The sequence below is a fragment of the Pseudooceanicola marinus genome, from assembly GCF_020177265.1.
Classification (GTDB): domain Bacteria; phylum Pseudomonadota; class Alphaproteobacteria; order Rhodobacterales; family Rhodobacteraceae; genus Pseudooceanicola; species Pseudooceanicola marinus_A.
Map to the genome: position 1 here is coordinate 1 of NZ_JAIVMC010000015.1, position 46163 is coordinate 46163.

Here is a 46163-nt window from a genome sequence, read left to right on the forward strand (position 1 = left end):
GCGCGCCGCTTGTCTGTCAGCCTCAGTTCAGGCCGATTTCCGCCAGCTGCAGCTGGCTGTTGGTGGCGATGGTGGGCGTGAAGTCCACGCTGTCACCGACGCGGGCATGGCCGACCATGTGGAACAGAAGCACATCCGCGATCACCTCGTCGTGCAGGTAGCCGAAGAGCTCGGACCACAGAGCCTCGCGCTCTTCGCCGGTGGCCGCGGTGGCCGCCTCGATCAGCTCGTCCGCCTTCTCATCCGCGATGCCGGACTGGCGGCCATCGGAATGGTACTTGAAGTACATGGAGAAGACCGGATCGCCGCGCGAGTTGTCGTGCTGCGCGCCCACCAGGACCGGCTGGGTGTCGACATAGGGCTTCGAGTAGTACTGTTCGTGCTCGGCCACTTCGACCATTTGCAGGCGGATGTTGAACCCGACGTCCGACAGCATCGACTGGATCGCCTCGAAGGTCTCGGTCGCGCCGGGGAAGTTGCCGGTGCGGCCCACCAGGAGGATTTCCGTATCGACCGGCACGCCGTCGGCCTTGGCTTCCTCCAGCAGCGCGGTGGCGCGCTCGGGGTCGTAGGGGCGGGTCTCGGTGTCGGGGTTCCAGCCCAGGGTGGTCGGCACGTTCAGCGCCGTGGCCAGCTCGGTCCCTTCGGCCAGGATGGTGCCGACGAAGGCCTCGCGGTCGATGGCGATGTTCAGCGCCTCGCGCACCCGGACATCATCCAGCGGCGCCATGGACTGGTCGATCCGCAGATAGGTGGTTTCCGAGTTGGGGTAGGACATGTCCATCTCGGTGGTGGCGTCGATGGCCGAGATCGAGGGCGCAATGTCCGCCTCGCCCGTGGCGATCATCGCCGCGCGCACCGACGGATCGGCCCGGAAGACGTAGTTGGCCGATGCCACCTCGGGCGCCTCGCCCCAGTAGTCGTCGCGGCGTTCCAGGGTGATGCTCTGCCCCGGTGCCCAGTCGGACAGGGTGTAGGGGCCGGTGCCCACGGGTTCGCGGGTGAACTCGATCGGCGTCTCGGACGGCACGATGGTCAGCAACGTCATCAGCAGCGGCAGGATCGGCTGCGCTGGATCGGTGGTGAAGTCGATGGTGTGCTCGTCGACCACCTCCGGCGTGATCTCGATGCCTTCATAGTAGCGCGAGATCTCGCAGGTGATCTGGTCGCTCTGGGCGCGTTCGAAGGAATGTTTCACGTCCTCGGCGTCAAAGGCGCTGCCGTCGGAGAAGGTCACGCCCTCGCGCAGGTGGAAGCGCCAGGTGGCGTCGCCCACCATCTCCCAGCTTTCGGCCAGGCGGGGTTTCAGGCCCTCGTCACCGCGCACGTCCAGCTCGGTCAGGGTTTCGCTGATGTTGCCCAGCACGATGCGCCCGATGTTGGAACGGGTCGCCATGCAGGGTTCGACCAGGTCCGGTTCCTCGCCCAGCACGATGGTCACGCCCGCGTCCTGTGCAAAGGCAGGGCTGAGCGCGGTGGTCGCCAGCATGGCCCCTGCCATGAAAATGGTTCTCTTCATTTCTTCCTCCCTGAGGCCGGTGGCCTCTCCTGCGGGGCGCGTCCCGGCCCCTTGATGCGTGCCGTCGGGCGAGCCGCGGCAAGGCCGCCTCCCGCGGCCCCTGCGACTCCGAATATTGGTAAAGTTGGAAAGCCTTGTCAAACCTCAATACGGGTCAGGCGCCGAAATCGCCATAAAGCCCTAATTATATGAGTCTATTTCGTGGACTTGTCACCGGTTATAGGGTCCGAGACTTGCTGGATCATTTCACAACTTGACAACTTGTGTGTCGATCTGCTCACTTGTCACCTGACGAATTCAGGGAGGAGGCTTGGCATGACGCCGGAGGAGATCGCCAGCAGGATGGACGGCGCGCTGGGCGCGCGGGCCGATGGGCAATGGGCCATCCTGCCCGCCGAGACAGTGCAGAATCACGCGGCCTTCCTGGCTCGACTGCCCGACGGATCCCTGGCCTGCGCCTGGTTCGGCGGCACGCTGGAGGGCAAGTCGGACATTTCCGCCTACGCCTGCCTGCTGGAGGAGGGGGCGGATCGCTGGGGGCCGGCTGCACGACTGACCGAGGATCCCGACAGGTCCGAGCAGAACCCGGTGATCTTCGCCGCGCCCGACGGGGGTCTGTGGCTGTTCAACACGGCGCAGCCGGCGGGTAACCAGGACGAATCGCGGGTCTACCTGCGGCCGCTGCGGCGCGAAGGCGACCGGCTGGCCTCTGGCGCGGCGCGCGACACCGGCCTGCCGCCCGGCACCTTCATCCGCGCGTGTCCCTACGTCCGTGACGACGGCGCCTGGGTGCTCCCGCTCTTCCGTTGCAATCCGCGCCCCGGCATCCGCTGGACCGGGGCCTTCGACACCGCCGCCATCGGCATCAGCCGCGATGGCGGCCAGAGCTGGCAGGTGGAGGAAGTGCCCGACTCGCCCGGCGCCGTGCACATGACGCCCGTTTCCCTCGGCGGGGACGAAATGGCGGCCTTCTACCGTCGCCGTCAGTCCGATTTCGTGCACCGCTCCGAAAGCCACGACGGCGGGCGCAGCTGGTCCGCGCCTGCGCCGACCGACGTGCCCAACAACAACAGCTCCATTGGCGTGGCGGCCCTGCCGGAGGGGGTGCTGGCCATGGTCTGCAACCCGACCTCCGCCGCGCAGTCCGAGGCGCGCCGCGCCTCTCTCTACGATGAGCTGGAGGAGCAGGACGACCGGCCCGAGGCGGTCGAGGGCTGTCAGCCGATCTGGGGTGTCGAGCGCGCGCCGCTGGCCCTGTGCCTGTCGGCCGACGGCGGACGGACCTTCCCGGTTCGCTACGTCGTGGAGGACAGCGACGGCACCTGCCTCAGCAACAACTCCCTGGACGGAAAGAACAAGGAGCTGTCCTACCCGGTGATCCTGCCCCGCGCCGATGGCGGGCTCGACATCGCCTATACCCTCTATCGCCGGGCGATCCGCCACGTGCGTCTGGCGCCCGAAACGGTTGCCGATCTTGTCCAACAGCTTGCCGGAAAGGAGTGAGCCATGTCTTCCATGGATCGCCTGATCACCATTCATCAGCCCCGCCGGCTTGAAGTCGGCGTGGGGGCTGCGGCCAAGGTGGGCGAGGCCGTCAAGGCCGCCCGCCCGCTGGTCATCGCCAGCGGCCCGACCGCGCAATATGTCGACCGGCTGGGCCTGTCGGGGGAGGTGCTGGTCATCGATGACGTGCCGCCCGAACCCGATCTGCCCGCCTTCGAGGCGGTGCTGGAGCGCGCCCGCGCCTTCGGTCCCGACCTTGTGGTGGGGTTGGGCGGCGGCTCCGTCCTCGACATCGCGAAGCTGGTCGCGGTCCTGTGGGATGGCGACCAGGCGCTGCGCGACGTGGTGGGGCCCAACAAGGTGGTGGGCCGTCGCGTGCCGCTGATCCAGGTGGCCACCACCGCCGGCACGGGCTCCGAGGCGGGCATCCGCGCGCTGGTGACGGACCCGGATACCAAGTCGAAACTGGCCGTGGAAAGCCCGCACATGATCGCCGACCTGGCGGTTCTGGACCCCGAGCTGACCTATTCCGTGCCGCCTGCGGTCACGGCCGCTACCGGCGTCGACGCCATGGCGCATTGCGTGGAGGCCTTCACCAACATCAAGTCCCACGACCTGATCGACGGCTATGCGCGCATGGGGTTCAACCTGGTGGGCAAGTACCTGAAGCGCGCGGTTGAGGATGGCCGCGACAGCGAGGCGCGGGCGGGGATGATGCTGGCCTCCTACTACGGGGGTATCTGCCTCGGCCCGGTGAACACCGCCGCCGGCCATGCGCTGTCCTACCCGCTGGGCACCCGGCTGTCGCTGCCGCACGGGTTGGCCAATGCGATCATTTTCCCTCACGTCCTGGCCTTCAACCAGCCGGTGGCACCGGAGAAGACGCAGGAGGTGGCCACGGCTCTCGGCCTGGGTCAGGCCGGATCGGTTGAGACGCTGAAGGAGGCCGCCGTCGGCTTCTGTCGTGATCTGGGCATCGAGATGCGCCTGTCGCAGCATGGCGCGGCCGAAGGCGACCTGGGGCTTTTCGCGGAGGAGGCCCATGCCATCCGCCGCCTGATGGACAACAACCCCCGCGACATGAGTGTGGCGGACGTTCACGGGATCTATCGCGACGCGTTCTGACAGGGTGACGGAGCGCGCGTCGCGGCAGGCGGCGTCCCGACAGGGGCGCCGCATTTGCGTTCAGGCGGTCACATGGAAAGGTCGAGCATCCCGCCGCCGAACAGCCGTTCGCGCGAATGGGTGACATGGGCGCGCATGACGGCGCGGGCGGTCTCCGCCTCGCCGTCGCGGATCGCCTCGAAGATCGCGCGGTGTTCGCCCAGTACGTGTTCCAGCGCCGCCGCCCCGTCGGACATCAGGGCATCGCCGTGCATCTTCATCCCGACATAGATGTGATCGCGCAGGGCCTTCAGGGTTTCGGCGTAATACTGGTTGTTGGTGGCGCGGGCGATCGCCAGGTGAAAGGCGAAATCCGCGTCTTCGCGGTGCAGGCGCGATCCCGTGGCGTCCGACAGCAGATCCAGCGCCTCCAGCATCTCGTCCAGCACGGCCTGGTTGCGACGCTGCGCGGCCAGGCCCGCCGCATCCACCTCCACCGTCAGGCGGAACTCGTAGCATCGCTGGATGTCGGCGATGGTCTCCACCGGGGTGTAGCCAAGCGCGGCCTCGCGTTTCACCCGGACGAAGTTGCCGGCCCCCTGGCGTGACACGATCAGCCCCTCGCCGCGCAGCTGTTCCAGGGCCGCGCGCAGAACCGGGCGCGACACGCCATATTGCACCGACAGGTCCTTTTCCGCCGGCAGCTTTTCGTTGGCGCCGTAGTCCCCGCGCGAGATCCGCTGTTTCAGCGAGGTATAGACCTTCTCCGACAGGGAGGTGCGCCCGCCGCGGGCCGGGCCACCGTCCTGCGGGGAATTGTTGTGCTGGTCCATCGTCCTGTTCCTTCCTGCCTTTCAGCGTGTTCCGGCGGCGTCCACGATCTCGGCCAGAAGCCCCGGCGCGCCGAAGCCGCCTGATTTCGTGACGATATCCACCGGCCCCCACGCGGTGTCGATGCGGCACAGGGGCAGGCCGGGCCGCAGCTCGGCGATGATTTGTAAACTGGTTACCGACAGCCGGTCCAGTGCTGCCTGCGCGCTTTCCCCGCCGCAGATTACCAGGGCGCCGGGCCGGGCGACCTGGGCGGTGCGCGCGATGGTCTCGGCGAAGCGGCGGGCGGCCTCGGCCCCGGGCAGGGCGCCGCCGCCGTCGGTGATTGTCAGGGCGAGCGGTTGGCCGGGTGTTGGTACGGCGTCGGAGGCGCTGCCGTCGGGGGCTTCGATGCGGGTCAGGCTGTCGGGCAGGGCGGCGATCTGCGCCAGCGTCACCGGATCGCGGGACCCGTTGGCGATCATTACCGGCGCGGCCAGCCCTGTGTCGGGCGGCGCCGTCACGCCCAGCTGGCGCGCCAGGGCAAAGGACAGTCCGCGCGCCCCGATCCAGAGGGGGCTGTCCGGGGTGTCTGCCACGAGCCTGTCCAGCTCGGCATCGGTGCTGATCTCGGGCACCTCGACCGGATCGTCGAAGCGGCTGGCGACGGGGATCGGATCCGCCACGCCGGCGCCGACCAATGCGCCGTCTTCGACGCGGCGGTCCATCTCCGGGATGGCGGGGCAGGCGACCTGCCGGGCGCGGCCGGCCCAGCGGGCCAGCGCGGCAGTTTCGGCGGCCGGGTTGCCCTTCAGTCGGCTATCCACCTTCTTCATCACCACGTCGAAGTCGTCGGGCGAGAGGGCCTTCAGCGCGCGGGTCACGCGCGCGGCGGCGGCCTCGGCGCTGATCTCCCGGCTGGAGGTATTGACGGCCAGCACGTCGGGCCGGGTGGCCCAGGTTTCCGCCACGTCCTCGGGGCTGCGGGCGACCATCACCCGGCGTCCGGGCGCGGCAAAGCCGACAGCGGAATCGAGCGCCCCGGTCAGGTCGTCCGCGATGATCAGTACCTTGGTGTGCATCGGGCTTCCCTCCTGCATGTTGTAAACTGATATAATCAGCCCTAGCCTGTCATTTCTATCATTTTCATAATGGTTTGCCTGAAAATTTGCAGGTGCAGGCGGTAAATGTTGATACCTATTTACCCATAGGTTAAAGAGGGCCGAGATCGCTGCCGACGGAGGAGTAGGATGAGCGAAAAGATCGTGATCACCATGGGCGACCCCTCGGGCGTCGGCGCAGAGGTCACCCTGCGTGCGCTGGCCGATCGGGATGCCGCCCTGCGCGCCGAAACCCATGTCATCGGCAACCGAGACACGATGGAGCGGGCGGCGAAGGTGCTGGGTGTCGATCTGCCCATCCTGGCGCCTGATGCCTCCGGAGATGGCATTCGCGTGGATCATGTTCCGGTGGAAGGGCTGCCGGGGGAATTCGGCGTGCTGTCGCCCGCCTGCGGCGAGGCCTCCTTCCGCTATATCGAGCGGGCCGTGCAGCGCGCCCTGGGCGGCGAGGCGGCCTGTATCGTCACCGCGCCGATCAACAAGGAGGCGCTGAATGCCGCCGGGCACCATTACGACGGGCACACGGGGATGCTGGCGCATCTGACCGGTTCGGCCTCGTCCTGGATGCTGCTGTCCTCCGAACGCCTGAGCGTGGTGCATGTCTCGACCCATGTGGCGCTGCGCGATGCGATCACCCGCGCCACCACCGCGCGGGTGCTGGAGACCATCCGCACCGGGCACAGGCACCTGATCCGCATGGGCAATCCCGCGCCGCGCATCGCCGTGGCGGGGATCAATCCCCATTGCGGCGAAAACGGTCTGTTTGGCACCGAGGATGACGATCAGGTCGCCCCCGCCGTCGCCGCGGCCCAGGCTGAAGGCATCGACGTGCAGGGCCCGATTTCCGCCGATACGGTCTATCACCGTGCCTATCAGGGGGCCTTCGATCTGGTGATTGCCCAGTACCACGACCAGGGCCATATCCCGATCAAGCTGGTGGCCTTCGACACCGCCGTGAATGTGTCCTTGGGTCTGCCTATCGACCGCTGCTCGGTCGATCACGGCACCGCCTTCGACATCGCCGGCACCGGCCGCGCGAACCATGCCAACATGCTCTGTGCGCTGGACTATGCCGCCCGCATGGCCGCTGCGAAAAAGGAGGCCGCCGCATGAGCGACAAGGAAGCCTTCGTTGCGCTCGTCACCTGTTTCAATGACGACGAGACGATCAACTATGATGCCACCCGCGCCCAGGTGCGGCGCCAGGTGGCCGCCGGCAACAACATCATGTGCGCGGGCACCAACGGTGATTTCTCCGCCCTGACCTTCGACGAAAAGGTGCGTCTGTGCGGTGAGGTGGTGGACGAGGTCGGCGGCAAGGCCAAGGTGATCGTCAACGCCGGCATGCCCGCCACCTATGAGACCATCCTGCTGGCGAAGGAATTCGACCGGATCGGCGTCGACGGCATCGCCGTCATCACGCCCTTCTTCATCGCCTGCACGCAGGATGGGCTGATCCGGCATTTCACCTCCGTGGCTGATGCGGTGGAAACGCCCGTCTACCTCTACGACATCCCGGCGCGCACCCAGAATCATATCGAGCCCGAAACGGCGCAAACCCTTGCCGCCCATGGCAATATCGCCGGTATCAAGGATTCCGGCGGGGCCCAGGACACGCTGGAGGCCTATCTGGCCGTCGGCCGCGCCGTGCCCGGGTTCGACGTCTATTCCGGCCCCGATCACCTGGTGCACTGGGCGCTGACCAACGGCGCGAAGGGCTGCATTTCCGGCCTCGGCAACGTCATGCCCGAGGTGCTGGCGCGAATCGTGTCCTGCGTGAACGCGGGCGACGAGGTGGGCGCGGCCGAGGCGCAGAAGACCTTCGGCGATTTCCGCGTGGCGCTTTACAAGCTGGGCTATCCGCCCGCGCTGGTGAAGAGGGCGCTGTATCTGCGCGATCCCTCTGTCGGCGCCTCGCGTCAGCCTGCGCTGCTGCCCGACCCGGAAACGGATCGCGCCATCGAAGAGGTGCTGGCGGACTTCGACCTGTAAGCACACCTTGGTCACAACAAAACGCCCCGGTGCCTGCGCGCCGGGGCGTTTGTCGTTTCTCGCGGCGGCGATCAGCCTTCCAGCGTGTCGGCGCAGACGTATTTCAGTTCGGTAAAGGCCTCCATCCCGTGGCGCGACCCTTCGCGGCCCAGGCCCGATTGCTTCACGCCGCCGAAGGGGATCGGTGCGCCGGTGATCGAGGTGCGGTTCACGGCCACCATCCCGGCCTGAAGGCCGCGGGTCAGCCGGGAAATGCGCCCCGGATCGCTGGTGTGCAGGTAGGCCACCAGCCCGTAGTCGCTGTCATTGGCGCGCGTCATCGCCTCGCCCTCGGTATCGAAGGGCAGGATGGCGGCGACGGGGCCGAAGGTTTCCTCGCTCAGGATCTGTGCGCCCTCGGGCACGTCGACCAGTACAGTGGGCTGGTAGAACAGCGGCCCCTGCGGATCGCGGGTGCCGCCGGTCAGCAGGCGGGCGCCGCGCGCCAGGGCGTCGGCCACCTGTTCTTCCTGCTTGGCCACGGCGCCTTCGTTGATCAGCGGGCCGATGTCCGGGTCCTCGTGGCCGGGGCCGGTGGTCAGCCGCGCGGTGGCCTCGGCGAATCGGGCGCAGAAGGCGTCGTAGATCGGGCGTTCCACGTAGATGCGGTTGGCGGCCAGGCAGTCCTGCCCGGAGGTGGCGAATTTCGCATCCACCATCTTCGGGATCACCTGGTCCAGATCGGTGTCGGCAAAGACCAGCGCGGGCGCATGGCCGCCCAGTTCCATCACCAGCCGCTTCACCGTGTCGGCGGAGCGGCGGTAGAGGAGCTTGCCCACCCGGGTCGAGCCGGTGAAGGAGATGGCGCGCACGCGGGCGTCCTCCAGCCAGGGCTCGGTCACCTCTTCGGGCTGGCCGGTGACGACGTTGAAGACCCCGGCGGGCAGGCCCGCGCGTTCCGCCAGTTCGGCCAGGGCCAGGGCGGAGTAGGGGGTTTCATGGCTGGGGTGCGCCACAACGGTACAGCCGGCGGCCAGGGCGGCCGCAGCCTTGCGGGTCAGCATAGCGGAGGGGAAGTTCCACGGCGTGATCAGCGCGGCGACGCCCAGCGGTTCGCGCGTGACCTTCATCTCGGTGCCCGGCAGATGCGGCGTGACGCCTTCTACGTCGGGCCGGCGGGCGGCCTCGGCGTAGTATTCGACGAAACCGGCGCCATAGCGGATCTCGCCGCGCGCCTCGGAAAGGGGTTTGCCCTGTTCCATGACCATGATCAGGGCCAGGTCCTCGGCGTTCTCGGTGATCAGGTCGTACCAGCGGCGCAGGATCGCGGCGCGTTCCTGCGGCAACAGGGCGGCCCAGGCGGGGAAGGCGCGGTCGGCGGCATCCACCGCGGCGGCGCTTTCGGCGGCCGAAAGGGCGGCCACTTCGCCCAGGCGGGCGCCGGTGGCCGGGTCGCTGACCGGGAAACTGGCGCCGCGGTCCCCGGACAGCCAACGCCCGTCGACATAGGAAAAGCCGCGCATCAGCCGCGGGTCGGCCAGGCGCGATTGCAGCGGGGCGAAATAGGGGGCGTGGCGGGTATCGGGCATGGGAACCTCCGGGGATGTCTGTCCCCGTCAGGCTACGCCCTTCGGGCCAGAGGAACTCTCTGAACGCCCGCGCCGGCGGAGACGAACTCTCCCTTTGCGCGCGCTGCGTCAGAGGTTTCCTCTAGGCCGGGTCGGGATCGGGTAGGCGCGCGACGTGGCTCTTCACCTGCTTGGTCACCACGTAGGTGTAATAGCGGGCCAGGCCGATGCCCGATTCCAGCAGCCCGTCCATGAACCGCTGGTAGGCGTCGATATCCTTCACCGCCACCAGCATCAGGTAATCGAAGCCGCCGCCAAGGGCCCAGCAGGCGGCGATTTCCTCGCGCCCCTCGGCCAGCTTTTCGAAGGCGGCGAAATCGGCGGCCTTGTGACGCTCCAGCTCGACCGTGACGAAGACCTCGACCCCGGGCACCAGCATCTTCATGTCGATGTCGGCGTGGTAGCCGCGGATGACACCCGCCTCTTCCAGCCGCCGCAGCCGTTCCCAGGTGGGGGTGGGCGACAGGTTCACCCGCTGCGCCAGGTCGGATTTGGAGATCCGTCCCTCGCGCGCCAAGACGCGCAGAATGGCGATGTCCCTCTGGTCGAGTTTCACGCAAGAACTCCTTGGGCGGTGGCGATGGTTGCCTGCACCCTAGGGCTTTCGCGCGGCAGGGTCCACGGGCGCCGCCCGGGGTGCTCAGTCTGCTGTTTCCATCGACTGTTTCGCCGCGGTCTTGGCCTTGTGCAGGTGCTTCTTCGCGGCCTTGCGGGCGGCCTTTTCGTCGCCTGCGGCGATGGCGTCATAGATGTCGCGCATCTCCTGCAGGCTGCTTTGCGCCCGGCCGCCCTGGGACATCGACCGTCCCCGGAAGAAGGAGATGCGCGCCACCAGGCCGCGGTGCACCTCTTCCAGGATCGGGTTGCCGCAGTTGCCGAGGATGATCGAGTAGAACTCCGCCGCGGTCATGACGCGGGCCAGGCTGTCTTCGCTGTCGGCGGCTTGTTCAAAGGCATGCAGCGACTTTTCCAGGCGTTTCAGCTCTTCGGGCGGGATCAGGGTGGCGCAACGGCCGGCCGCCTCGACCTCCAGCAGTTCGCGCACATCGTAGATGGCGGTGGCCTCTTCCCAGGACAGCGACGGCACTGAGGGGCCCCGGTTGGGGATGATCTCGATCAGCCGCTCGGCCTCCAGGCTGCGCAGGGCCTCGCGCAGCGAGGGCCGGCTGACGCCAAGCTGTTCGCAGAGCTGGCTTTCCACCAGGCGGCTGCCGGGCTGGAAGACGCCGGAAAAGATGGCAAGCCTCAGCTTTTCCACCGTTTCCTGGCGAACGGTCCGCGGTGAAATCCTCAGGTTCAGGTCAGGCGTCATCAAATACTCTCTCAGGCTGCGCGCGTTTCCGACGAGATGGTCCCTCATACACGAAGTGAAGCGATGAGGATATAGGCGGGCAGTATATGGTATTATTAAAAGATTGGAAGATGGTCTGACAATCTGGTTGACAGGAACGTGGCCCGCGTGCTCGGTTCAGGGCAACAAGACACGTACAGGGATGACTATGATGACCGAGCATCAAGGCGCTGGCCGGTTCGAGCCGTATCGGGTGGATACGGGTCGCATCACGCTCAATCTGCGCAAGGCGGGCCAGGGGCCGCTGATGCTGTTCTTCCACGGGATCACCGCGAATTCCGCCGTCTTCGCGCCGCTGATGCAGGCCTTCGCTGACCGGTTCACGACCATCGCCGTCGATCAGCGCGGCCACGGCCTCAGCGACAAGCCCGACACGGGCTATGACGCCGACGACTATGCCGAGGATATCGCGGCGCTGATCCGCACGCTGGATCAGGGGCCCGCGATCCTGGTCGGTCATTCGCTGGGGTCTCGCAACTCGGTCACCGCGGCGGCGCGGTATCCCGACCTTGTCCGCTCGGTCGCCGCCGTCGATTTCACGCCCTTCATCGAGACGGAGGTCTTCGACAGCCTGGAGGCGCGGGTGAACGCGGGCGACCAGGCGTTCACGGATCTGGCCGCCGTCGAGGATTACCTGGCCAACCGCTACCCCAACATTCCCGCGACGGCGATAAAGATCCGGGCGGAAAGCGGCTACCACGCCACCGACGACGGGCTGCGCCCGCGCGCCTCCGCCAGTGCCATGGCGCAGACGGCGGCGGGTCTGCGCGCCGACCTGGCGCCCGCCTATCGCCAGGTGACGCGGCCGGTGATGGTGGTGCGCGGCGCGGACAGCAAGCTGGTTTCGGAGGCGGCGCTGGAGAAGACCCATGCGCTGCGCCCCGACATGCCGATCGCGGTGATCCCCGGTGCCGACCACTACGTGAACGAGACCAATCCCGAGGTCACGATCAAGGCGATCCGGAATTTCGTCGACGCCTGATCCAGGGCGCCTCGCGTGATCCAAACTCCTCCCAACAGGAATAGAAGAATGGCAAATATCAACAACACGAACGGTAAGACCCGGGTGGCCCACGTGGCCGGCGGTGGCTTTGCGGGGCTGACGGCCGCGATCGCGCTGCGCCAGAACGGCTGGGACGTCACGCTCTACGAGAAGGGCGAGGAACTGCGCGCCTTCGGCGCCGGGATCTACCTGTGGTACAACGGGCTGCGCGTGCTGGAAGGGATCGACGCCCTGGAGGACGTGCTGCAGGGCTCGCATACGCCGCCGGCCTATGAAACCTGGATGCACAACAAGTCGGTCTCGAAGGAGACCTTCAACGGTCTGCCCTGGCGGGTGATGACGCGGGCGCATCTGCACAACGCGCTGGTCAAGCGGGCCGAGGCCGTGGGCGTCACCCTGCGCACCAATGCCGAGGTCGTGGGCGCGACCGCCGATGGCCAGCTGAAGCTGGCTTCGGGCGAGGTCCTGGAAGGCGACCTGATCGTCGGCGCCGATGGCGTCGGATCCAAGGTGCGGGATTCGCTGGAGTTCGAACAGGAACGCTGGGGCGCCACCGACGGGATCATCCGCCTGATCGTGCCGCGTCACAAGGACAAGCTGGGCCATGGCGAATGGGACAACACCATCGACATGTGGAACCACTGGCCGCGCGTGCAGCGGATCCTCTACTCCCCCTGCAACGACGAAGAGCTGTACCTGGGCCTGATGGCGCCCTCGGCGGATCCCAAGGGGTCGGCGGTGCCGCTGAACTACGACGTCTGGGTCGAGATGTTCCCCTTCCTCGAACCCTGCCTGGCTGACGCGGCCAAGATCCAGGATGCGCGTTACGACACCTACCAGACGACCAAGCTGGACAGCTGGACGCGCGGCAAAGTGGCCCTGGTGGGCGACGCGGCGCATGCCATGTGCCCGGCTCTGGCCCAGGGCGCGGGCTGCGGCATGGTCAACGCCTATACCCTGGCGCAGGACGTCTCGGCCGCCGGCTCGGTCGAAGACGCGCTGCCCGAATGGGAGAAACGCATCCGCCCGATCACCGATCGCACGCAGAAGATGTCGGGCGACTTCGCGGCCAGCCGCGGCATGTCCTACGGCAACCAGTTCACCGAAACCGTGCTGGAAGCCCACCGGTTCGACCCGATCCGCGGCATCTATTCGTGGCCGCAGTGACACCCGCCGGCGGCGGCAGCGGACCTGCGTCCGCCGCCCTGCCGGACACTTTCAGGAGAAACAGATGAACTATTCGAACCAGGTCGAGAAAGACTACGAGGTCCGCGGCTGGTACGGCGCCATGCAGGAGGTCCGCCACGATGGCGGCTCCGCGACCGAGCCCCTGATCAAGGCGGCCGCCGGCGTCATCATCCGCAACCCCTTCGCGGGCAAGTTCGTGGACGACCTGTCGCCGCTGACCACCCCGAGCGCCGCCATCGGTCATGCCCTGGGCGCGCGCGTCGTCTCCATGCTGGGCGGTCGCCCGGTGCAGAGCTACGGCAAGGGCGGCATCGCGGGCATCGCGGGCGAGCAGGAACACGTCGTGGCCTGCGTCACCACCACCTTCGGCGATCCCCTGCGCGAGGAAGTGGGCGGCGGCGCGGCCTGGATCTCCTCGGCCAGCAAGGTCGCCTCGGCGGGCACCGCCCTCGATATCCCGCTGGCCCACAAGGACGAGCTCTACGTGCGTTCGCACTACGACGCCTTCACCTTCTGCGTGCCCGACGGCCCGCGCCCGGACGAGATCCTGATCTGCGTTGCCGTGGCCACCGGCGGCCGCATCCACCAGCGCGTCGGCGGCCCTTCCCTGGCCGACCTGCAGCTTTCGGCCTGACCTGGCCCGCGACCCCAAAGACGACAAGGACACATCATGCCTTTGAACATCAAGGATCTGAAGATCACCTCGCAGGATTTCGCGCCGCTGGACCGGCTGCGTGACGAACACGCCGGCGACAAGGGCAACGTGCTGCCCAGGCTGACCGTCAGCGGCGTGCCCGAGGGCACGGTCGAGCTGGCCGTGATCTGTCACGACCCCGACGCCCCCCTGGCCCAGGGCTTCACCCACTGGACGGTCTACGGGATCGAGCCGACCGCGACGGACCTGTCCAACGCGCAGGAAGAATACCGGGTGGGCCCGAACGGCGCCGGCGACATGCAGTACTACGGCCCGCAGCCGCCCGCGGGGCACGGCGATCACCACTACTACTTCTGGGTCTACGCGCTGGACACCGCCGTCGAAGGCACCCCCACGCGCGAGCAGTTCCTGGACACCTACGCCGGCAACATCATCGAGCAGAACCGCATCGTCGGCCTCTACTCGAACTGACCCACCTTTCGGCCCCGGCGCCCCACCCGAGGGGCGCCGGGGTCCTTCCGACGGGAGCAAGACCTTGACCGACCAAGAAACGAAATCCGCACGCGAGATCGCGATCGAGGAGCTGGTGATCGGCACCAAGATCCTGGTGAACGAGGGCATCATGGATGTCTTCGGCCACATCAGCGTCCGCGACCCCGACAACCCCGAGCAGTTCCTGCTGGGCCAGAAGCTGGCGCCCAACTGGATCACCACCGAGGACATCCAGACCCTGACCCTGGATGGCGAGACGACGGACAACCGTCCCTCCTACCTCGAACGCTACATCCACAGCGAGATCTACAAGGCGCGCCCGGACGTGATGTGCGTGCTGCACACCCACTCGCCCGAGGTGCTGCCCTACTGCTTCATCGACACGCCGCTGCGCCCGGTGACCCATATGGGTGCCTTCCTGGGCGAGGCCGTGCCGGTCTACGAGATCCGCGAGAAGCAGGGCGATGACACCGACCTCTTCGGCGGCAGCCCCGAGGTCTGCGCCGAGATCGCCGAGGCCCTGGGCGACTTCCCGGCCGTCATCATGGCGCGCCACGGCGTCGTCAACGTCGGCAACTCGATCCGCGAGACGGTCTTCCGCGCCTTCTACATGGAGCAGGAAGCCAAGGCACATTCGATCGGCATGCAGATCGGCAACATCAAGTACCTGACCCCGGGCGAAATCGAATCCGCCGGCAACCTGGTCGGGGCGCAGATCAACCGCGGCTGGGATCACTGGAGCCAGCGCCTGAAGGAAGCGGGCCTGCTCTGAGCTCGCCCTCATCCGGTCCCATCCCCGGACCCTTGGGCCGGGGGGCGAAACGCGCCTCCCGTCCCGGCACGAATTTCCCGGTCCCTGAACGCGCGCGCCGGGCGCAAGGAAGATCGCCATGTCCCAAACGGAAACCTATGACTACGTCATCGTCGGTGCAGGCAGCGCCGGATGCGTGCTGGCCAACCGGCTGAGCGCGGACCCCGATGTGTCGGTGCTGCTGCTGGAGGCCGGCGGCTGGGATCGCGACCCGATGATCCATGTCCCCCTGGGCTGGGGCAAGATCCTGACCGAGCGCCGCCATGACTGGATGTATTTCTGCGAACCCGAAGAGAACGTCGGCGGCCGCAGCGTGGAATGCGCGCGCGGCAAGGTGATCGGCGGGTCGTCCTCGACCAACGCCATGGCCTATGTGCGCGGCAACAGGGGCGACTATGACCGCTGGGCAGCCAGCGGGCTGACCGACTGGTCCTATGAAAAGGTGCTGCCCTACTTCAAGCGGCAGGAAAGCTGGGAAGGGGGCGAGGATGCCTTCCGCGGCGGCGACGGCCCCGTCAGCACCCAGCGGTGCCGCTACGAGGACGACCTGATCGAGGCCTTCGCCGAGGCCAGCGTCGAGGGCGGCTATCCCCAGACCGAGGATTACAACGGCGAGACCCAGGAAGGGTTCAGCCGGTTGCAGATGACCATCTCCAACGGCCGCCGCGCCTCTGCCGCCAATGCCTACCTGCGCCCGGCGCTGAAACGGTCCAACCTGACGGTGCTGACCGGCGCCCTGGCGCGCCGCATCGTGCTGAAGGAGGGGCGTGCCACCGGCCTCGTCTTCGACCACAAGGGGCAGGAACGCCAGGTCTATGCGCGCCGCGAGGTGCTGCTGTCGGGTGGCGTCATCAACACGCCGCAGCTGATGATGCTGTCGGGCATCGGCGCGGGCGACGAGTTGCAGGCGCAGGGGATCGAGACCCTGGTGGAACTGCCCGAGGTGGGCAAGAACCTGCAGGACCACGTCTCGGTCATCCTGATGTACCGCCGCAAGACGCCCGGCCCCTTCCTGCACAAGATGCGCGCCGACCGGATCGGGCTGGACATGGTGCGCACCTATTTCACCGGCAAGGGCTTTGCCGGGGATGTGCCGGGCGGTGTCGTGGCCTTCCTGAAAAGCGACGAGAGCCGCCCGCTGCCCGACGTGCAGCTTCTGTTCACCGCCGCCCCCCTGGCGGCCTGGCCCTGGATGAAGCCCTTCAAGCAGCCCTTCGCGGACGGCTTCGCCACCCGCATCGTCGCGGTGCAGCCCGAAAGCCGTGGCAGCGTCAGCCTGGCCTCCGCCGATCCCGCGGCCGCGCCGCGCATCCACCAGAATTTCCTCGCCTCGCCAAAGGACTGGCAGTCGCTGCGCGCGGGGGTCCGCGTGGCCCGCGACCTGGCCGCCCAGCCCGCGATGCAGCCCTATATCGACGCCGAGTTCCTGCCCGGGCCCGACTGCCAGAGCGATGAGCAGATCGACGAGCATATCCGCAACACCTCGATCACCGTACACCACCCCGCCGGCACTTGCCGCATGGGCGCCGATGCGGGGTCGGTCGTGGACCCGGAACTGCGGGTGCGCGGTGTGGCGGGGCTGCGGGTGGTCGATGCCTCGGTCATGCCCGACCTGGTCTGCGGCAACATCAACTCCGCCGTGCTGATGATCGCCGAGAAGGCTGCCGACATGATCCGGGCCGACGCCCGGCAGACCGCCCCCGCGATGGAGGCCGCAAGCTAGAGACCGAAACCGCGCCCCGACAGAGCCGCAAAAGGCCGCAGGGGCATTCCACCAACAGGGAAACGACCGATGACCGCGAAGGATTTCGCACCTCATGACCCGACAGCGCGCGCCCCTCTGGGCGCCGCGCCGGTCTGCCCTTTCCCTGTGATGACCCATGACGACGCTGCGCCGGCCCCGGTTTGCCCCACGGCCCGCGCAGGCGTCCCACCTCTTGCCCGGCGCGCGGCGGCCGTACGGATCGCGCCGCCCCGGGGGACCCCTAGCAAGGAATTGGACACATGAAGAAAGTAGCACTGATCGGTCTGGGAACGATGGGACCCGGCATGGCCGCCCGGCTGGTGCGCGGCGGGGTCGACGTGACCGCCTACGACATCTCCGCCGAGGCGCTGGCCCGGGCCGACGAGATGCAGGACACGGCCAACGGGGTGCTGGATGCCCTGGGCATCCCCGCGCCCGACACAGGCGCCGGCGCCCTGACCCTGACCGACGACCTGGCCCGCGCCGTCGAAGGCGCCGACCTGGTGATCGAGAACGTGCCCGAAAACCTGGAGATCAAGGCGGGCGTCTATCGCCAGATCGACGCCCTGGTGGGCCCTGACGTGATCGTCGCCTCCGACACCTCGGGCCTGCCGATCACCTCTCTTCAGGCGCATCTGTCGAACCCGGCGCGCATGGTCGGCATACATTGGTCGAACCCGCCGCACATCATCCCGATGATCGAGGTCATCGCCGGCGACCAGACCGCGCCGGAGACGGTGCAGACCATCCGCGACTTCATCCGCAGCCTGAACCTGCTGCCGGTGGTGGTGAAGAAGGACGTGCCCGGCTTCGTGGAAAACCGCGTCCTCTATGCCCTGCTGCGCGAGGTGATCGACCTGGTGGAACAGGGCGTCGTCGACCCCGAGGACATCGACACCTGCGTCTCCTGGGGGATCGGCTACAAGCTGGCGGTGATCGGGCCGATGGCGCTGCTGGATATGGCCGGGCTCGACATCTACAACTCCGTTTCCACCTTCCTCAACAAGGAGCTGTCGGACCGCAAGGACGTGCCCGAGATGGTGCGCGCCAAGATCGAGGCGGGCACCCTGGGCATCAAGTCCGGCAGCGGCATCTACGACTACCCGCCGGAAAAGCTGGCCGGGCTGCAGCGCGATCGCGCCGAGAAGCTGGTGGCGGTACGCCGCATCATCGAGGGGCGCGGGTGATGTCGGAAAACGTGAACCTTCCCGCCGAGGACCCGGGGGCCGCGCGCCCGGGGGCCAAGGTGCAGGCCTGGCTGCAGAACCTGCTGGGCCTCGGCCTGCTGGTGGTCGTCGCCGTCAACGTCGGCAACGCCGGCAGCCGCTACCTCTTCGGGGTCTCGCCCGTGGGCGCGGACGAGCTGATGGTCTTCCTCGTGATCTGGGTGGTGATGATCGGCGCGGTGCTGTCGTTCTTCCTGCGCACCCATATCAGCGTGAACCTGCTGCCGCTTTACCTGAAGGGGCGGGCGCGGCTGGCCCTTTACCTGGTGCATGATGCCGCCGCCGTGCTGGCCTGCGGCTATGCCACCTGGGCGTCCTGGCTGTTCATCGGGCGCATCGCCAGCATCGGCGTGACCAGCATGGGCCTGGGCGTGCCGATGACCGTGCCCCATGCGGCGCTGCTGTGCGGCTTTGCCGGGCTGACGCTGGGCGGGGTGGTGATGTTCGCCCTCGACCTGGTGCGGCTGCTGCGCAACGACACCGGATCGGAGGCAGGCGCATGATCGCAAGTCTGGTCATTCTTCCGCTGCTGCTGATGATCGCGGGCACGCCGATCTTCCTGGTCTTCCTGACCGGGGTGGTCGTGGCGATGATGTTCGTGCTGCCGCTGCAACCCGTCGCGCTGCAACAGGTGCTGTTCGGCGGCTTCGACAACTACGCGCTGCTGGCCATTCCCTTCTTCGTCTTCGCCGGCGAGATGATGAGCTCCAGCGGTATCGCCAATCGCCTGATCGCCTGGGCCATGGCCATGGTCGGCCGGGTGCCGGGCAGCCTGGGCGTGGCCACGGTCGCCTCGTCTACCGCGCTTGGCGCGATCAGCGGCTCCAGCGTGGCGGCCGTCGGCGCGCTCGGCAAGACGCTTTACCCGCGCCTGATCGCGGGCGGCTACGGCGAGCGGCGCGCCGGGGGGCTGCTGGCCTCCGCCGGGGCGATCGACATCGTGATCCCGCCCTCGATTGCCATGATCCTCTACGGCATGTCGGCAGAGCAATCCATTCCGCAGCTCTTCATCGCCGGTGTGCTGCCGGCGCTGCTGATGGCGCTGATGCTGGCGGCCTTCGTCGTCTTCGACGCGGTGCGCCGCGGCATCCCGGCCGAACATGGCTTCAGCCTGACCGAGGCGCTGCGCGCCACGAAGAAGGCCTTCTGGGCGCTGCTGATGCCGGTCTTCGTGCTGGGCGGCATCTACCTCGGTGTCTTCTCCCCCACCGAGGCGGGCGGCTTTGCCTGTGCCTATGCCATCATCATCGCCCTGCTGGTCTATCGCACGATGAGCCTCGCGGACGTGGTGCGCGCCGCCGGTGCCTCGGCCATGTTGTCGGCGCAGATCCTGATCGTGGTGGCCGCGGCCAGCGTGGTGACCTGGATCATGACGACCCAGGGCGTGCCGCAGGCGCTGATCGCCTGGATCGACGCGATGCAGCTGACCGACGTGACCTTCCTGCTGGCGGTCAACCTGCTGCTGCTGGTCATCGGCGCCTTCCTGGACCCGACCTCGGCCATCCTGGTGCTGGCGCCGCTTCTGGTGCCGATCGCCACCTCGCTGGGCGTCGATCCCGTCCATTTCGGCATCGTGATGTCGGTCAATCTCGCGATCGGGATGTTCACCCCGCCGTTCGGCCTGAACATCTTCGTCGCGCAACAGGTGACGGGCCTGCCGGCCCACACACTCTACCGGGGCGTCGTACCCTTCGTCGTCATCCTCGTCCTGGCCCTCCTCATCATCACCTATGTTCCGGCGTTGTCGCTGACACTCGGTTCGTCACTGTAAGAAAGGAAATTCCATGCTTTCCAGACTACTCAAGACCGTTGCACTTACCTCGGCCATCGCGGTGGCGCCCCTGACAGCGGCCCAGGCCCAGTCCACGCTGAAGATCGCGACCGCGACCATCAACGACGTCCAGCACGAATGGGACAAGGTTTTCGCCGAAGAGCTGGAGGCCCTGGTCCCCGGTGCCGTCACCACCGAGATCTACCCGGCCAGCCAGCTGGGCTCGATCCCGCGCATGTCCGAAGGCGTCCTGCTGGGCACCATCGAGGCCTTCACCACCCCCACCTCCTTCATGAGCAACGTCGACCCCCGCTTCCAGGCCTTCGACGTGCCGGGCCTGTTCCAGACCCCGGAAGAGGTGCGCGCGGTGATCCATGACCCCGAGTACCGCGAGCACCTGGAGGAGATGTTCCTCGACAAGGGCCTGCGGGTGATCGGCGCGATCTACAATTCGCCCACCGTGCTTTTCACTGTGGACGAGGTCGACAGCCTGGCCGGGATCGAGGGGCTGAAGGTCCGCACCTTCGCCTCGCCGCTGCAGGTGCAGCCGATGGAACAGCTGGGCGCCACGCCGCTGCCGCTGGCCCTGTCGGAGGTTATCCCGCAACTGCAGTCGGGTGGCCTTGACGGCATGCTGGTCGGCATGCCCGTGCTGACCGCCTTCAAGTACTACGACGTCGGCAGCTCCATCCTCGATCTGCGCTTTGCCGAGATCGTCTCGCTGACGGTGATGAACGAGGGCTTCTTCCAGATGCAGACCCCCGAGGTGCAGGAGGCCATCATCGAGGCCGGTCGTGCCGCCGAGGAGCAGGTCTTCTCCTGGGGTGTCGAGAACGTGGAACGCACCTACAACGTCTGGACCGAGAACGGCGGCCAGATCCACGAGTTGAGCGCGGATGATCAGGCCGAGATGGAAGCCGGCTTTGCCGAGGTGACCGAAGCGGTCCTGTCCTCGCAGCCCGAGGTGCGCGCCGAGTACGAGCGCATCCTGGCCCTGGTCGAGGCCTACCGCGCCGAGTGATCGCGCCTGCCCGCCTTGTGCGGGAGCTGAAAGTGAGGCCCGGGATGCAGTCGCGCATCCCGGGCCTTGTCCTTTGCACCGTCGCCTGGCCGCCCGCGTCCATGCGACGCCGCGCCAAGGGGCAAGGCCGCGCCCTTCCGGCCCGTTGCGCCGCGTGCTAGCCCTGTCCCATCCCAGAGCAGAGCAGCCCGGAGCCGCCATGAAATCCCTCTCCCCCGACAGCATTTCCGCCCCCTTCGGCAACTATTCCCACGGCATCGCCGCGGGGCCGGTTCTGGTGACCTCCGGCCAACTGGCCCTTGGCGCCGACGGCACGATCCCCGAAGACATCACCGCGCAATCCCGGATGTGTTTCGACGCGGTCCTGGCGATCCTGGCCGAAGACGGGCTGGACGCCTCCGACGTGCTGCGCTTCTCGGCCTTTGTGACCAGACGCGAGGACATGAAGCCCTACATGGCCGTGCGCGATGAGGTATGTGCTGGCTTGGCGGTCAAACCCGCTTCCACCCTGATGATCGTCTCGGGCTTCACCCGGCCGGAGTTCCTGGTGGAGGTCGAGGCCCTCGCCCTGCGCCGGGGCTGAGCCCACGTGCAAACGGCCGCGCCCCGGGGCGCGGCCGTTGCCGTTTCATGTGGGACTTCTTACTCGGCCGGGCAGGTGTTGATCGGCGCGGCCTTCACGATGGGGAAACAGCCTTCCCATTCCTCGGTGCGGGCGGGCCAGGGGGTCAGCACCTCGGGGCTTTCGGCCAGTTGCAGCACACCCAGGGCCTGCAGGTCCTTCACCCGGCCATCCAGGTATTCCTTGATGACGCTGATCTTGCCGTCCGCCACATGGGCCACCCAGACGTCGTTCACCACCTGGCGCGAGCCGCGCTGGAAGGTGCGGAACTGCAGCTCCGCAGCGATGCGGCCGGTCTCGGTGTCGACGAAGAAGGCATCGGCGGGCAGGTAGATGCTGGTGTCCTTGGCCATGTCGCAGAAGGCCGCCAGGTCTTCCAGCATGGTGTCGCGCCCGGTGTAGGACGTGGTGGGGTAGGAGAAGGCCACGTCCTCGGTCACCGTGGCTTCCATCAGCTCCGGGTTGCAGGCGGCCCAGGAGGAGGCGAGGTCGAGGACCAGCCCCTCCATCTCGGCGCGATCGGGGTCTTCGGACAGGGTGCCGGCATAGGTCACGCCAGGGCGCACCTCGGTGACCTCGGCCAGGGCGGGCAGGGCGGCGAAGGTGGTGAAGGCGGCAAGGGCGGCGCCGGTCGCGAGGGACGTCAGCTTGGTCATGGTCTTTCCTCTCTGTTTTCACTTCCGTCGATTATCGAGCGACGGTTCGTAATACGACTATCGGAGGGCAGCTTTCCCGCCTGCGCAACGGGGAAGAGGCGATTTCGCGGCGCGGGCGCCTGCGCGCCGGCCTAGCTGCCAGCTTCGCAGGCAGTCGCCGCGATATTGGCCAGAAGGCAGGCGGTGGTGACCGGGCCGACGCCATCGGGCACATGGGTGACGGTCACGTCGCGATCCGCCAGCGCGGCCAAGTCCACATCGCCGATCAGTCCGTGAGCACCGCGATTGATCGACACGTCCAGCACCACCGTCCCGTCAGCCAGGTGATCCGGCCCGATCAGCCCGGCGCGCCCGGCAGCGGTGATGACGATCTCCGCGCCCCGGGTGTGGGCCGCCAGGTCGCGGGTGTCCGCGTGGGTCACGCCGACCGTCGCGCCCGCGTCCAGCAGAAGCTGCGCGAGGGGGCGCCCAACGATCCGCGAGGCGCCCACCAGGACGACCTCCCGGCCGGTCAGCGGCCCGGCGATGTCTTCCGCGATCAGGCGGCAGGCCTGCGCGGTCGCCGGTGCCCGGGCCGGGGCGCCGAGGGCCAGCAGTCCGGCGTTTTCCGGGTGCAGCCCGTCGATGTCCTTGGCCGCGCCCAGAGTGATGGCCGCCTGCAACGGGTCCACCCCGGCAGGCAGCGGGTAGAGGGTCGCCACGGCGTCCACGGTGGCATCTGCGGCGAGGGCGGCCAGCCGGGGCAATACCTCCGGGGCCTGCGGATAGCTCTCCATCTGCAGCACGATCCCCGCCGCGGCCGCGCTGTCGGCCAGGCGGGCGCCATAGGCCGCCATGCCCGCGTTGCCGCCATCCAGCAGCACCCGGCAACGCGGCGCCCGGCCCAGTTCCGCCACCCGCGCCCGCGTCGCCGCGTTCAGCCTTGCCGCCAGCGCCGTGCCGTCGAAGATCCGCATCCCGCCCGCCTCAGAAGGTCGAACTGACATGGGCGGCGCAGCTTTTCAGCCGCGTGATGCTGTCGGCGCGCTGCTGCGCATCCAGCTGGCCCTGTTCGAAGATGATCGATACGGCGCCGATCACCGAATTCAGGCCGGGGTCGAAAACCGGCACGGCCAGCGAGCCCACGTCCGCCACGTACTCGCTGTCGGTCTGGGCGAAACCCTGGGCGCGCACCTCGTGCAGCGCGTCGAGAAAGCGGGCGCGATCGGTCTGGGTGCGGTCGGTGAAGGCGGCGAAATCCATGCCGTCCAGGATCTCGTCGCGCCGTGCCTCGTCGAGGAAGGCCAGGATCGCCCGCCCGGCGGCGGTGGGCGCCAGCGGCACCCGCGTCCCGATCGCCACGCGGTTCAGTGTGAATTGCGACGGCAGGAAGGTATGGGCCACGTAGACCGCATCGGTGTCGTCCAGCATGGCGAAGCTGACAGACTGGCCGATCTCCTCCGCCGCCAGGCGCAGGATCGGCTGGATGATCTGGGCGATGCCGCGTCCTTCGATGAACCCCTGGCTGAGGCGCAGGACATGGGGCGTCACCTCGTACCGGCCGCGGTCGCAGGTCAGATACCCCAGCTGTTCCAGCGTGCGCACCAGCCGCCGGGTGACGGCGCGGTTCAGCCCGACCTTCTCCGCGATCTCCGAGATGGTGATCGAGCGATCCCGCGCGTCGAAGGCCAGCAGCACGTTCAGCCCCTTGGCGAAGGTCAGGGAGATTTCCTTGTCGTTCTCGTTCAGCATCGGGGTCCTTCGCAGGGCAGGCGTGGTCGGATCAGGCCGTATGCGGCCCTTGCGTCCGAGAGGGGCGGGCAGGGCGCCACCGTCCGCGATAGCCGTTTTTCCTGTTCGATAATAGAGCGAACTTCCCGGCGGCGCCCAAAAACAGGGCGTGTGCAGGCGTTGGTTCAGCGCAGATGCGTCTGAGAGGCGCGTCGATTGGGATGCCGATTATGCCATGAAGAGCCTTGTTTATTGGCGTCTGGCGTGATGCAGGCCAAGAGACGCCCGTCGCAGTGCTGATATTTTGCGCCTTGACCCACTGAGGGCATGTCGTAACGTATTCCGATCAAATGCTCGAATAGCGAACAATTCGGGCCGCACGACAGAAAAGACAGCGCTGCCCATGCCCTTCACCGACTGGACCTCTCTCAAGACCACGGATTTCGCCGGGATCGATACCGCCCGCGCGGTGGCGTTGCTGCCGGTGGGGGCGTCGGAACAGCACGGGCCGCACCTGCCGCTGTCGACCGACAGCGTGCTGGGCGAAGGGGTGGCGCGTGCCGCCGGGCCGCGCGTCGAGGCGGCCGATGTCTACCTGCTGCCCACGATCACCTATGCCAAGTCGGACGAACACCTGTCCTATCCCGGCACGCTGACCCTCTCCGCCGAAACCCTGATGGCCACACTGGTGGAGATCGGCCGCTCCGTTGCCCGCGCCGGGGTGAAGCGGCTGGTGCTGCTCAACGCCCATGGCGGCAACGTGCCGGTGCTGCAGATCGTGGCGCGGCGGTTGCGGATCGAGGAAGGCATGATCTGCGTCACCGCCGGCTGGGTGACCATGGGCTATCCGCAGGGCCTTGTCTCACCGCAGGAGGCCGCGCAGGGCATCCACGGCGGCTTTGTCGAAACGGCGGCGATGCTGCACCTGGCGCCGGACCTGGTGGACATGTCGAAGGCCGAGAACTTCGTGCCCGCCTCCGCCCGGGTGGCGGAAGAGAACGAGGTGTTGCGCACGTTGGGCCCGGTCGGCATGGGCTGGGTGTCGCAGGATCTGCATCCTGCCGGGGTGGCCGGCAATGCCGCCGCCGCCACGCCGGAAGCGGGCCGGGCTCTGATCGGCCATGCCGCCACGCGCTATGCGAAACTGCTGGACGAGGTTGCGGCACATCCCTTGCCCGATCCGGTGATCCCCGCCGGATCCGCGGGGCCCGCCGCATGAGCCTGCCCGCGATCCCCACCCGTGGCGCTTACCTGCTGCGCAACGCCCTGGTGCCGGTCGGCCTGTGCCGGGGGCTGGAGGTTTCCGCCGCGACGCAGGGGCTGGCCCGCGCCGATATCGTGGTGCGCGACGGGCGCTTCCACAGCCCGGATCCCCAGGCGGAGCGGGCCGTGGCCCTGCCGGTGGTCGATCTGGACGGGCGCCTGCTGCTGCCGCGTTTCGTCGACATGCACACCCATATCGACAAGGCCTATACGGTGCATCGCACCGGCTTTTCCTCCGATGGGCTGAGCTCTGCCGTGGCGCTTTGGGCCGCAGGGCAGGAGGGGCGCACGCTCGACGATGACATCGCCCGGATGGAGCGGTCATTGGCCACCGCCGAAGCCCAGGGCACCCGCGCCCTGCGCACCCACCTGGACACGCGCGGCGCCCCCGCCGACACCCCCTCCTGGCGGGCCTATGCAGAGGTGGCGGGGCGCTGGCGGCATCGCCTGCACCTGCAGGCCGTCGCGCTGATGGCGCTTTTCCGTGTGGAGGAACCCGATTTCGCCGCCCGCTGTGCGGCCCTGGCCGAGATGGGCGCCACTCTGGGCGCCTTCGTCGAGGCAGATGCTACGCCGGCGCTGATCGACCGGCTGTTCGGCCTGGCGACAGATCACGGGCTGGACCTCGACCTGCACGTCGACGAGACCCTGGATCCGGAGGCGAGGGGGCTGGAACTGCTGGCGGAAACCGCGATCCGGCGCGGCTTCTCGGGGCGGATGGTGGCCGGCCATTGCTGCGCCCTCGCCCAGATGCCACAGGCGCGGCGCGATGCGGTGATCGCCAAGGTGGCCGAGGCCGGGATCGAGGTGGTCTCGTTGCCCGCGACCAACGGCTTCCTCCAGGATCGCGCCCCGGGGCGCACCGGCCTGCTGCGCGGCCTGGCCCCGGTGCAGGAACTGGCCGCCGCCGGTGTGCCGGTCGCCTTCGCCTCGGACAACGTGCGCGATGCCTTCTACCCCTTTGGCGCCTACGACATGATCGAGGCTCTGCGCCTGGGGGTCTTCATGGGCCAGCTGGAGGCGGAGCCGGCCCGCTGGCTGGCCGCCGTCACCGCGACGCCCGCCCGCGCCATGGGCCTGCCCGACACCGGGCGCCTGGTGGCCGGCGGCCCGGCCGAGGCGGTGCTGTTCGACGCCCGCGACTGGGCCGATCTCCTCAGCGGTACGGCATTGCCGCGCCTCGTGCTGCACGACGGCGCCCCGCTGGCCGCCGGCGCAAGCCGCACCGAACCCCAATGGGAAACTGCATGATGACCACCGACACCCCCGAGCTTGCCGCCAACCTCTCTGCTCTTCGCGACGCCCTGGTCGATTTCGACATCGACGAGAACCCCCGCTCGGTGCAGCAGAAAAGCCGCGACTTCTACTGGTACAGCCCGATCCTGAAGGACATGCTGAAGGATGTCTGCGCCGATCTGGTCGTCGCGCCCCGCAGCGAGGCCGAGGTGATCGAGATCCTGCGCCTGTGCCATGCCCACGACGTGCCCGTCACCGTGCGCGGCGCCGGCACCGGCAACTACGGTCAGGCCATGCCGCTGGCCGGCGGGGTCCTGCTGCACATGCGGCACATGAGCGAGATCCTGACGCTGGAGCCGGGCCGCCTGGTCGCCCAGCCCGGCGCCATCATGAAGACGATGGAGGCCGCCGCGCGCGCGCAGGGGCTGGAGCTGCGGCTCTTCCCCTCCACCACCGCCACCGCGACCATTGCGGGCTTCGTCGCCGGCGGCTCGTCCGGCATCGGCGCGATCCGCTGGGGCGGGCTGCGCACGCCGGGCAACATCCTGCGCCTGCGCCTGGTCACCATGGAGGCCGAGCCGCGCATCGTCGAGCTGACCGGCGAGGACATCTTCAAGGCGGCGCATGCCTATGGCGTCAACGGCGTCATCACCGAGGTCGAGGTGCCCGTGGACCCGGCCGAGGATTGGGTCGAGGCGCTGATCGGCACGGCCGATTTCGCCGCCGCCACGCGCCTCAGCTTCGCCATCGGCGAGGCCGAGGGCATCGTGAAACGCATGGTTTCCACCTTCGAGCCGGAGATCCCCGAGCGGTATTTCAACCGCTACACCGAGTTCACGGTGAAGGGTGAGGCGGCCGTGGCGGTCATCGTCACCCGCGACAGCCTGGAGGCGCTGGAGGCGCTGGTCGCCGCCGATCCGGAGGCAACGATGCGCTTCCGCTCGGACCGGGACCTGGGCGAGCGTCGCCTGGCCTCGCTTTATGAATATGCCTGGAACCACACCACCCTGCGCGCCCGCAAGGTGGACCCGTCGATCACCTATCTGCAGATGATGCTGCCGCAGGACGACATCTATGGCGCGATGGCCCGGCTGAAGGCCGATTTCGGCGACGAGATCGTGCTGCACCACGAATTCACGCAGTTCTCCGGCAAGGTGGCCGCCGTCACCCTGCCGCTGCTGCGCTATTCCAGCGACGCGCGCATCGAAGAGGTGATCGCGCTGCTGGAAGCCGACTACGGGATCACCGTCTTCAACCCGCATCGTGTCACCCTCGAAGAGGGCGGCATGAAGAAGACCGATCCCGCCCAGCTTGAGTTCAAGCGCCAGACCGATCCGAAGGGGCTGCTCAACCCGGGCAAGATGATTGCCTGGACCGATCCGGACTGGGTGCCGGAGCCGGGGCGCGCCTTCCTGTTCAACCACTAGCTCCGGGGCGCGCCACCCGCGGCGCGACGCCCCGCCCGGATGAAAGAGACACGAAAGACGCCGCATCATGAAAGTGCACGTGATCTACGCCCACCCCCAGGAGACCTCGCTGGCCTCCACCCTGCATCAGACCGTGGTGCAGGGGCTGACCGAGGCCGGGCATGAGGTGGATGACCTCGACCTCTATGCCGACAACTTCGACCCGGTCCTGTCGCGCGAGGACCGGGAGGAATATCACGACATCACCATCAACCGCCGCAAGGTGGCGGATTACGTCGACCGCCTGATGTCCTGCGACGGGCTGGTGCTGTGCCACCCGGTCTGGAACTTCGGCTGGCCGGCAATCCTGAAGGGCTACTTCGACCGGGTGTTTCTGCCCGATGTGTCCTTCAAGCTGACCGATGGCCAGCTGGGCCCGGGCCTGGGCAACATCAAGAAGCTGGCGACGGTCACCACCTACGGATCCAAGCGCTATCGTGCCATGTTCCTGGGCGATCCGCCGCGCAAGAACGCCACCCGCTTCCTGCGGGTGGTCTGCAACCCGCGCGTCAAGGTGCAGTACCACGCGCTTTATGACATGAACAACGTGACGCAGGCGCAGACCAGCGCCTTCATCGGCAAGGTGCATGACGCCATGCGCAAATTCTAAGACCCCCGCAAGGAGCCAGACTTGAGCGCAGATTCCACATCCACCACGGCACCGGAAGGGCGGGCGGCCGCAGACGGGGCGTCCCTTCCCGGGGGCAATGCCATCGTCTTCGACCATGTCTCGATGACCTTTCCCGACGGCACCGAGGGGCTCAGTGACGTAAACCTTGCCATCGCCCCGGGCGAGTTCGTCTCGATCGTCGGCCCCTCGGGCTGCGGCAAATCCACCCTGCTGAAGGTCGCCTCGGGCCTTGTCACCCATACGGGCGGCAAGGTCTGGGTCGACCGCGACCAGCTGGGCTACACCTTCCAGGACGCCACCCTGCTGCCCTGGCGCAAGGTGCAGGACAACGTCGAGCTGCTGATGGAGTTGCGCGATTTCCCTGCCGAGGAACGCCGCCGCATCGCCGCCGAGAAGATCGAGCTGGTCGGCCTGAAGGGGTTCGAGAACCACTATCCGCAGCGCCTGTCGGGCGGTATGAAGATGCGGGTTTCGCTGGCCCGCTCGCTGGCGCTGAACCCGGCCGTCTTCATGTTCGACGAACCCTTCGGCGCGCTGGACGAGATCACCCGCGAACGCCTGAACGACGAGGTGATCGACCTCTTCGTGCGCGAAGGCTTCACCGGGATCTTCGTCACCCATTCGATCCCCGAGGCGGTCTACATGTCCTCGAAGGTCGTGGTGATGTCGCGCCGCCCGGGTCGCATCCAGGACATCTTCGAGGTGCCCTTCGCCTATCCCCGTGCGCCCGAGATGCGCTACCAGGCGGATTTCTCGGAACTCTGCGGAGAGATCTCCCTCTCCCTGCGCAAGGCCATCGAGGGATGAACGACATGAGCGACACGCAGATCCCCGCGGACACCGGCAAGCATCGCCGGGCCAATATCGAAAGCCACGAGGCCACCCCCGTCGCGCCGCCGCCCAGCGTGACGCGCCGGCTGGTGACGAACCTGGTGCCGCCGATCCTCGCCGGCATCCTGGTGATCCTGGCCTATGCCTGGGTGCGTTCGGGGCTGCCGCCGCACCGGCAGTTCCTGATGCCGTCGGGCACCGGGATCTGGGAGCTGGCCTTCGGCATCCCCGATTTCGTGCTGGAGCTGCTGCGCCGCTCCGTCACCACCATGGCGATTGCCGTCACCGGGCTGGGACTGTCCATCTCCTTCGGCTGTGTCATGGGCATCGTGATGTTCCGTTTTCTCTTCCTGGAAAAGGCGATCTTCCCCTACCTCGTCGTGCTGCAATCGGTGCCGGTGCTGGCCATCGTGCCGCTGATCCAGTCCGCGCTCGGCTTCGGCTTCATGCCCAAGGTGCTGATCGTGGCGCTGTTCACCTTCTTCGCCGTGCCCACGACGCTGCTGCTGGGTCTGAAATCGGTCGACCGCAACATCCTCAACCTGTTCAAGCTGCAGAACGCCAGCTGGTGGGTCACCCTGCGCAAGGCCTGCCTGCCCTTCGCCGGCCCCACGCTTTTTGCCGGTTTCTCGATTTCCGGCTCGCTCGCCGTCATCGCCGCCATCACCTCCGAGCTGTTCTTCCTCTCGGGCGAGGGCGGTCTCGGCCAGCTCCTGATGAATGCAAAAATCGACTTCAAGTACGAGCAGATGTACGCGGCGCTCATCATGGCCTCGGTCCTGTCGATCGCCGTCTACCTCTTCTTCAAATGGCTGGGTAACCGGCTCTTCTCCCATTGGCACGAAGCCTCGGGCAAACAACAATAAAGCAACCGGGCCGCGGCCCCACGCGGTCCTTCCCTCTCCCCCAACCAACAGGGTGACACATGAAACATACGGTCAAATCCGTTTCTCTCGCGGCGCTGCTGGCGGCCACGGCCTCCGGCGCGGCCATGGCCGGCGACTTCGCCGAAGCGAACTACACCACCGATCTGTCGGGCGTCTGCCCCGACCCGCTGATCGTGCAGCTGGACTGGCTGCCGCAGGCGGAACAGGGCGGCATCTGGCAGATGATCGGCGAGGGCGGCGAGATGACGCCGGGCTCCTACCAGGGTCCGCTCGGCTCCACCGGCATCGACCTGCAGATCCTGTCGGGCGGCGGCGGCATTGGCCTGGGCGACGGCGAAACCGCCTATTCCGCGCTTTTCATGGGCAACTCCAAGGCCGGGGTCATGCCGCACCTGGGCTACCAGGAACTCGACAGCTCCTTCATCTTCTCCAAGCGGTTCCCGACCGTCGGTGTCTTCGCCCCCCTCGACGTGGCGCCGACCGTGCTGTTCTGGGACGCGGCCACCTATCCCGACGGCTTCTCTTCCATCGAGGACCTGGCGGCGCTGACCGATAACGACGACGCCAAGATCTACGTCTCGACCGTGGGCCGCACCTTCGGCAAGTACCTGGTCGACTCGGGCGTGCCCAAGGAGGTCTTCGTCGAAGGCTACAAGGGCGATGGCGAGAACTTCGTCACCAACAACGGCCAATGGCTGAACCAGGGCTTCGTCACCTCCGAGGTCTACAAGTTCGAGAACGGTCTGAACTGGGAAAAACCCATCGACTTCCTGAAGATCGACGACCTGGGCTATCGCAACTACACCGGCATCGTCTCGGTCGCGACATCGCGCCTGGAAGAGCTGTCGCCCTGCCTGACCGGCGTGGTGCCGATCATGCAGCAGGCCGCCGTCGACTATGCCACCGACCCGGCAGAGACCAACGCCACCATCGTCGCCTTCAACGACGCGGACATGGCCACCTCCTGGTGGAAGACCGCGCCGGACCTGATGGAATATGCCGCGGAAACCATGGTCGCCGAAGGCGTCATCGGCAACGGCTCTGACGACACCGTCGGCAACTTCGACATGGAACGCGTGGCCGAGATGCTGGAGATCGTCACCCCCAGCCTCGACGAACGCTCCGAGGCCGATGTGACCCCCGAGATGGTCGTCACCAACCAGTTCATCGACCCCTCGATCGGGCTGGAGTGATGAGCGACCTGCGCAGCGCCACCCTGCTCGACGGCGATGCCCTGGCAGAGGGGCTGCGCAGACAGATGACAGCCCGGGCGGCGCAGCTGCGCCGCCACGGGATCACGCCCTGCATGGCGACGGTGCTGGTGGGGGAAAATGCCGCCAGCGCCTCCTACATCGGGCGCAAGCATGCCGATTGCGCCGAGATCGGTATCGAGGCCCGCGACATCCGCCTGCCCGCCGACACCTCCATGGCCGCGCTGCTGTATCAGGTCGCGGCGCTGAACGCGGATGCGTCGGTGCACGGGCTGATGGTGCAGCTGCCGCTGCCTGGCGCGCTGGATGACGATGCGGCGCTGGCCGCGGTGTCGCCCGCCAAGGACATCGACGGGCTGCACCCGGAGAACCTCGGGCGGCTGCTGGCCGGCGCGCCCGATCTGCTGACGACGGGCCTGCTGCCCTGCACCCCCCATGCCATCCTGCAACTGCTGCGCCATCACGCGGTGCCGCTCTCGGGCGCCCGGGTGGCGGTGATCGGGCGGGGGCCCCTGGTGGGCCGCCCGCTGGCCATGCTGCTGTCGCTGAAGGGCATCGACGCCGAGGTCACGCTGCTGCACGGCGCGTCGCGCGATCTGGCCGAGGTGACCCGCCGCGCCGACGTGGTCATTGCTGCCGCCGGCCAGCCGGGGCTGGTCACGGCCGAGATGATCCGCCCCGGCGCCGCCGTGGTGGGCGTGGGCATCACCTATGGCGCTGACGGCCAGATGGTGTCCGACATCGCCGCCGATGTGGCCGGGGTCGCGGGCTGGGTCACGCCGCCGCACGGATCTGTCGGCGCGCTGACCCGCGCGGCCCTGCTGCAGAACCTGCTGATGATCGCGGAGCGGGACCTCGCCTGATAGCGAGTGAGGCGCGTTTCGGTGCTGGAAAGCCCTAGCCGAAGGGCTTCGACAATTTTGATGTTGCCGTGGAATTCGACGACACGAACGATCCTTGCAGCTTTGCGATCTCGGTGCCCGAAGATCGGGATGCGGAAATCGAAACGCCAGTTCCCTCCAGCGTGCCGGAAGTATTCACCCAACTGGCCCTGGTCAGTGCCGACGTTTCCTTGCTTCACCATGATCCCGTCGGACACCAGTACCGATCTGGTCGTCCCTGTGACCGGTCTGTATGCCGATTGGAGCCCATGTTGGAGGTCTATGACGCCTCCATGTTGAGGGTGCTGCTGGGCGCGGATCTGAGCACCCGTGAAAACCCCGCTCCGGGCGTCATCCTGACCATCCCGGCGGCTTCGCTGGACGCCTCCGGTCACGTGATGTCCGTGTCGCATGACGATCCGGGCGCAACCTCCGGCGGTGCCGTGGGGCCCTGGGGACTTTTGGTGATCGGCCTGCTCGCGCTCGTGGTCCTGTTGCGCCGGCGCCGCGCAATGCACTGATCCCGTGTTCCGACGGGAGCAAGAAGAGTGATCTTGATCGGGGCGGTCGCGAAGGAATGCGGCTGCCCCGGTTGCGTTTGGCGCCTGCCGCTCTCGGATGAACGGTCCCTGGTCCTGCCTGAATTGGGGCCGAGCTTCTGGCTTCGGGGGCGGACGCGCGCCTGCTCGTTGTGCGGATACGGGTGCGGTGTGATTTGCAGTGTGGGCGTGGGGCAGTTCTCTGTTGCCCTGCCCCCCAAGATGCCCACGTGTTTCGTTGGAATAGCTCTTTTGTAATGTGCTGCCGTGAGGAGAAGGCCGAGATTTAGTACCAACAAAAACGCCCCGGGCCGAAGCCACGGGGCGTTTTTGTTGGTTGCGGGGGCCGGATTTGGTCTTTGGCGAACGGTATTGCAGATCAGAAGGTGATAGCGGCCCGCGCGCGTTTGGCGCATCGTCGGTGGTCCGCTCATGCTGCCCCAGCGATCCCCTGAAGGCAGGAGATGAAACCTGCATCAGCCCTGGCGCGACGAAGTCGGAAGATGTCGAGGCGCGCATAGGCCCGGCCCCTTAGTGGATTGTCCTTCAGCGGGTCGAGCGGTTAGCTAGTTGCGCCGGATCCTCATGGTGCGAGGGGATGGCCGATACGGGAACCGACGTGCAATTACCTGACGAGATCCGATCACTGGCCGCGCGCATAGATGCGTCCGACGTGCCTCGAGTCATCGTGTCCGCGCTTCCCGGCTGCGGGAAGACGTTGCTGGCGAAGGAGCTCGCTCGGCTGTGGGGGGGCGAGGTATCGAACGCCTTGCCGGACCCCATGTGCGGGGCTGTCATCGTGGACAGCAGCGGCCCTCTGCCGGCGCGACTGCCCGAGTCCTCCGCCCGACTGATGATCGCGGCCCGGCCGAGCGACCTCGGCGGCCTTGCCTCGGATGCGTTGCGCAGGGACACACTATTGATCACCTCGGCAGACCTGTTCCTGCCGACGGAGGTTTCGGTTTACGGATGGCCAATGGTGGCGGATGCCTTCGCCCGTGGACGGCCCCGGGCCTCCGTGCTGGGATGGATCCAGGAGGCGCTGACGGCCTCGCTGTCGTCCGCAGCACTGGACCTGCTGATCTCGGCCTGCCGTGCCGGCCCGCTTGCCGAGGCGAAGATACCAGCCGGGTACGGCGCGGCGATGACAGAACTTGCGCCATTGCTGGACAGGCTGTCCGACGCCGGCGATCCGCTTGCAGCTCTTCTGCGGGAGGCGCTGGCCGAGCTGCCTGCGAGCCCGGCCAGCCTCGACCTGATGGAGCGCGCGGGCGATCCGGCTCATGCCATCCGCGAGGCGGCGATGGTCGGACACCGGCGGCGCGCCCTGGCCATGCTCGAACGGTACGGCGGGATGCATCTGCCCCACCTTGCCGGAGCGGATCTTGCAGGTGACATCCACGACGCCATCGGCGAAGGGCCCGAGCCACTGGTCGCATCGCTCGGCTTCATGGTGGCCGTCAAGAAAGGGGATACGGCCCGCGCGCAGCATCTCCTGTCGAAATGGGGCGGCCCGAGGCTGGTCGACTTTTCCCGTCCGGTCCCCTTCTCCGACGACGTTCCGGTCGAGCTGCTGGTGGCGCGCGGGCTGCTGGCGGTCTACGGCAATGTCCCCGACAGGGCGGCGCGTCTGGGCGAGCTCTACGACCTGCTCGCCCGCCTCCCGACGGAGGCCAACCTGATGCGGGGGGCGATCCACAACGTTGCGCTTTCCTTCTATATCGACGCCGGATCCTTCGCCGAGGCGGAGGTCTCGGGCGAGCGGGCGCTGGCGAACTATGCCGACGCTCCATATCTGTGCTTCTACGTCCACCTTCACCGGGCGATCATGCGGGTGATCGAAGGGCACGCGGACAAGGCGCGCCCGGAGCTTGCCGCAGCCGAAGATTGCCTTGCCCAGACGCCCTTCGAGACCCCGCAGGACGACCGCTTTCTCAGCCTGCTTCGTGCCGTCGTCGCCTATGAACACGGCGATCCGCATCCCATGGCTGATTTCGCGCAGCGCGAGTTCGCCAACTTCTCGCATGGCGAGATCTGGCCCAACATCGCCGATCAGGCCATGGCGCATGGGGCGGACGCCCTGCTGGAGCTTTCGGGCCTGTCCGCCGCGCTCGATTACCTCGAAAGCTGGCGGCAGAAGGGCTGGCGGACGCGGCGCTTCCGCGTGCTGATCGAACAGCGCCGCGTGGCCGTCCTGCAGACCGCGCAAAGGTGGCGCGAGGCGCGCATGCTGCTGGACGAGATGGCAGGCCGGATCGGCCGGATCTGGATCGACAGTTCGGGGGAGAACCTTCGCTACCTCGCCGCGCCCGAGGATATCACCAAGGCCCTGCTCTGGCTGAGGCAGCAATGCTACGAGACGCCCCGCGCGCCGGCGATCCCGGAACGGCTGGCCGCCCTGTCCGAAAACCGCGCGCTGTCCTGGCGGAACCGGCAGTGCGTGCAGATCTGGCAGGCCTGGGTCGCCCGTCGGCGCTCGGAACTTCCGCTTGCGCGCCGTCTCCTGGCCGAGGTGATTGCAAGCTGCACCGCCCGGCAGGTCCACGCGCCGCTGATCGAGGAACGCATCTTCGTGCTGCCGCTGCTTGACGATGCCCGGATGAAGGCGGGCCCCATGAAGGACATCGAACTGCCGCGCGGGCTGCGCCGGCGCCCGGCCAGACGCACGCCCGAGGGGGATCTGTCTGCGCAGGAACGCCGGGCCCTCCTGCTTCTGGCCGAGGGCTGCGCCAACAAGGACATCGCGCGCGAGATGGGCGTCAGCCTGCCGACGGTGAAATTCCACCTCAAGAATCTCTATCGCAAACTCGGGGCCGCGAACCGGCGCGAGGCAGTGAGCCGCGCGGTGGCAGCGAAGCTGATCAGCCCCTGAACCTATCCCTATTCGCGTGAAACCTATACCTGCCTAGCCTTCTAATCGCAGCGGCCAGATGGAACCCTGCTCCTGAACTTCTTCCACGGAGATCGGAATGGGACCAGGCTTCGCGCAATTTCTGCTGAAACGTATCGTCGGCTTCGCCGGCGTCCTGCTGGTCCTGGCGCTGATGATATTCGTCCTGGCCCGGGTCGTCCCCGGTGACCCGGCCCGCATCGCGCTCGGCCCGACCGCCTCGGCAGAGCAGGTCGACCAGCTGCGCAGTGAGATGGGCCTGGACGACCCGCTGCCGCAGCAGTTCGTCCACTTCGTCGCAAACGCGGTTCAGGGCGACTTCGGAATCTCGTTGATTTCGGGGCGGCCGGTCGCACAGGAGATCGCGGCGATCCTGCCCGCAACGCTGGAACTGGTTCTGGCGACGCTGGTCATCATGCTGTTGGTCGGGCTGCCGCTGGGGGTGCTGGCCGCGCGCTATCGCAACACCTGGGCGGATACGCTGCTGCGCATCGTGTCGCTTCTGGGCGTGACAATGCCGAGCTTTCTCTTCGCGATCCTGCTACAGCTGTTCGCCGCCTATTTCCTAGTGAGCTGGCCCATCCTCGGGCGGCTGGACAATGCGCTGTCGGGCTTTGACGGACCGACCGGGCTCCATACGCTTGACGGGCTGCTCACCGGGCGGATCGACGTGACCCTTTCGGCGCTGCAGCACCTTGCCTTTCCGGCGATTGCGCTGGCGATGTCGGGCATCGGGCAGATCATGCGCATCACCCGGTCGGCGATGATCGAGCATCAGCGCCGTGACCACGTGCAGACGCTGCGGTCGTTCGGGGTGCCCGGCCGCGTGGTGACCTTCCGCTACCTGTTCAAGCTCAGCGCCATCGCGCCGCTGACGATCATGGGGCTCGAATTCGCGTCGCTGATCGGCAACGCCTTCGTGGTCGAGCTCATCTTTTCCTGGGGCGGCTTCGCCTCGGCCGGCCTTGAGGCAATCCTGCAGAAGGACCTGAACGCGGTCATGGCCGTGGTCCTCGTCTCGGGCTGCTTCTTCGTCGTCGCCAACCTGCTGATTGACGTGCTGATCGGCCTGATCGACCCCCGCCTGCGCATGAAGGAGTCCCGCTGATGGCCCTGATCGAGGAACAGACCGAAATCCTCAGCGCGCGCCGCATGGCCTGGCTGAGGTTCCGCGCCAACCCCGTGGCCGTGATCGGTGCCCTGATGGTGATCTCGGTGATCGTCATGGCGATCTTCGCGCCTGTCATCGCGCGCTTTCCGGACCACGTCGGCGCCGTGATCGACTTCCGCAACAAGCACCACGCTCCCGATGCGACCTACTGGTTCGGGGCCGACAAGGTCGGCCGTGACATCTTCACCCGCGTGATCTTCGGCTTCCGCGTCTCGCTTCTGCTCGTCGTCGGCGTGCTGATCGTGGCGGTGCCCGTCGGCGGGGCACTGGGCCTGGTCGCGGGCTATTTCTCTGGCCGGATCGAGGCGCTCATCACCGGGTTCACCAATGTGATGCTGGCGATCCCACCGCTGGTCATGGCATTGGCCGTGGGCAATGTGCTGAACCCGAACCTCGTCACTGCGATGTTCGCCATCACCCTGCTGTGGTGGACGTGGCACGCACGGCTTGTCTACCGCGTCTCGAAATCCGTCGCCGCCGAGGATTACATAGAGGCAGCGCGGCTGGCAGGCGCAAGCCACTGGCACATCCTGACCCGTGAGATCCTGCCCAACTGCATCTCGGTCATCTCGGTCAAGACCACGCTCGACGCGGCCTTCATCATCCTCTTCGGCGCGACGCTGTCCTTCCTCGGCCTCGGCGTGCGCCCGCCCACGCCGGACCTTGGCACCATGGTCGCCGACGGGCGGCAGTTCCTGCCCGAGATGTGGTGGGGGGTGCTCTTCCCCGGTCTGGCGATCTTCTACGCCACACTTGGCTTCAATCTGCTGGGCGACGGCCTGCGCGACATGTTCGACGTGGAGGTCTGATCCCATGGCATTGCTCGACATCCGCAACCTGAACCTGTCGTTCACCTCTTACGGCCGCACGCAGCAGGCGCTGCGCGACGTATCCCTGACCATCGAGGAGGGCCAGCGCGTCGCCCTGATCGGCGAGACGGGATCGGGGAAGTCCGTGACCTCGAAGGCGGTGCTGAACACGCTGCCCGGCAATGCGCGCGTGGACAGCGGACAGATCCTCTGGCGGGGCGAAGACCTATTGAAGAAGACCACCGGCCAGCGCGAAGCCCTGAAGGGCATCGAGATGTCCGTGGTCATGCAGGATCCGCTGTCCTCCTTCAATCCGGTCTTCACCATCGGGCGGCACCTCGATGATGTGCTCTACTGGGCCGATTGCCGCGCCGGACGGCCCACCGGCCGCAAGGACCGGGCGGGCCGCATCGCAGAAATCCTGCGCAAGGTGCAGCTGGCCGACCCCGCCCGCGTCGTGGCCGCGTATCCGGCAGAGCTGTCGGGCGGTATGCGCCAACGCGTGCTGATCGCGCTGGCCCTGATGAACCGCCCGGCGCTGCTGATCTCGGACGAGCCGGGCACCGCGCTCGACGTGACGACCCAGGACGAGATCCTGCGCCTGATCAACAAGCTGGTCATCGACGAGGGGCTGACGCACCTGATGATCACCCACAACTTGGGCGTGGTGCGGGCGACGGCCGACGATGTCTACGTCATGAACAAGGGCGAGATCGTGGAAAGCGGTCCCCTGCGGCGCCTTTTTGAGGCACCGAAGACCGCCTATGCCCGCGACCTGGTGGATGCGATCCCGCCGCTTTACGGCCCCGGGGTCAAGGATCAGAAGGTCTCGGACGGCGCCCCGCTGGTCGAGCTGAAGGCGGTCACCAAGACCTTCCGCCGCAAGCGGCTGCTGCGTCCGGACGAGGCGACGCAGGCGGTGCGCGGTGTCGACCTGAACATCGCCCGCGGCGAAATCTTCGGCCTGGCCGGCGAAAGCGGGTCGGGCAAGACCACGCTGGCGCGGATGGTCATGGGGATCATGCAGCCCAGCGAGGGACGCGTCTTCATCGACGGGCGCCCGCTGTCGGACACCGGCGGTCGGGCCGATCGCCGCCTGGCGCAGATCGTCTACCAGAACCCGGGCACCTCGCTGAACCCCAAGCGCACCGTGGGTCAGACGCTGGACGTGCCGCTGCGCTTTGCCGGCCTGGATCCGAAGGACAGGCAGCGGCGGACGGACGAACTGCTGGAACGGGTCGACCTGCCCCGCAGTTTCGTCGCGCGCTTTCCGCACGAGCTTTCGGGCGGGCAGAAGCAGCGCGTGGCCATTGCCCGTGCCCTGGCCGCCGACCCGCGCCTGATCGTCCTGGACGAGCCGACCTCGGCGCTGGACGTCAGCGTGCAGAAGCGTGTCATCGCGCTGCTCGAAGAGCTGCGGTACGAGCTGGGCCTGACCTACCTCTTCATCAGCCACGACCTCTCGCTGATGCGCAACTTCTGCAGCCGCATCTCGGTCATGTTCAAGGGCGAGATGGTCGAACAGGGCAGGCCGTCCGAGGTCTTCGCCAACCCCGCGCATCCCTACACCCGGGCGCTTATCGCCGCGATCCCGGTCGTCACCGACGCCGAGGAAGCGATGAAGCCCAAGGTCACACCAGAAGAAAAACAAAGGTTCCTCGTGTCCTCGGCGGCATGAGAACGAGAAGGAGAAAGACATGGTCCTGAGACTCGGCATCGACGTCGGGGGCACGAACACCGACGCCGTCATCCTGCGTGACCGCGAGGTGCTGGCCGGCGTGAAACGCTCCACCACCGAGGACGTGATGTCCGGCATAAGCCAGGCGCTGGAAGCCGTCATCGCCGAGGCGGGCGTCGAACGCGATGCGATCGACGTGACGATGCTCGGCACGACGCATTTCACCAACGCGGTGATCGAGCGGCGCGCGCTCGATCCGGTCGCGGCGATCCGCCTTGGACTGCCCGCCACCGCCTGCCTGCCGCCCATGGTCGACTGGCCCGAGGACCTGCGCGCCGAGGTCGGCGGTCACGCCTACATGGTCCGCGGCGGCTTCGAGTTCGACGGCCGCGAGATCGCGGCGCTCGACGAGGCCGAGATCCGCCGCATCGGCAGCGAGATCACCGAGAAGGGCATCCGCGCCGCGGCGATCTCTTCGGTCTTTTCGCCGATCAACCGCGAGATGGAGGAACGCGCCCGCGACATCCTGCGCGAGGTCTGCCCGGACCTTCCCGTGGTCCTGTCCTCGGAGATCGGCCGTATCGGCCTTCTGGAACGTGAAAGCGCGGCGATCATGAACGCCTCGCTGCTGTCGCTGTCGGCGCAGACCGTCGATGCCTTCGACCGCGCGCTGGCAGAGGCCGGGCTGAACTGCCCCTTCTTCGTCACCCAGAACGACGGCACCCTGATGGGCGCCGATACCGTGCGGCGCTTCCCGGTGCTGACCTTCGCCTCGGGCCCCACCAACTCCATGCGCGGCGCGGCCTTCCTGACCGGGGTCAAGGACGCCATCGTCATCGACATCGGCGGCACCACCACCGACGTCGGCGCGCTTCAGCATGGCTTCCCCCGGCAGGCCTCGACCGTGGTCGATGTGGGCGGCGTGCGCACCAACTTCCGTATGCCCGACGTGTTCTCTGTCGGCCTTGGTGGCGGATCGCTGGTCCAGGGGAGCCCTGAGGACATTCAGGTCGGCCCGAAATCCGTAGGCTACCGCCTGACGAAGGAGGCGCGCGTCTTCGGGGGCGATACGCTCACCACAACCGACATCGCCGTGGCGTCCGGCATGGCCGAGGTGGGCAATGCCGAAGCCGTCGCCGACATCGACCCCGCGCTGATCGCGGCCGCGAAGGAAAAGATCGCGGCGATCCTCGAAGCCGCCGTTGAACGCAGCCGCGTGTCCCCCGACCCGATCCCGGTGATCGCCGTGGGTGGCGGTTCGATCCTGGCCCCCGACCGGATCGGCGATCTGGAGGTGCTGCGCCCCGAGAACTTTGCCGTGGCCAATGCCGTCGGTGCCGCCATCGCCCAGATCTCGGGCGAGGTGGACCGCATCTTCGCGCTGGAGGGCCGCACCCGCGAGGACTGTCTGGCCGAGGCGGAGCGAGAGGCCAGCGAAAGCGCGGTGGCCAGCGGTGCCACCCGGGAGACCCTGGCCGTGATCGAGCGCGAGGACGTGCCGCTGGCCTATCTGCCGGGCAATGCGACCCGCATCCACGTGAAGGTCGTCGGCGAGATGGGGGCGTTCCAGGATGGCTGATCTGAAGGAGGCGGCCTGGACCCTGACCGAGGCCGACATCGACGCGCTGGAGATTGGCGCGGGCATCCTCGGCACCGGGGGCGGTGGCAATCCCTACATCGGGAAGCTGCGCGCCCGCGAGGCGCTGCGCGCCGGGCATGTCATGCGCGTGCTGCCGATGGAGGCGCTAGGCGACGAGGATCGCGTCGTCTCGCTCGGCGGGATCGGGGCGCCCCTGATCTCCTTCGAGCGGATCAAGGAGGGTCGCGAGGGGCTGCGCTGCCTGCGGGCGCTCGAACAGCGGCTGGACTTCACGGCAGCGGCGGTCGCCTGCGAGGAAATCGGCGGACAGAACGCCATGGAGCCGCTGATCACCGCGGCAATGGCCGGCCTTCCGGTGGTGGACGGCGACGGGATGGGCCGCGCCTTTCCCGAAATGCAGATGACGACCTATTCGATCTACGGGCACAGCTCCACGCCCTCGGTCATGTGCGACCCGCACGGCAACGTGGTCACCTTCGATCATGCGATTACCGAGAAATGGCACGAGACCATGGCGCGCGCTTGCGTCATCGCCCAGGGCGGCGCCTCGACACTGGCCTCGGCCCCCATGACCGGCGCCTTCTTCAAACGCTTCGCCATTCCCGGCAGCTACACCCAGGCCATCGGCCTTGGCCGTGCCGTGATGGAGGCGCGTCAGGCGCATGAGGATCCGATCGCGGCCATCTGCAAACGGGAAGGGGGCCGGCACGTCTTCTCGGGCAAGATCAAGGACATCCACCGCCATTTCCGCGGCGGCTTCAACGTGGGCGAGGCCGAGATCGAGGGGCTCGACGGCTATCGCGGCTCGCAGGCGCATATCACGATCCAGAACGAGTTCCTGGTCTTCCGCCGTGACGGCGAGGTCGAGGTGGTCGTGCCGGATCTCGTGGTGGTGCTCGACCTCGACAGCGGGTTGCCCATCACGACCGAGCTTCTGCGCTACGGCCAGCGCATCGCCGTGCTGGCGCTGCCCTGCCACGAACTGCTGCGCAGCGAGGACGCGCTGGCCGTGATCGGTCCGGCGGCCTTCGGTTTCCCCGAGATCGAGTACACCCCCCTGCCTGCGAAGGAGACCCCATGAGCTTCGACATCCATCCCGACGACATGGAGGCCATCGCGCTTGGCGGCGCCTTCCTGGGGACCGGCGGCGGCGGCGATCCCTACATCGGCAAGGTCATGGCCCGCGCGGCCATGGACCGCGCGGGCCGGCCGGTGCGCGTGGCCGATCCAACCGAGGTGCCCGACGACGCGCTTTGCGTGCCGGTCTGCATGATGGGGGCGCCGACGGTCATGGTCGAGAAGCTGCCCAACGGTGACGAGGCCCTGGCCGCGCTTTCGGCGCTGGAGGAGTACCTCGGGCGCAAGGCCGACTATCTGGTCTGCATCGAGGCGGGCGGGCTGAATTCGACCATCCCCTTTGCCGTGGCCTCGGCCACCGGGCTGCCGCTGATCGACGGCGACGGCATGGGGCGCGCCTTTCCCGAACTGCAGATGGTGTCGATGACCATGCACGGCATCGCGGCAAGCCCCATGTGCATCGCCGACGACAAGGGCAACAGCTCGGTCCTCAAGACGGTCTCGAACCTCTGGACGGAGCGCCTTGCGCGCGCACAGACCATCGAGATGGGAGGGGCCGCGCTGGTCGCGCTTTACCCGATGACGGGCGCGCAGATGAAGCAGTCGCTGCTGCGGAACACGCTGAGCCTCGTGCGGGAGATCGGCGCCACGATCCGGTCGGAACGGGCCGCCAACCGTCACCCCGCGTCCGCGCTGGTCGCGCGCTGCGGCGGGTTCGACCTGGGTCCCGCGCGCGTCGTCGATATCGAACGCAAGACCACCGGCGGTTTCGCCCGCGGCAGCGCGACGCTGACGGGGCTGGAGGAGAACCAGGGCCGGACCTTCACCCTGTCCTTCCAGAACGAGTTCCTCTGCCTGGAAGACGAAACCGGCCGCCCGCTGGCGCTGACGCCCGACCTGATCTGCGCGCTCGACGCGGACGGCGGCCTGCCGGTCACGACCGAGGCCATGCGCTTCGGTCTCGGGCTGCGGCTGCTGGCCCTTCCGGCGGATCCGCAGTGGCGCAGCGCCGCGGGGCTAGACCTCGCGGGGCCCGGCTACTTTGGCTACGACCACCCCTTCGCCCCGGTCGAAGACCTGCGGCGGCAATAAGAAACAGACCCAACCAACACGGAGAAACGGCATGAAACACCTTCTTACCGCCTCGGTCCTGGCGCTTGGAACCGCGCTTCCACTCGCGGCACAGGCGCAGGACACTCCCGTCAGCACCATGGTGAACCTGGTGCAGATCATCGGGACGATCGACCCGGCCAAGATCAACGACTACACCGAATACATGACGGCGGTGAACCTCTACGATGCGCTGACCACCGTTGATCCCGACGGCTCGGTCGTGCCGCAGCTGGCCGAAAGCTGGGAGGTGTCGGACGACAACCTGACCTATACCTTCACGCTCAAGGACGGCGCGACCTTCCAGGACGGCTCGCCGGTCGAGGCATCCGACTTCGCCTACTCGATCCGCCGCCTGCTCAGCATCAACGAGGGACCGGCCTACCTCTTCTCCGACCTGATCGGCGAAGACTCGGTCGAGGCCGTCGATGCGCGCACGCTCAAGATCACGCTGAACAAGGTCTACGCGCCCTTCATCGCGATCACCCCGCTTCTCCTCGTGGTCAACGAGGAGGCGGTCGAGGCGACCGACGCCGACGCATGGGGCGAGGAGTTCCTTGCCAATGCCGCCGTCGGCGCCGGCCCCTATGCGCTGGACAACTGGGATCGCGGCGCGCAGATGACGCTGGCCCGCTTCGAAGGGTATCACGGCGGCTGGGATCGCGGAACGCCGCTGGACGAGGTGCGCTTGGTCATCACCCGTGACGAGGCGACCGTGCGCGCGCTTGCGCAGCGCGGCGAGCTTGGCCTGTCCTCGCAGTACCAGGCGAGCGAGACCTACGCCGGGATCGACGCCCTTGATGCCTACCGCGTGATCTCGGTGCCGACCGCGACCGGCTACTACATCAAGCTGAACAACCAGAAGGCGCCGACCGACGACGTCCACGTCCGCCGCGCCATCGCCATGGCGATGGACTACGCCACCGTGCGCGAGGTCATCTACCCCGGCGCGGAACTGACCGGACCTCTGGCGCCGGTCTTCCCCGACGCGATCCCCGCCGGTGCCGAAGCGCCCGTTTTCGATCTCGAAGCGACACGCGCCGAACTGGAGCAGAGCAAGTACCACGGCAACGGCCCGATCCCGCTGGAGCATGTCTACGTCTCGGGCACGGCCTTCGAGGAAGAGGTTGCGCTTCTGCTGAAATCGACGCTCGACAGCATCGGTTTCGACGTGTCGATCGCGCCTGAACCGTGGAACCGCGTCACCGAGCTTGCCAGCTCGATCGAGACGACCCCGGATTCGACGCAGATCTTCTACGGCCCGACCTACCCCTCGCCCGACTCGGTCTACTTCGTGCAGTACCATTCCAACGCCACGGGCACCTGGTCCTCGATGGACTGGGTGATGGACGAGGAGATCGACGGCATGATCGAGGCCTCGCGGCAGGAAACCGATGCCGAGGCCCGCAACGGGATCTACCAGGACATCTTCACCAAGCTGGTCGAGGATCAGCGGTCCGTGTGGCTGCTGACGCAGGAAAAGCGCCTCGCCGCGCATGAATGCCTGCAGGGCTACCAGCAGATCCCGATGCAAAGCTGGGATCTCGATTTCTCGCGTATGAGCTGGGCCTGCCCCGAGTAAGCCCCTCACCGGTGCAACAAGCAACGCCGCCCTCGCCGGGGCGGCGTTTTGCGCAGGGCGGGACAATCACGCCGACATGCCCCCCGGGGGGGCAAGCACGCCCAGGTAGGTCTGACGCTTGGCGACTACGCACAGCCGGAGCCGTGCCCACCACGGGTGCGCGACTTCCGGCCCGACAGGCGCCGAAGGCAGACGCGAGGGGCGATGCGACGCACAAACAAAAACGCCCCGGGCCGAAGCAACGGGGCGTTTTTGTTGGTTACGGGGCCGGATTTGGTCTTTTGCGAACGGTCCTGCTGATCAGAAGGTGACCATCGGTCTGCGCGCGTTTGGCTCATGGGCCGATGTCCTCGCGCTCGACTGTCGGCGGTATCGAACTTGGTCGGGGCGCCATCGTCGGCTGTCTCCTTGACGGCCTCCTCCCCAGCCTTCCACTGATCGATTGGCTCTGGCATGCGCCCTGCGCCGCCTTCCGGCGACCTGGCGTGCTTGGGCATCCGGCGGCGGTTTGTGGCGGTGTTGCCAATCGAGACCATCGCCTTCTTCATGCGATCCTGCATGGCGGGAGTCCCCTCGAACTATGACGCCCGCAGCTTGCGGGCGGGCTTGTGGGACAGCGGTTTTTCATTTGGAACACTCCGGTGGTTCGGTTGCGGTGTAACCGGAGCCTCGGGTTTGCCGCCCGCCGCGTCCGGCTTGCGCTTCCTGTGGTGTCGGGAATTTCTGCGCTTCAGCGGACGAAGCGAGAAAGCATTGCTCTTTAGGCCAACTGGCTGACGTACGTCACTTCTCCCCCCAGGTGACATCTCTGTAGAAGCCCCCCGTGCTGAACCGCAGTTATTGCGGCGCCACAAACGGCGGGCGCGGCCCCTTGGAGCGTCCCGTGGCGCGCGAGGCGAGTTCCCTGAGGCGCCGGTGCAGAGAGTGCAGTCACGCCCTCTGAGAACGCCTGAAAGCACTTTCGCACAGCTGTTGACGGGGTAGGCGGCTGGATACAGCGATAAGGTGACCGCGACGATCGAAGGGAGCAGGTGAACGCCATGCGTTGGGGTGAACCTGCGCAAGTCTCAGAAGGCGCAGCGGCGGGCGGCCAGTCTCGGCATCAAGAAAGGAGGCGCGGTCGCCTGATCGGGCGAACCGAGGGTGCAAGCACGCGAAATTGCATGCCATCCGCGGCAGCAAGGGCCGTCCGATCAACTTCCTCGTCTCCGCAGGGGAGGTCAGCGACTAGATCGCTGCGCCTGCGCGTCACAGCAGCCTGCCGAGCGTCGATTGGTTGCTAGGGTCAGGACCCATTGTTTTCCGCAGGTTGGCGTGATTCACGGCTCGAAAAACGAGCGGTGACATGTCTGATCTTTTCTGGCTGACCGACGCGCAGATGGCGCGTCTTGAGCCC

General features: G+C 67.3%; 41 protein-coding genes and 1 pseudogene. 33 read left to right on the plus strand and 9 right to left on the minus strand.

Annotated elements, in window-relative coordinates:
• Positions 1-22 precede the first annotated feature (22 nt).
• Positions 23-1519 carry an ABC transporter substrate-binding protein gene (locus LC066_RS19760; protein ID WP_224902801.1) on the minus strand — a complete coding sequence of 499 codons (1497 nt, stop codon included), beginning with the start codon at positions 1517-1519 and terminating at the stop codon, positions 23-25.
• A 315-nt stretch (positions 1520-1834) separates the two neighbouring features.
• Between LC066_RS19760 and LC066_RS19765 the strand changes: the two genes are divergently transcribed.
• The gene (locus LC066_RS19765) at positions 1835-3022 is read left to right on the plus strand and encodes a sialidase family protein (RefSeq protein WP_224902804.1); all 1188 of its coding nucleotides are present in this window, start codon (positions 1835-1837) and stop codon (positions 3020-3022) included.
• A 3-nt stretch (positions 3023-3025) separates the two neighbouring features.
• The gene (locus LC066_RS19770; RefSeq protein ID WP_224902806.1) at positions 3026-4147 is read left to right on the plus strand and encodes an iron-containing alcohol dehydrogenase; all 1122 of its coding nucleotides are present in this window, start codon (positions 3026-3028) and stop codon (positions 4145-4147) included.
• Positions 4148-4215: 68 nt separating this feature from the next.
• Here the strand turns inward: LC066_RS19770 and LC066_RS19775 are convergent, their stop codons facing one another.
• Complete coding sequence (locus LC066_RS19775; protein WP_085889311.1) at positions 4216-4959, minus strand: FadR/GntR family transcriptional regulator; 744 nt, start codon at positions 4957-4959, stop codon at positions 4216-4218.
• A gap of 21 nt (positions 4960-4980) precedes the next feature.
• The gene (locus tag LC066_RS19780) at positions 4981-6036 is read right to left on the minus strand and encodes a four-carbon acid sugar kinase family protein (protein ID WP_224902809.1); all 1056 of its coding nucleotides are present in this window, start codon (positions 6034-6036) and stop codon (positions 4981-4983) included.
• 150 nt (positions 6037-6186) lie between these two features.
• Between LC066_RS19780 and pdxA the strand changes: the two genes are divergently transcribed.
• Both pdxA and LC066_RS19790 read left to right on the plus strand, forming a co-directional pair.
• Positions 6187-7170 (plus strand): 4-hydroxythreonine-4-phosphate dehydrogenase PdxA, encoded by a 984-nt coding sequence (gene pdxA, locus LC066_RS19785; protein ID WP_224902825.1) that lies wholly within the window; start codon positions 6187-6189, stop codon positions 7168-7170.
• The gene (locus tag LC066_RS19790) at positions 7167-8048 is read left to right on the plus strand and encodes a dihydrodipicolinate synthase family protein (RefSeq protein ID WP_224902828.1); all 882 of its coding nucleotides are present in this window, start codon (positions 7167-7169) and stop codon (positions 8046-8048) included. Before pdxA ends, LC066_RS19790 begins: the two co-directional genes overlap by 4 nt.
• 71 nt (positions 8049-8119) lie before the next feature.
• On the opposite strand, the gene LC066_RS19795 is transcribed toward LC066_RS19790, so the two are convergent.
• The 3 genes from LC066_RS19795 to LC066_RS19805 form a co-directional block, all read right to left on the minus strand.
• Positions 8120-9616, minus strand: coding sequence for an NAD-dependent succinate-semialdehyde dehydrogenase (locus tag LC066_RS19795; RefSeq protein WP_224902831.1), 1497 nt, complete (start codon positions 9614-9616; stop codon positions 8120-8122).
• Positions 9617-9737: 121 nt separating this feature from the next.
• Positions 9738-10211: an Lrp/AsnC family transcriptional regulator gene (locus LC066_RS19800; protein WP_222480704.1), complete on the minus strand. Its 474-nt coding sequence runs from the start codon at positions 10209-10211 to the stop codon at positions 9738-9740.
• Positions 10212-10295: 84 nt separating this feature from the next.
• Positions 10296-10967, minus strand: coding sequence for a GntR family transcriptional regulator (locus tag LC066_RS19805; RefSeq protein ID WP_222480702.1), 672 nt, complete (start codon positions 10965-10967; stop codon positions 10296-10298).
• Positions 10968-11157: 190 nt separating this feature from the next.
• On the opposite strand from LC066_RS19805, the gene LC066_RS19810 reads away from it, so the two are divergent.
• From LC066_RS19810 to LC066_RS19860, 11 genes are all read left to right on the plus strand, one after another.
• Positions 11158-11988 carry an alpha/beta fold hydrolase gene (locus LC066_RS19810; RefSeq protein ID WP_224902834.1) on the plus strand — a complete coding sequence of 277 codons (831 nt, stop codon included), beginning with the start codon at positions 11158-11160 and terminating at the stop codon, positions 11986-11988.
• Between the two features lie 48 nt (positions 11989-12036).
• Positions 12037-13176 (plus strand): FAD-dependent oxidoreductase, encoded by a 1140-nt coding sequence (locus LC066_RS19815; RefSeq protein ID WP_224902838.1) that lies wholly within the window; start codon positions 12037-12039, stop codon positions 13174-13176.
• A 64-nt stretch (positions 13177-13240) separates the two neighbouring features.
• Positions 13241-13831 (plus strand): amino acid synthesis family protein, encoded by a 591-nt coding sequence (locus LC066_RS19820; RefSeq protein WP_224902841.1) that lies wholly within the window; start codon positions 13241-13243, stop codon positions 13829-13831.
• A 36-nt stretch (positions 13832-13867) separates the two neighbouring features.
• Positions 13868-14323 (plus strand): YbhB/YbcL family Raf kinase inhibitor-like protein, encoded by a 456-nt coding sequence (locus LC066_RS19825; RefSeq protein WP_222480695.1) that lies wholly within the window; start codon positions 13868-13870, stop codon positions 14321-14323.
• A gap of 64 nt (positions 14324-14387) precedes the next feature.
• Entirely contained in the window at positions 14388-15116 is a 729-nt protein-coding gene (locus LC066_RS19830) for a class II aldolase/adducin family protein (protein WP_222480694.1), read from the plus strand.
• A 118-nt stretch (positions 15117-15234) separates the two neighbouring features.
• Entirely contained in the window at positions 15235-16878 is a 1644-nt protein-coding gene (locus tag LC066_RS19835) for a GMC family oxidoreductase (protein WP_224902845.1), read from the plus strand.
• A 281-nt stretch (positions 16879-17159) separates the two neighbouring features.
• Positions 17160-18086 carry a 5-formyl-3-hydroxy-2-methylpyridine 4-carboxylate 5-dehydrogenase gene (gene fhmpcd1 / locus LC066_RS19840; RefSeq protein WP_224902849.1) on the plus strand — a complete coding sequence of 309 codons (927 nt, stop codon included), beginning with the start codon at positions 17160-17162 and terminating at the stop codon, positions 18084-18086.
• The gene (locus LC066_RS19845) at positions 18086-18628 is read left to right on the plus strand and encodes a TRAP transporter small permease (RefSeq protein WP_224902851.1); all 543 of its coding nucleotides are present in this window, start codon (positions 18086-18088) and stop codon (positions 18626-18628) included. The genes fhmpcd1 and LC066_RS19845 overlap by 1 nt, the downstream gene beginning before the upstream one ends.
• Positions 18625-19896: a TRAP transporter large permease gene (locus tag LC066_RS19850; RefSeq protein ID WP_224902854.1), complete on the plus strand. Its 1272-nt coding sequence runs from the start codon at positions 18625-18627 to the stop codon at positions 19894-19896. The genes LC066_RS19845 and LC066_RS19850 overlap by 4 nt, the downstream gene beginning before the upstream one ends.
• A gap of 13 nt (positions 19897-19909) precedes the next feature.
• Complete coding sequence (locus LC066_RS19855; RefSeq protein ID WP_224902857.1) at positions 19910-20917, plus strand: TRAP transporter substrate-binding protein; 1008 nt, start codon at positions 19910-19912, stop codon at positions 20915-20917.
• Positions 20918-21116: 199 nt separating this feature from the next.
• Positions 21117-21500 (plus strand): RidA family protein, encoded by a 384-nt coding sequence (locus LC066_RS19860; RefSeq protein ID WP_224902859.1) that lies wholly within the window; start codon positions 21117-21119, stop codon positions 21498-21500.
• Positions 21501-21559: 59 nt separating this feature from the next.
• On the opposite strand, the gene LC066_RS19865 is transcribed toward LC066_RS19860, so the two are convergent.
• The 3 genes from LC066_RS19865 to LC066_RS19875 form a co-directional block, all read right to left on the minus strand.
• Complete coding sequence (locus tag LC066_RS19865; RefSeq protein ID WP_222480679.1) at positions 21560-22195, minus strand: nuclear transport factor 2 family protein; 636 nt, start codon at positions 22193-22195, stop codon at positions 21560-21562.
• Between the two features lie 131 nt (positions 22196-22326).
• Positions 22327-23151 (minus strand): bifunctional 5,10-methylenetetrahydrofolate dehydrogenase/5,10-methenyltetrahydrofolate cyclohydrolase, encoded by an 825-nt coding sequence (locus LC066_RS19870; protein WP_224902862.1) that lies wholly within the window; start codon positions 23149-23151, stop codon positions 22327-22329.
• Between the two features lie 10 nt (positions 23152-23161).
• Positions 23162-23926, minus strand: a complete 765-nt coding sequence (locus LC066_RS19875) for an IclR family transcriptional regulator (protein WP_224902865.1) — start codon at positions 23924-23926, stop codon at positions 23162-23164.
• A gap of 382 nt (positions 23927-24308) precedes the next feature.
• On the opposite strand from LC066_RS19875, the gene LC066_RS19880 reads away from it, so the two are divergent.
• The 18 genes and pseudogenes from LC066_RS19880 to LC066_RS19965 form a co-directional block, all read left to right on the plus strand.
• Positions 24309-25124 (plus strand): creatininase family protein, encoded by an 816-nt coding sequence (locus LC066_RS19880; RefSeq protein WP_224902868.1) that lies wholly within the window; start codon positions 24309-24311, stop codon positions 25122-25124.
• Positions 25121-26419, plus strand: a complete 1299-nt coding sequence (locus LC066_RS19885; RefSeq protein ID WP_224902870.1) for an amidohydrolase family protein — start codon at positions 25121-25123, stop codon at positions 26417-26419. The genes LC066_RS19880 and LC066_RS19885 overlap by 4 nt, the downstream gene beginning before the upstream one ends.
• Positions 26416-27831, plus strand: a complete 1416-nt coding sequence (locus LC066_RS19890) for an FAD-binding oxidoreductase (protein ID WP_224902874.1) — start codon at positions 26416-26418, stop codon at positions 27829-27831. Before LC066_RS19885 ends, LC066_RS19890 begins: the two co-directional genes overlap by 4 nt.
• 67 nt (positions 27832-27898) lie before the next feature.
• Positions 27899-28480 (plus strand): NAD(P)H-dependent oxidoreductase, encoded by a 582-nt coding sequence (locus LC066_RS19895; protein WP_222480668.1) that lies wholly within the window; start codon positions 27899-27901, stop codon positions 28478-28480.
• Positions 28481-28501: 21 nt separating this feature from the next.
• Positions 28502-29308, plus strand: a complete 807-nt coding sequence (locus tag LC066_RS19900) for an ABC transporter ATP-binding protein (protein WP_224902877.1) — start codon at positions 28502-28504, stop codon at positions 29306-29308.
• A 5-nt stretch (positions 29309-29313) separates the two neighbouring features.
• Positions 29314-30198, plus strand: coding sequence for an ABC transporter permease (locus LC066_RS19905; protein WP_085889499.1), 885 nt, complete (start codon positions 29314-29316; stop codon positions 30196-30198).
• 59 nt (positions 30199-30257) lie between these two features.
• Positions 30258-31412, plus strand: coding sequence for a hypothetical protein (locus LC066_RS19910; protein ID WP_224902879.1), 1155 nt, complete (start codon positions 30258-30260; stop codon positions 31410-31412).
• Entirely contained in the window at positions 31412-32293 is an 882-nt protein-coding gene (locus LC066_RS19915) for a bifunctional 5,10-methylenetetrahydrofolate dehydrogenase/5,10-methenyltetrahydrofolate cyclohydrolase (protein ID WP_224902882.1), read from the plus strand. Before LC066_RS19910 ends, LC066_RS19915 begins: the two co-directional genes overlap by 1 nt.
• Positions 32294-32361: 68 nt before the next feature.
• Positions 32362-32832, plus strand: coding sequence for a hypothetical protein (locus LC066_RS19920; protein ID WP_224902885.1), 471 nt, complete (start codon positions 32362-32364; stop codon positions 32830-32832).
• Between the two features lie 937 nt (positions 32833-33769).
• Positions 33770-35722 (plus strand): helix-turn-helix transcriptional regulator, encoded by a 1953-nt coding sequence (locus LC066_RS19925; protein WP_224902888.1) that lies wholly within the window; start codon positions 33770-33772, stop codon positions 35720-35722.
• A 97-nt stretch (positions 35723-35819) separates the two neighbouring features.
• Positions 35820-36848, plus strand: coding sequence for an ABC transporter permease (locus LC066_RS19930; RefSeq protein ID WP_224902891.1), 1029 nt, complete (start codon positions 35820-35822; stop codon positions 36846-36848).
• Complete coding sequence (locus LC066_RS19935) at positions 36848-37720, plus strand: ABC transporter permease (protein ID WP_224902894.1); 873 nt, start codon at positions 36848-36850, stop codon at positions 37718-37720. Before LC066_RS19930 ends, LC066_RS19935 begins: the two co-directional genes overlap by 1 nt.
• Before the next feature lie 4 nt (positions 37721-37724).
• Positions 37725-39398 (plus strand): dipeptide ABC transporter ATP-binding protein, encoded by a 1674-nt coding sequence (locus LC066_RS19940; protein ID WP_224902897.1) that lies wholly within the window; start codon positions 37725-37727, stop codon positions 39396-39398.
• Positions 39399-39417: 19 nt separating this feature from the next.
• Positions 39418-40977, plus strand: a complete 1560-nt coding sequence (locus tag LC066_RS19945) for a hydantoinase/oxoprolinase N-terminal domain-containing protein (RefSeq protein WP_224902900.1) — start codon at positions 39418-39420, stop codon at positions 40975-40977.
• Positions 40970-42079 (plus strand): DUF917 domain-containing protein, encoded by a 1110-nt coding sequence (locus LC066_RS19950; RefSeq protein WP_224902903.1) that lies wholly within the window; start codon positions 40970-40972, stop codon positions 42077-42079. Before LC066_RS19945 ends, LC066_RS19950 begins: the two co-directional genes overlap by 8 nt.
• On the plus strand, positions 42076-43167 hold the full coding sequence (locus LC066_RS19955; protein WP_224902906.1) for a DUF917 domain-containing protein: 1092 nt from the start codon (positions 42076-42078) through the stop codon (positions 43165-43167). Before LC066_RS19950 ends, LC066_RS19955 begins: the two co-directional genes overlap by 4 nt.
• Positions 43168-43198: 31 nt before the next feature.
• Positions 43199-44767: an ABC transporter substrate-binding protein gene (locus tag LC066_RS19960; protein WP_224902909.1), complete on the plus strand. Its 1569-nt coding sequence runs from the start codon at positions 43199-43201 to the stop codon at positions 44765-44767.
• A 1071-nt stretch (positions 44768-45838) separates the two neighbouring features.
• Positions 45839-45995 (plus strand): annotated as a pseudogene (locus LC066_RS19965) (IS5/IS1182 family transposase); the annotation flags it as partial.
• Positions 45996-46163 lie beyond the last annotated feature (168 nt).

Excerpts from the sequence above, each read along its gene's own strand:
- LC066_RS19760 (WP_224902801.1), bottom strand. The coding sequence starts at position 1,519 with ATGAAGAGAACCATTTTCATGGCAGGGGCCATGCTGGCGACCACCGCG.
- LC066_RS19765 (WP_224902804.1), top strand. The coding sequence starts at position 1,835 with ATGACGCCGGAGGAGATCGCCAGCAGGATGGACGGCGCGCTGGGCGCG.
- LC066_RS19770 (WP_224902806.1), top strand. The coding sequence starts at position 3,026 with ATGTCTTCCATGGATCGCCTGATCACCATTCATCAGCCCCGCCGGCTT.
- LC066_RS19775 (WP_085889311.1), bottom strand. The coding sequence starts at position 4,959 with ATGGACCAGCACAACAATTCCCCGCAGGACGGTGGCCCGGCCCGCGGC.
- LC066_RS19780 (WP_224902809.1), bottom strand. The coding sequence starts at position 6,036 with ATGCAGGAGGGAAGCCCGATGCACACCAAGGTACTGATCATCGCGGAC.
- pdxA (WP_224902825.1), top strand. The coding sequence starts at position 6,187 with ATGAGCGAAAAGATCGTGATCACCATGGGCGACCCCTCGGGCGTCGGC.
- LC066_RS19790 (WP_224902828.1), top strand. The coding sequence starts at position 7,167 with ATGAGCGACAAGGAAGCCTTCGTTGCGCTCGTCACCTGTTTCAATGAC.
- LC066_RS19795 (WP_224902831.1), bottom strand. The coding sequence starts at position 9,616 with ATGCCCGATACCCGCCACGCCCCCTATTTCGCCCCGCTGCAATCGCGC.
- LC066_RS19805 (WP_222480702.1), bottom strand. The coding sequence starts at position 10,967 with ATGACGCCTGACCTGAACCTGAGGATTTCACCGCGGACCGTTCGCCAG.
- LC066_RS19810 (WP_224902834.1), top strand. The coding sequence starts at position 11,158 with ATGACCGAGCATCAAGGCGCTGGCCGGTTCGAGCCGTATCGGGTGGAT.
- LC066_RS19815 (WP_224902838.1), top strand. The coding sequence starts at position 12,037 with ATGGCAAATATCAACAACACGAACGGTAAGACCCGGGTGGCCCACGTG.
- LC066_RS19820 (WP_224902841.1), top strand. The coding sequence starts at position 13,241 with ATGAACTATTCGAACCAGGTCGAGAAAGACTACGAGGTCCGCGGCTGG.
- LC066_RS19825 (WP_222480695.1), top strand. The coding sequence starts at position 13,868 with ATGCCTTTGAACATCAAGGATCTGAAGATCACCTCGCAGGATTTCGCG.
- LC066_RS19835 (WP_224902845.1), top strand. The coding sequence starts at position 15,235 with ATGTCCCAAACGGAAACCTATGACTACGTCATCGTCGGTGCAGGCAGC.
- fhmpcd1 (WP_224902849.1), top strand. The coding sequence starts at position 17,160 with ATGAAGAAAGTAGCACTGATCGGTCTGGGAACGATGGGACCCGGCATG.
- LC066_RS19845 (WP_224902851.1), top strand. The coding sequence starts at position 18,086 with ATGTCGGAAAACGTGAACCTTCCCGCCGAGGACCCGGGGGCCGCGCGC.
- LC066_RS19850 (WP_224902854.1), top strand. The coding sequence starts at position 18,625 with ATGATCGCAAGTCTGGTCATTCTTCCGCTGCTGCTGATGATCGCGGGC.
- LC066_RS19855 (WP_224902857.1), top strand. The coding sequence starts at position 19,910 with ATGCTTTCCAGACTACTCAAGACCGTTGCACTTACCTCGGCCATCGCG.
- LC066_RS19860 (WP_224902859.1), top strand. The coding sequence starts at position 21,117 with ATGAAATCCCTCTCCCCCGACAGCATTTCCGCCCCCTTCGGCAACTAT.
- LC066_RS19865 (WP_222480679.1), bottom strand. The coding sequence starts at position 22,195 with ATGACCAAGCTGACGTCCCTCGCGACCGGCGCCGCCCTTGCCGCCTTC.
- LC066_RS19870 (WP_224902862.1), bottom strand. The coding sequence starts at position 23,151 with ATGCGGATCTTCGACGGCACGGCGCTGGCGGCAAGGCTGAACGCGGCG.
- LC066_RS19875 (WP_224902865.1), bottom strand. The coding sequence starts at position 23,926 with ATGCTGAACGAGAACGACAAGGAAATCTCCCTGACCTTCGCCAAGGGG.
- LC066_RS19880 (WP_224902868.1), top strand. The coding sequence starts at position 24,309 with ATGCCCTTCACCGACTGGACCTCTCTCAAGACCACGGATTTCGCCGGG.
- LC066_RS19885 (WP_224902870.1), top strand. The coding sequence starts at position 25,121 with ATGAGCCTGCCCGCGATCCCCACCCGTGGCGCTTACCTGCTGCGCAAC.
- LC066_RS19890 (WP_224902874.1), top strand. The coding sequence starts at position 26,416 with ATGATGACCACCGACACCCCCGAGCTTGCCGCCAACCTCTCTGCTCTT.
- LC066_RS19895 (WP_222480668.1), top strand. The coding sequence starts at position 27,899 with ATGAAAGTGCACGTGATCTACGCCCACCCCCAGGAGACCTCGCTGGCC.
- LC066_RS19905 (WP_085889499.1), top strand. The coding sequence starts at position 29,314 with ATGAGCGACACGCAGATCCCCGCGGACACCGGCAAGCATCGCCGGGCC.
- LC066_RS19910 (WP_224902879.1), top strand. The coding sequence starts at position 30,258 with ATGAAACATACGGTCAAATCCGTTTCTCTCGCGGCGCTGCTGGCGGCC.
- LC066_RS19915 (WP_224902882.1), top strand. The coding sequence starts at position 31,412 with ATGAGCGACCTGCGCAGCGCCACCCTGCTCGACGGCGATGCCCTGGCA.
- LC066_RS19930 (WP_224902891.1), top strand. The coding sequence starts at position 35,820 with ATGGGACCAGGCTTCGCGCAATTTCTGCTGAAACGTATCGTCGGCTTC.
- LC066_RS19935 (WP_224902894.1), top strand. The coding sequence starts at position 36,848 with ATGGCCCTGATCGAGGAACAGACCGAAATCCTCAGCGCGCGCCGCATG.
- LC066_RS19940 (WP_224902897.1), top strand. The coding sequence starts at position 37,725 with ATGGCATTGCTCGACATCCGCAACCTGAACCTGTCGTTCACCTCTTAC.
- LC066_RS19945 (WP_224902900.1), top strand. The coding sequence starts at position 39,418 with ATGGTCCTGAGACTCGGCATCGACGTCGGGGGCACGAACACCGACGCC.
- LC066_RS19950 (WP_224902903.1), top strand. The coding sequence starts at position 40,970 with ATGGCTGATCTGAAGGAGGCGGCCTGGACCCTGACCGAGGCCGACATC.
- LC066_RS19955 (WP_224902906.1), top strand. The coding sequence starts at position 42,076 with ATGAGCTTCGACATCCATCCCGACGACATGGAGGCCATCGCGCTTGGC.
- LC066_RS19960 (WP_224902909.1), top strand. The coding sequence starts at position 43,199 with ATGAAACACCTTCTTACCGCCTCGGTCCTGGCGCTTGGAACCGCGCTT.